This is a genomic window from Halobacillus sp. Nhm2S1, from assembly GCF_019599545.1.
Lineage (GTDB): Bacteria > Bacillota > Bacilli > Bacillales > Halobacillaceae > Halobacillus.
Genome location: NZ_JAIEZV010000002.1, coordinates 1 through 55829, shown reverse-complemented (window position 1 = coordinate 55829; position 55829 = coordinate 1). Strand labels below are relative to the sequence as shown.

At 42.6% G+C, this 55829-nt stretch carries 61 protein-coding genes, 1 rRNA gene, 3 riboswitches and 1 other annotated feature (1 of these 66 running past the window's edge); of the genes, 39 read left to right on the top strand and 23 right to left on the bottom strand.

Annotation, left to right across the window (positions count from 1 at the left end; genetic code table 11):
• The 4 genes from yunB to K2225_RS06780 form a co-directional block, all read left to right on the top strand.
• Nucleotides 1-185: the 3' end of a sporulation protein YunB gene (gene yunB, locus K2225_RS06795; protein ID WP_146816690.1), read on the top strand. The gene continues 586 nt to the left of window position 1, outside the view; 185 of the gene's 771 nt are visible here — the last part of the coding sequence; its start codon lies beyond the left edge, outside the window; its stop codon occupies nucleotides 183-185.
• A 54-nt stretch (nucleotides 186-239) separates the two neighbouring features.
• Nucleotides 240-423, top strand: a riboswitch (Lysine riboswitch).
• 137 nt (nucleotides 424-560) lie between these two features.
• Nucleotides 561-2117 (top strand): Na+/H+ antiporter NhaC family protein, encoded by a 1557-nt coding sequence (locus tag K2225_RS06790; protein ID WP_220584073.1) that lies wholly within the window; start codon nucleotides 561-563, stop codon nucleotides 2115-2117.
• A 293-nt stretch (nucleotides 2118-2410) separates the two neighbouring features.
• Entirely contained in the window at nucleotides 2411-3937 is a 1527-nt protein-coding gene (locus tag K2225_RS06785) for a sodium-dependent transporter (protein ID WP_146816686.1), read from the top strand.
• A gap of 1 nt (nucleotide 3938) precedes the next feature.
• Complete coding sequence (locus K2225_RS06780; RefSeq protein ID WP_146816684.1) at nucleotides 3939-4037, top strand: methionine/alanine import family NSS transporter small subunit; 99 nt, start codon at nucleotides 3939-3941, stop codon at nucleotides 4035-4037.
• A gap of 34 nt (nucleotides 4038-4071) precedes the next feature.
• Here the strand turns inward: K2225_RS06780 and K2225_RS06775 are convergent, their stop codons facing one another.
• Both K2225_RS06775 and K2225_RS06770 read right to left on the bottom strand, forming a co-directional pair.
• Nucleotides 4072-5010, bottom strand: coding sequence for a M23 family metallopeptidase (locus tag K2225_RS06775; RefSeq protein WP_220584072.1), 939 nt, complete (start codon nucleotides 5008-5010; stop codon nucleotides 4072-4074).
• Nucleotides 5011-5088: 78 nt separating this feature from the next.
• Nucleotides 5089-5721, bottom strand: a complete 633-nt coding sequence (locus K2225_RS06770; protein ID WP_220584071.1) for a YhcN/YlaJ family sporulation lipoprotein — start codon at nucleotides 5719-5721, stop codon at nucleotides 5089-5091.
• A gap of 132 nt (nucleotides 5722-5853) precedes the next feature.
• On the opposite strand from K2225_RS06770, the gene K2225_RS06765 reads away from it, so the two are divergent.
• A complete protein-coding gene (locus tag K2225_RS06765) occupies nucleotides 5854-6129 on the top strand; it encodes a YutD family protein (protein ID WP_146816678.1) in 276 nt (91 codons plus the stop codon).
• 43 nt (nucleotides 6130-6172) lie between these two features.
• Here the strand turns inward: K2225_RS06765 and K2225_RS06760 are convergent, their stop codons facing one another.
• A complete protein-coding gene (locus K2225_RS06760) occupies nucleotides 6173-6460 on the bottom strand; it encodes a cytosolic protein (RefSeq protein ID WP_220584070.1) in 288 nt (95 codons plus the stop codon).
• A gap of 55 nt (nucleotides 6461-6515) precedes the next feature.
• Nucleotides 6516-6782, bottom strand: coding sequence for a DUF3055 domain-containing protein (locus K2225_RS06755; protein ID WP_220584069.1), 267 nt, complete (start codon nucleotides 6780-6782; stop codon nucleotides 6516-6518).
• Between the two features lie 165 nt (nucleotides 6783-6947).
• Between K2225_RS06755 and hepT the strand changes: the two genes are divergently transcribed.
• Entirely contained in the window at nucleotides 6948-7385 is a 438-nt protein-coding gene (hepT, locus tag K2225_RS06750) for a type VII toxin-antitoxin system HepT family RNase toxin (protein WP_220584068.1), read from the top strand.
• Between the two features lie 15 nt (nucleotides 7386-7400).
• Nucleotides 7401-8198 (top strand): TIGR01457 family HAD-type hydrolase, encoded by a 798-nt coding sequence (locus K2225_RS06745; RefSeq protein WP_305038436.1) that lies wholly within the window; start codon nucleotides 7401-7403, stop codon nucleotides 8196-8198.
• A gap of 31 nt (nucleotides 8199-8229) precedes the next feature.
• Here K2225_RS06745 and K2225_RS06740 read toward each other — a convergent pair whose 3' ends face one another.
• Together K2225_RS06740 and K2225_RS06735 are read right to left on the bottom strand one after the other, a co-directional pair.
• Entirely contained in the window at nucleotides 8230-9789 is a 1560-nt protein-coding gene (locus tag K2225_RS06740; protein ID WP_220584067.1) for a hypothetical protein, read from the bottom strand.
• 238 nt (nucleotides 9790-10027) lie between these two features.
• Nucleotides 10028-10534 (bottom strand): phosphatidylglycerophosphatase A family protein, encoded by a 507-nt coding sequence (locus K2225_RS06735; protein ID WP_146816672.1) that lies wholly within the window; start codon nucleotides 10532-10534, stop codon nucleotides 10028-10030.
• 188 nt (nucleotides 10535-10722) lie between these two features.
• Here K2225_RS06735 and K2225_RS06730 point away from each other — a divergent pair, with 188 nt between their 5' ends.
• Nucleotides 10723-11688, top strand: coding sequence for a 2-hydroxyacid dehydrogenase (locus K2225_RS06730; RefSeq protein WP_220584066.1), 966 nt, complete (start codon nucleotides 10723-10725; stop codon nucleotides 11686-11688).
• A gap of 230 nt (nucleotides 11689-11918) precedes the next feature.
• On the opposite strand, the gene K2225_RS06725 is transcribed toward K2225_RS06730, so the two are convergent.
• Entirely contained in the window at nucleotides 11919-12140 is a 222-nt protein-coding gene (locus tag K2225_RS06725; RefSeq protein WP_035511544.1) for a NifU family protein, read from the bottom strand.
• 163 nt (nucleotides 12141-12303) lie between these two features.
• Here K2225_RS06725 and K2225_RS06720 point away from each other — a divergent pair, with 163 nt between their 5' ends.
• The 3 genes from K2225_RS06720 to K2225_RS06710 all read left to right on the top strand — a co-directional run bounded on the left by K2225_RS06720 (nucleotide 12304) and on the right by K2225_RS06710 (nucleotide 13432).
• Entirely contained in the window at nucleotides 12304-12642 is a 339-nt protein-coding gene (locus K2225_RS06720) for a YuzD family protein (protein ID WP_220584065.1), read from the top strand.
• A 68-nt stretch (nucleotides 12643-12710) separates the two neighbouring features.
• Nucleotides 12711-12941: a YuzB family protein gene (locus K2225_RS06715; protein WP_146816669.1), complete on the top strand. Its 231-nt coding sequence runs from the start codon at nucleotides 12711-12713 to the stop codon at nucleotides 12939-12941.
• Nucleotides 12942-13072: 131 nt separating this feature from the next.
• Nucleotides 13073-13432, top strand: a complete 360-nt coding sequence (locus tag K2225_RS06710) for a HesB/IscA family protein (protein WP_146816668.1) — start codon at nucleotides 13073-13075, stop codon at nucleotides 13430-13432.
• Between the two features lie 97 nt (nucleotides 13433-13529).
• On the opposite strand, the gene K2225_RS06705 is transcribed toward K2225_RS06710, so the two are convergent.
• Nucleotides 13530-14516 (bottom strand): NAD(P)/FAD-dependent oxidoreductase, encoded by a 987-nt coding sequence (locus tag K2225_RS06705; RefSeq protein WP_220584064.1) that lies wholly within the window; start codon nucleotides 14514-14516, stop codon nucleotides 13530-13532.
• Between the two features lie 295 nt (nucleotides 14517-14811).
• Here K2225_RS06705 and K2225_RS06700 point away from each other — a divergent pair, with 295 nt between their 5' ends.
• From K2225_RS06700 to K2225_RS06690, 3 genes are all read left to right on the top strand, one after another.
• Nucleotides 14812-16032, top strand: coding sequence for an NAD(P)/FAD-dependent oxidoreductase (locus K2225_RS06700; RefSeq protein WP_220584063.1), 1221 nt, complete (start codon nucleotides 14812-14814; stop codon nucleotides 16030-16032).
• A gap of 741 nt (nucleotides 16033-16773) precedes the next feature.
• Nucleotides 16774-17091 (top strand): YuiB family protein, encoded by a 318-nt coding sequence (locus tag K2225_RS06695; RefSeq protein WP_370632724.1) that lies wholly within the window; start codon nucleotides 16774-16776, stop codon nucleotides 17089-17091.
• A 98-nt stretch (nucleotides 17092-17189) separates the two neighbouring features.
• Nucleotides 17190-17891 carry a 3D domain-containing protein gene (locus tag K2225_RS06690; RefSeq protein WP_255574296.1) on the top strand — a complete coding sequence of 234 codons (702 nt, stop codon included), beginning with the start codon at nucleotides 17190-17192 and terminating at the stop codon, nucleotides 17889-17891.
• A 37-nt stretch (nucleotides 17892-17928) separates the two neighbouring features.
• On the opposite strand, the gene K2225_RS06685 is transcribed toward K2225_RS06690, so the two are convergent.
• Nucleotides 17929-18411 carry a divergent PAP2 family protein gene (locus K2225_RS06685; protein WP_089654136.1) on the bottom strand — a complete coding sequence of 161 codons (483 nt, stop codon included), beginning with the start codon at nucleotides 18409-18411 and terminating at the stop codon, nucleotides 17929-17931.
• A gap of 277 nt (nucleotides 18412-18688) precedes the next feature.
• Between K2225_RS06685 and K2225_RS06680 the strand changes: the two genes are divergently transcribed.
• Nucleotides 18689-20164, top strand: a complete 1476-nt coding sequence (locus tag K2225_RS06680; RefSeq protein WP_220584062.1) for a leucyl aminopeptidase — start codon at nucleotides 18689-18691, stop codon at nucleotides 20162-20164.
• Between the two features lie 116 nt (nucleotides 20165-20280).
• Complete coding sequence (locus K2225_RS06675; RefSeq protein WP_220584061.1) at nucleotides 20281-20508, top strand: hypothetical protein; 228 nt, start codon at nucleotides 20281-20283, stop codon at nucleotides 20506-20508.
• A gap of 34 nt (nucleotides 20509-20542) precedes the next feature.
• Here the strand turns inward: K2225_RS06675 and deoD are convergent, their stop codons facing one another.
• Together deoD and kapB are read right to left on the bottom strand one after the other, a co-directional pair.
• Nucleotides 20543-21253, bottom strand: coding sequence for a purine-nucleoside phosphorylase (gene deoD / locus K2225_RS06670; protein ID WP_089654133.1), 711 nt, complete (start codon nucleotides 21251-21253; stop codon nucleotides 20543-20545).
• 94 nt (nucleotides 21254-21347) lie between these two features.
• Nucleotides 21348-21728, bottom strand: coding sequence for a kinase-associated lipoprotein KapB (gene kapB, locus K2225_RS06665; protein ID WP_220584060.1), 381 nt, complete (start codon nucleotides 21726-21728; stop codon nucleotides 21348-21350).
• A gap of 124 nt (nucleotides 21729-21852) precedes the next feature.
• Here kapB and K2225_RS06660 point away from each other — a divergent pair, with 124 nt between their 5' ends.
• On the top strand, nucleotides 21853-22047 hold the full coding sequence (locus tag K2225_RS06660) for a hypothetical protein (RefSeq protein ID WP_146816660.1): 195 nt from the start codon (nucleotides 21853-21855) through the stop codon (nucleotides 22045-22047).
• 87 nt (nucleotides 22048-22134) lie between these two features.
• On the top strand, nucleotides 22135-22710 hold the full coding sequence (locus K2225_RS06655) for a superoxide dismutase family protein (RefSeq protein ID WP_220584880.1): 576 nt from the start codon (nucleotides 22135-22137) through the stop codon (nucleotides 22708-22710).
• Nucleotides 22711-22735: 25 nt separating this feature from the next.
• Here K2225_RS06655 and K2225_RS06650 read toward each other — a convergent pair whose 3' ends face one another.
• Nucleotides 22736-23914 (bottom strand): MalY/PatB family protein, encoded by a 1179-nt coding sequence (locus K2225_RS06650; protein ID WP_220584059.1) that lies wholly within the window; start codon nucleotides 23912-23914, stop codon nucleotides 22736-22738.
• A gap of 291 nt (nucleotides 23915-24205) precedes the next feature.
• Complete coding sequence (locus tag K2225_RS06645; protein WP_146816656.1) at nucleotides 24206-24562, bottom strand: helix-turn-helix domain-containing protein; 357 nt, start codon at nucleotides 24560-24562, stop codon at nucleotides 24206-24208.
• A 165-nt stretch (nucleotides 24563-24727) separates the two neighbouring features.
• On the opposite strand from K2225_RS06645, the gene yugI reads away from it, so the two are divergent.
• Nucleotides 24728-25111, top strand: a complete 384-nt coding sequence (gene yugI / locus K2225_RS06640) for a S1 domain-containing post-transcriptional regulator GSP13 (protein ID WP_146816654.1) — start codon at nucleotides 24728-24730, stop codon at nucleotides 25109-25111.
• A 67-nt stretch (nucleotides 25112-25178) separates the two neighbouring features.
• On the opposite strand, the gene K2225_RS06635 is transcribed toward yugI, so the two are convergent.
• Nucleotides 25179-25418 (bottom strand): DUF378 domain-containing protein, encoded by a 240-nt coding sequence (locus tag K2225_RS06635; protein ID WP_146816652.1) that lies wholly within the window; start codon nucleotides 25416-25418, stop codon nucleotides 25179-25181.
• 139 nt (nucleotides 25419-25557) lie between these two features.
• On the opposite strand from K2225_RS06635, the gene K2225_RS06630 reads away from it, so the two are divergent.
• The 3 genes from K2225_RS06630 to K2225_RS06620 all read left to right on the top strand — a co-directional run bounded on the left by K2225_RS06630 (nucleotide 25558) and on the right by K2225_RS06620 (nucleotide 29388).
• Nucleotides 25558-26724, top strand: a complete 1167-nt coding sequence (locus K2225_RS06630) for an iron-containing alcohol dehydrogenase (RefSeq protein WP_220584058.1) — start codon at nucleotides 25558-25560, stop codon at nucleotides 26722-26724.
• 814 nt (nucleotides 26725-27538) lie between these two features.
• Nucleotides 27539-28888, top strand: coding sequence for a glucose-6-phosphate isomerase (locus K2225_RS06625; protein WP_220584057.1), 1350 nt, complete (start codon nucleotides 27539-27541; stop codon nucleotides 28886-28888).
• Between the two features lie 83 nt (nucleotides 28889-28971).
• Nucleotides 28972-29388, top strand: a complete 417-nt coding sequence (locus tag K2225_RS06620; RefSeq protein ID WP_181898550.1) for a YugN-like family protein — start codon at nucleotides 28972-28974, stop codon at nucleotides 29386-29388.
• On the opposite strand, the gene K2225_RS06615 is transcribed toward K2225_RS06620, so the two are convergent.
• A complete protein-coding gene (locus K2225_RS06615) occupies nucleotides 29371-30369 on the bottom strand; it encodes a potassium channel family protein (protein WP_220584056.1) in 999 nt (332 codons plus the stop codon). The two genes, K2225_RS06620 and K2225_RS06615, sit on opposite strands and share 18 nt — an antisense overlap.
• A gap of 99 nt (nucleotides 30370-30468) precedes the next feature.
• Nucleotides 30469-31020 carry a thioredoxin family protein gene (locus K2225_RS06610; protein WP_220584055.1) on the bottom strand — a complete coding sequence of 184 codons (552 nt, stop codon included), beginning with the start codon at nucleotides 31018-31020 and terminating at the stop codon, nucleotides 30469-30471.
• Between the two features lie 119 nt (nucleotides 31021-31139).
• Here K2225_RS06610 and K2225_RS06605 point away from each other — a divergent pair, with 119 nt between their 5' ends.
• The 3 genes from K2225_RS06605 to K2225_RS06595 all read left to right on the top strand — a co-directional run bounded on the left by K2225_RS06605 (nucleotide 31140) and on the right by K2225_RS06595 (nucleotide 33626).
• The gene (locus K2225_RS06605) at nucleotides 31140-32198 is read left to right on the top strand and encodes a M20/M25/M40 family metallo-hydrolase (RefSeq protein ID WP_220584054.1); all 1059 of its coding nucleotides are present in this window, start codon (nucleotides 31140-31142) and stop codon (nucleotides 32196-32198) included.
• 96 nt (nucleotides 32199-32294) lie between these two features.
• On the top strand, nucleotides 32295-32507 hold the full coding sequence (locus K2225_RS06600; protein WP_220584053.1) for a hypothetical protein: 213 nt from the start codon (nucleotides 32295-32297) through the stop codon (nucleotides 32505-32507).
• Between the two features lie 223 nt (nucleotides 32508-32730).
• Nucleotides 32731-32877: riboswitch (FMN riboswitch) on the top strand.
• A 155-nt stretch (nucleotides 32878-33032) separates the two neighbouring features.
• A complete protein-coding gene (locus K2225_RS06595) occupies nucleotides 33033-33626 on the top strand; it encodes an ECF transporter S component (RefSeq protein ID WP_220584879.1) in 594 nt (197 codons plus the stop codon).
• A 33-nt stretch (nucleotides 33627-33659) separates the two neighbouring features.
• On the opposite strand, the gene K2225_RS06590 is transcribed toward K2225_RS06595, so the two are convergent.
• The 3 genes from K2225_RS06590 to K2225_RS06580 all read right to left on the bottom strand — a co-directional run bounded on the left by K2225_RS06590 (nucleotide 33660) and on the right by K2225_RS06580 (nucleotide 35669).
• Entirely contained in the window at nucleotides 33660-34037 is a 378-nt protein-coding gene (locus K2225_RS06590; RefSeq protein ID WP_220584052.1) for a TraR/DksA C4-type zinc finger protein, read from the bottom strand.
• 34 nt (nucleotides 34038-34071) lie between these two features.
• Nucleotides 34072-34467: a hotdog fold thioesterase gene (locus K2225_RS06585; RefSeq protein ID WP_220584051.1), complete on the bottom strand. Its 396-nt coding sequence runs from the start codon at nucleotides 34465-34467 to the stop codon at nucleotides 34072-34074.
• Nucleotides 34468-34724: 257 nt separating this feature from the next.
• Nucleotides 34725-35669, bottom strand: coding sequence for a 1,4-dihydroxy-2-naphthoate polyprenyltransferase (locus K2225_RS06580; protein WP_220584050.1), 945 nt, complete (start codon nucleotides 35667-35669; stop codon nucleotides 34725-34727).
• A gap of 228 nt (nucleotides 35670-35897) precedes the next feature.
• Between K2225_RS06580 and K2225_RS06575 the strand changes: the two genes are divergently transcribed.
• The 7 genes from K2225_RS06575 to K2225_RS06545 all read left to right on the top strand — a co-directional run bounded on the left by K2225_RS06575 (nucleotide 35898) and on the right by K2225_RS06545 (nucleotide 43743).
• On the top strand, nucleotides 35898-37301 hold the full coding sequence (locus K2225_RS06575) for an isochorismate synthase (protein ID WP_220584049.1): 1404 nt from the start codon (nucleotides 35898-35900) through the stop codon (nucleotides 37299-37301).
• Nucleotides 37289-39025, top strand: coding sequence for a 2-succinyl-5-enolpyruvyl-6-hydroxy-3-cyclohexene-1-carboxylic-acid synthase (menD, locus tag K2225_RS06570; RefSeq protein ID WP_220584048.1), 1737 nt, complete (start codon nucleotides 37289-37291; stop codon nucleotides 39023-39025). Before K2225_RS06575 ends, menD begins: the two co-directional genes overlap by 13 nt.
• Nucleotides 39022-39819: a 2-succinyl-6-hydroxy-2,4-cyclohexadiene-1-carboxylate synthase gene (gene menH / locus K2225_RS06565; RefSeq protein ID WP_220584047.1), complete on the top strand. Its 798-nt coding sequence runs from the start codon at nucleotides 39022-39024 to the stop codon at nucleotides 39817-39819. Before menD ends, menH begins: the two co-directional genes overlap by 4 nt.
• Nucleotides 39820-39885: 66 nt before the next feature.
• A complete protein-coding gene (gene menB, locus K2225_RS06560; RefSeq protein ID WP_089654878.1) occupies nucleotides 39886-40704 on the top strand; it encodes a 1,4-dihydroxy-2-naphthoyl-CoA synthase in 819 nt (272 codons plus the stop codon).
• 108 nt (nucleotides 40705-40812) lie between these two features.
• The gene (locus tag K2225_RS06555; protein ID WP_220584046.1) at nucleotides 40813-42276 is read left to right on the top strand and encodes an o-succinylbenzoate--CoA ligase; all 1464 of its coding nucleotides are present in this window, start codon (nucleotides 40813-40815) and stop codon (nucleotides 42274-42276) included.
• Entirely contained in the window at nucleotides 42273-43385 is a 1113-nt protein-coding gene (gene menC / locus K2225_RS06550; protein WP_220584045.1) for an o-succinylbenzoate synthase, read from the top strand. Before K2225_RS06555 ends, menC begins: the two co-directional genes overlap by 4 nt.
• Before the next feature lie 46 nt (nucleotides 43386-43431).
• Nucleotides 43432-43743, top strand: a complete 312-nt coding sequence (locus K2225_RS06545; protein ID WP_220584044.1) for a hydrolase — start codon at nucleotides 43432-43434, stop codon at nucleotides 43741-43743.
• A gap of 40 nt (nucleotides 43744-43783) precedes the next feature.
• Here K2225_RS06545 and K2225_RS06540 read toward each other — a convergent pair whose 3' ends face one another.
• Nucleotides 43784-44095 (bottom strand): DUF6612 family protein, encoded by a 312-nt coding sequence (locus K2225_RS06540; RefSeq protein ID WP_220584043.1) that lies wholly within the window; start codon nucleotides 44093-44095, stop codon nucleotides 43784-43786.
• Between the two features lie 361 nt (nucleotides 44096-44456).
• On the opposite strand from K2225_RS06540, the gene ytkD reads away from it, so the two are divergent.
• Complete coding sequence (ytkD, locus tag K2225_RS06535) at nucleotides 44457-44924, top strand: RNA deprotection pyrophosphohydrolase (protein ID WP_146816621.1); 468 nt, start codon at nucleotides 44457-44459, stop codon at nucleotides 44922-44924.
• Between the two features lie 212 nt (nucleotides 44925-45136).
• Here ytkD and pckA read toward each other — a convergent pair whose 3' ends face one another.
• On the bottom strand, nucleotides 45137-46729 hold the full coding sequence (gene pckA / locus K2225_RS06530) for a phosphoenolpyruvate carboxykinase (ATP) (RefSeq protein WP_220584042.1): 1593 nt from the start codon (nucleotides 46727-46729) through the stop codon (nucleotides 45137-45139).
• A 585-nt stretch (nucleotides 46730-47314) separates the two neighbouring features.
• Nucleotides 47315-47425, top strand: a riboswitch (SAM riboswitch).
• Between the two features lie 277 nt (nucleotides 47426-47702).
• Here pckA and metK point away from each other — a divergent pair.
• Complete coding sequence (gene metK, locus K2225_RS06525) at nucleotides 47703-48899, top strand: methionine adenosyltransferase (protein ID WP_220584041.1); 1197 nt, start codon at nucleotides 47703-47705, stop codon at nucleotides 48897-48899.
• 65 nt (nucleotides 48900-48964) lie between these two features.
• On the opposite strand, the gene K2225_RS06520 is transcribed toward metK, so the two are convergent.
• Entirely contained in the window at nucleotides 48965-49480 is a 516-nt protein-coding gene (locus K2225_RS06520) for a gamma carbonic anhydrase (protein WP_220584040.1), read from the bottom strand.
• 59 nt (nucleotides 49481-49539) lie between these two features.
• Between K2225_RS06520 and K2225_RS06515 the strand changes: the two genes are divergently transcribed.
• Nucleotides 49540-50316 (top strand): alpha/beta hydrolase, encoded by a 777-nt coding sequence (locus K2225_RS06515; RefSeq protein ID WP_220584039.1) that lies wholly within the window; start codon nucleotides 49540-49542, stop codon nucleotides 50314-50316.
• A 20-nt stretch (nucleotides 50317-50336) separates the two neighbouring features.
• A complete protein-coding gene (locus K2225_RS06510) occupies nucleotides 50337-51413 on the top strand; it encodes a tetraprenyl-beta-curcumene synthase family protein (RefSeq protein ID WP_305038435.1) in 1077 nt (358 codons plus the stop codon).
• 84 nt (nucleotides 51414-51497) lie between these two features.
• Here K2225_RS06510 and mnmM read toward each other — a convergent pair whose 3' ends face one another.
• A complete protein-coding gene (gene mnmM / locus K2225_RS06505) occupies nucleotides 51498-52073 on the bottom strand; it encodes a tRNA 5-(aminomethyl)-2-thiouridylate-methyltransferase MnmM (RefSeq protein ID WP_220584038.1) in 576 nt (191 codons plus the stop codon).
• A 128-nt stretch (nucleotides 52074-52201) separates the two neighbouring features.
• Nucleotides 52202-52416: a binding site (T-box leader), on the top strand.
• Between the two features lie 52 nt (nucleotides 52417-52468).
• On the opposite strand from mnmM, the gene leuS reads away from it, so the two are divergent.
• From leuS to K2225_RS06490, 3 genes are all read left to right on the top strand, one after another.
• Nucleotides 52469-54883, top strand: a complete 2415-nt coding sequence (gene leuS, locus K2225_RS06500) for a leucine--tRNA ligase (RefSeq protein WP_220584037.1) — start codon at nucleotides 52469-52471, stop codon at nucleotides 54881-54883.
• Nucleotides 54884-55006: 123 nt separating this feature from the next.
• Nucleotides 55007-55318 (top strand): rhodanese-like domain-containing protein, encoded by a 312-nt coding sequence (locus K2225_RS06495; protein WP_220584036.1) that lies wholly within the window; start codon nucleotides 55007-55009, stop codon nucleotides 55316-55318.
• Between the two features lie 428 nt (nucleotides 55319-55746).
• A 16S ribosomal RNA gene (locus K2225_RS06490) occupies nucleotides 55747-55829 on the top strand; the annotation flags it as partial.

Here is a 55829-nt window from a genome sequence, read left to right as displayed (position 1 = left end):
AGTTGACCATTCATTTTGAAGTGAACGTGCGGATTGTTATTCCGTTTTCTACAGAAACGACTGTCGTAACGAATAATATTCCAATTGATCAAGCCACCATCCTTGGTAAGGTACCTAATTTCTATGGTGGAATGGGGGGAGAAGGAGATCCATCATTTTCTTATCCGATGGACCCCTTGCAATAAATGCTTGGAATTGTTAAACTTACTGAGAATTGAATATGCGTGACCTTATCAGATCGGTGAGGTAGAGGTGCAAACACCATCAGTAATCAATTGGAGCGAGACAAGCGACGATGATTGATGGAAGGGGATGTTTGCCGAAGTGTTTTGTAGTTCGTCAAGCTATAAGACGCTGGTGTATATCTGAACAAGAGATACACTGTCATGCATGCTTTTGGGTGCATGGGGCGCTACTGATCGAAATGGAGGATAATCAAATTGCCACTTACAAAGGCAATGGTAGGTTATTTTCTATCATTGTCTTTTTTTATTCCTCATTTTTTCATCCGCAGTAGCCTTCCATTCCCGTTACATCAAGATTTTCGGAGGGGAAACACTATGGAAGGAACCATCTATTCTTTAATTCCAGCAGTATTAATGTTAATCCTTGTTCTGCTGACAAGGAAAGTCATCCTATCCTTAGGGATTGGGATCATCGTAGGAGCGTTCTTGCTCACACAAATGGATATTGGCGGAGGAGTATCGCTAATTTGGTCGATTTTCGCGAGTATCTTCGTCAGTGAAGGCGCACCAAATATGGGCAATATTTATTTGTTATCATTTTTATTCCTACTAGGAATCACCACTGCCTTCATGACAGCTTCAGGAGGAAGCCGCGCTTTTGGTCGCTGGGCTGTCGAACGTATTCGTACTAGAAAAGGAGCAACACTTGTTCCGGCTCTTCTTGGAATCATCATTTTTATTGATGACTACTTCAATGCACTAGCCGTAGGACAAGTAGCGCGCCCAGTAACCGATCGATATAAAGTATCCCGGGCGAAATTGGCGTATTATATCGACTCCACTTCGGCTCCGATTACTGTCATATCACCCATTTCCAGCTGGGGAGCATATATTATCGGAACAATAGGTAGTATCCTTGCTGCTAATGAAATTACACAATACCAAGCTTTTGAAGCATTTGTGTTAATGATTCCAGCAAACTTCTATGTATTTGCAGCGTTATTACTCGTATTTCTGACGATTTATTTGAGGTTGGACCTTGGTCCGATGAAAGTTCATGAAAAACGAGCCCTTGAAACAGGAGAATTGAACAACCCTGAAAAAGGGGATGTTCCTGGTGATTTGAACGATGAATTCAAAGAGCATAACCACGGCAAGATTTCTCATCTGATTTGGCCGGTTGTAGCTCTTGTCGTCGGTACTGTACTAACAATGATCATTACAGGAATGCGAAACACAGAAGGCGATGTTGATCTTCTATCCATCTTTGCCAACACAAATGTAAACATCTCGTTGTTCACAGGTGGAGTCGTTTCTGTTTTGATTGCCCTTGTACTGTATATCAGTCAACCCAAGCCTAAATCAGGAATTCCTCTTGTCTTTGGTCAAGGGATGAAAGCTATGTTACCAGCGATTTATATCTTGGTTTTCGCCTGGATGATCGGTGATATCATCGGCCAGCTTCAAACCGGTGAATATTTAGCCCAACAGTTCACGCAAGCAGATATCAACCTTGCTTATCTGCCTTTAATTATTTTCTTGCTTTCTGGTTTCATGGCTTTATCTACAGGTACATCTTGGGGAACATTCGGAATTATGCTTCCAATTGCAGGTGAAATCGCAGCAGTATCCGATCCTACACTGATTTTACCGGCGCTTTCGGCGGTACTCGCTGGATCAGTATTTGGTGACCACTGTTCACCGATATCCGATACGACAATCCTCTCCTCAACAGGGGCAGGATCGAACCATATCGATCACGTACTCACACAGCTGCCTTATGCGCTTATTGCTGCAGTAGCTGCTTCGATCGGTTATGTCATCTTAGGTCTATCCGGCGGAGTCTGGCTGCCGTTGCTCCTGACGTTAATCATTGTTGTCGTCGTTGCGTTTATCATTCACAAGTTTAATCATAGCCAATCAACGGAGTAAAAGGAAAAAGATCTAGTAGAAGAGAGTATGGACCGTTCAATGTCCATGCTCTTTTTTTATTTCCATTCCACCTATTCAAAAAAGCATTTGCGCAGGGCCTGCTTTTTAAAAGTCCATACATATATTAGGTGGTTCATTTTATATAGGCCTTTCCGCTCACCTTCCAATTTCTGAAAATTTTAAAATTATTTTGACAAGCTGTGTATTGCTAGTTATAATTTAAAGCAGAATAATCAGAAAAATAAAAATTTAAAAACATCTTTAAAGGTGTTTAACTCAGGGAGGTCTTTCGCATGGAAAATCGTGCACAATGGGGAACACGAGCCGGTTTTATACTGGCTGCTGTAGGTTCAGCCATCGGTTTAGGTAACATTTGGCGTTTCCCAGCAGTAGCTTATGAAAATGGTGGTGGGGCATTTTTTATTCCTTATTTATTTGCTCTTTTAACAGCAGGTATTCCGCTACTTGTCATGGAATTCACTATCGGTCACAAATTTAGAGGATCAGCACCACTTTCATTCTTCAGAATGAATCGTAAAACAGAATGGCTTGGCTGGTGGGCAGTACTTGTATCCTTTGTTATCTCGACATATTATGCTGTCATTATTGCCTGGGCAATTTCATACAGTATCTTCGCATTCAACCTTTCTTGGGGTGATGACACAGAAGGCTTTTTGTTTAGTGATTATTTGCAATTATCCGTAGATCCTGGTCAAACAGGAAGCCTTGTACCTGGTGTTCTTATTCCACTTCTTATTGTTTGGTTGATTACCCTAGGCGTTCTCTTTAAAGGAGTCAAAAAGGGTATTGAAGCGGCAAATAAAATCTTTATTCCGACATTGATTGTCCTTTTCATGATTATTGTTATCAGGGCGATCACTCTTCCGGGGGCGGCAGAAGGACTTCAGACATTCTTTGCTCCGGATTTTAGTGCTATTACCGATAGTTCTGTATGGGTAGCAGCTTATGGACAAATTTTCTTCAGTTTATCCATCGCTTTTGCGATTATGATTACGTACTCCAGTTACCTGCCGAAAAAATCGGATTTAACGAACAATGCTTTCATTGCTGGCTTTGGTAACTCAAGTTTCGAATTACTTGCTGGTATCGGTGTTTTCGGAGCTTTAGGATTCATGGCTTCTCAAAGTGGCGTTCCAGTTAACGAAGTCGTAAGTGGTGGCGTGGGACTTGCGTTTGTCGTGTTCCCACAAATCATTAATGAGTTTCCTGCATTGAATGGATTATTTGGCTTCTTATTCTTTGCATCATTAGTACTTGCCGGACTATCCTCGTTAATCTCAATTTCTGAAACTTATGTAGCTGCCTTGAGCGAAAAATTTGGAATATCAAGGAAAGCTGCTGTAGGACTTGGGGGAGGATTAGCTGCTGTCATTTCCCTGCTTTTCGCAACACAGGGTGGACTCTATCTCCTAGATGCCGCTGATTACTTCATTAACCAGTTCGGAGTGGCTTTCGTCGGACTTGTAGAAGTTCTCGTCATAGCATGGTTCTTACGTAATCTTAATGACTTTCAGGCTCATGCTAACGGTATTTCTGATATCCATCTTGGAGGATGGTGGAAGATCTGTCTTGGTGTGATCACACCAATCGTCCTTGGATTTATGATGTTTGATCTATTCAAGACGAACCTTCTTCAACAATTCGATACAGAAACAGGGAACTATGCAGGCTATACAGATGGTTTCATTTTATTCGGAGGTTGGTTTGTAGCGGCATTTGCCATTGTAGCCGGCTTCTTGATGACATTGAAACGCTGGGATTCTAAGGCCGTTGAAGAAGTCAAGAAGGAGGTAAGCTAATATGTCAGCTGGTGCAGTAACAATGATGATTATCGGAATGGTCGTTATATGGGGTGGCCTGGCTGCCAGTATTACGAACGCCGTTAAAAAATCCAAATAATAAGAAAAGCGTCGCACAATAAAGTGCGGCGCTTTTAATTTTTTGTCATTCTTTCCCATTTTCGTAAAAATGGATAAGGGTCAAAGGACCATTCATTTTTTCCGTTATCCTGATACATGCCGTAATGAAGGTGGGGAGGGAATTTACCGGATGTTCCGGGAGGTCCATATCCTGAAGCCCCTACAGCACCGATGACATCACCAGGCTGTACAATGTCACCCACTTTAATATCTTCTGAAAAGCTGTGCAAATGAGCGTAATAGTGGTAGATATTATAAATGTCCCTGATTCCAATCCGCCAACCGCCGAACTTGTTCCATCCTTTCATCTCTACGACTCCATAGGTTGTAGATTTAACGGGAACGCCGTAATTGGCGAAGATATCCGTTCCTTCATGGATACGTCTTCCTCCAAAGCCTCTTGCATCTCCCCATGTGCTTCTATAGCTGTAATTTGCCTGAAGGGGAAGGGGAAAGTCCCGGTTTGTTAAATTAACGGTTTGAAATTTCTGGAATACTCTCGCTGTGTTCATAATGGTTTGGACAGTGAGGTCTCGTTTGTAATAGTTCCACAACGCAATTTTTATGTCGTCACTCGTAGTACCGTAGGACTTCATGTATGTGCCTATGGAATATAATACATCTTCATCATTGTCCAGCTGAGCCTTTTGATCACCATTTCCATCTGAACCCCAGCCTTCTGGGAAAAATGTAGAGGGTATTTTTCCTGCAGAACCGGTCCAGAACATTGGATCCGCTTCAATCGCAGTCACACGCCCTTCTTTTGGGTCGTCATGAACCTGCCTCTCATATTGATCGATAGCCGCAAAATACTCCCAGGGAATATCTGTGACAGCTGAAGTTTTCTTATATAAAGCCATTCGTGCATCGCTTTCTTCATCTGCATATATGGAGCCCGCAGATAAAAGTACGCACATGCTAAGACATAAGATCATTGAACCGATGTATTTCATAAACTCACCTTCAATGTTTTGATATCTATAGCATGAGGCAGGCGTGCTTTTGTTATGAATGGAAAAATAGGGGTGAGCCTAGTTTTCCATTCCTGTTTCTTCTTTTGTATTCATATTGGGACCAACATCTGGTTGGTTCGGATTCGATTCATCGACTTTTCCTTGTGGTGATTTCTTCATTTTCTTAATAATGCTGTCGATTGTATCATTATAGCCTTGATCATATACGGTGGAGTTACTTAAACTCTGGATATCCCCGAAAGAAGCAGGGTTGTCAGAGACATATACATGGTAAAAGCTCGGAACTAAAGAATAAGCCGTCTTCTGAACCATATCGGCTGCTAAGTCCCGGTCTATATCTTCTGCTTTTTTGTATGCGACAAGCACCTCATTATCTGTAACCACTGTGGCTACGTCATCAAATTGATCATAGCGGAGAATCATCCGGGAGATCATATCTGCCATTTCTTCACGGTTGACTTTGATTTCGCGATGTTCTTCAGTATCTTGATTCAATTGATCTTTGTTAAAGCGTACATACCCGACTTGCCCATCTTTCGGTTTATCATTATATCCATCCATGGCATTTCCATTCAGGGTGTCATCATCCATCATATTTTTTGCTTGCTCTTCTTTTGTTTCCTGACATCCCGCAACGATGAATGTAACTAGGGATAGCAGGGTAAATACTTTCCATATTTTTTTCAACATAGTTCCTCCTTCATGTAACTGTTTATAATTATTAGATTGAACAGTTTTATGGGAAACATACTTTTTGCTTTTATTGTATTTCCTAACATATGAAAAAATGTGATACACTAAAAAAGGATAGAGGTGATACCAATGATGGAGCTTGCTGGGAAAACATATGAGATCCTGGAGGACTATCAAGAAGGCTTTCAACAAGAAGAAGTGGAGAGTCGGTTTAGTGATATTTTGAATAAATATGATTTTATCGTTGGAGATTGGGGTTATGGTCAATTACGTTTAAAAGGCTTTTATGATGACCAAAATTCCAAAGCGACGTTTGATACAAAAATCAGTACGCTGGAAGATTATTTGTATGAATACTGTAATTTCGGCTGTTCTTACTTTGTGCTGAAAAGAATCCGTCAATAAAAACGGCGCGCAGATCATTGCACGCCGTTTTTTATTTGATTTTTTATTGTGTTTCCTCAGAAGGCTTTACATTTTCATCTTTTTCATCATGAGTAGGGTGAGCACCATCCTCTTGACGAGGAAGATCCTGGTGGAGTCCTTTGTTTTCATAATTAAAAGCGCTGTAATATCGCTGCTCCTCTGTCCATGGTGCACTTTTATCATTAGTTACAGGTTCATATTTGTTTCCTGGTGCACCATAAGGCCCTTCAGGAAGTTGTTCGGGAGTCAAGTAATTACGCTGGGCTTCGACATTGGCAAAATCCGAATACTTACGTTTTTCCTTACCCATAAAAAAACCTCCTTCTGCATTATTTTCTGTCGAAGGAGGTTTTTTATGCCTGTTCTCACAGCAGATCAGGAAGGTAATTTCTTAATTCTTCTGCTTCCATGGCACTGAGTTGAAACATATGTTCCAAATGGCCGATTTTATTTATGTTTTCATGGTCAAGCAAAGCTTGACGGTTTTTTGGTAAGTTGATGACCATCGTTTGGTTTTGAAAGTATTCGGCCTTCATCAAAGCAAGTTCAAAACGGTGACTACCAGCTGTAAATGAAACAAATCGAGTGCTTGTATTTTGAGTAACGTCTTCTAGAAGCGGACGTTGTTGCATGGTTTGATCATCTCCTATTCGTTGAATTTTTTAATCCGCTGCGAAAAACTTTAGCATTAGTATGCCCGATTTTTGTGATATCAGACACAAGAAAATCAGGAAGCATGAGAAAAAGCCTTTTATGGTATCATGAGTGTTAAAGATTCTTTGTAGGAGGGCAACAAGATGTATTTTGTGAATCGGGAAAAAATTGAGGAGACACTATTATATATGGAAAAGATACAAGAGGAAATGGAGGAACATTCTTATAAGCGTTTTGCGGACCAGCTTCTCTTGGAGCGGATGACACACTTGAACATAGAAGCCATTATTGATGTAGGCAATATGATGATCGATGGGTTTATTATGAGAGATCCAGGAAGTTATGAAGACATTATTGACATTCTTACCGATGAAAAGGTATTACCTGAGGATGAGCAGGACGCATACAAGCAATTTGTTCAACTTAGAAAAATGATTGTTCAACAATATACGGAAATCAATCATGAGCAGATCGTAAAAGTGTGGCAGGTTCACAAACAATCGTTACAAGCTTTTCCAAGTCGTGTTCGTGAATATTTGGATAATGAGCTTGGTCCTGTGTCCGCCTTTTCGAAAAGCTGAGGGGTGGGAAAAGATATGAGCTTGAAGGAATACAAAGGCTATCTTATTGATTTAGACGGAACCATGTATAAAGGTGCTGAAAGGATTGAAGGCGCCTCAGAATTCGTCGAGCATTTAAAAATGCAGAACATCCCATTTATGTATTTGACGAATAATTCTTCGAAAACCGTTGATCAAATTGCAAAGAAACTCAATCAAATCGGAGTACGCGCCACTCCAGAACAAGTTTATACGAGCAGCCTTGCTACTGCTGAGTATATCAGCAGCCAAAACGACAAAGCCCGGGTATTTGCCATCGGGGAAGAAGGTCTATTCGACGCATTACGCGGTGAGGGCTTGGAATTAGTGAAAGAAAGTGCAGACTTTGTGGTCATCGGTATTGACCGGGAAATAAATTATGAGAAGTTAGCTCGAGCCTGTTTGGAAGTAAGGAATGGTGCTACTCTTATAAGTACAAATGGAGACATTGCCATTCCTACGGAGCGCGGGCTTGTGCCTGGAAATGGAGCTTTGACATCCGTAATTTCTGTGAGTACTGGAGTTGACCCATTATTCGTAGGAAAACCTGAGCCCTTAATCATGTCCCGGGCACTTAAACGCCTAGGTCATCATAAAGAGGATGTTTTAATGGTTGGGGACAATTACAATACGGATATAAAAGCCGGAATGACAGCTGGTATAGATACGTTAATGGTAGAAACGGGGTTGAGTACGTTCGAAGAGATTGAAGATCAGGAACACCAGCCCACATACAAAAGCAAAGATCTATTCCAGTGGATCCAGCGGTTGAATTCTATTGATGAAAATAGATAAACGACCAGAGCTTAGCTCTGGTCGTTTTTTTCTACATCAGGTAGGGACCAAAAAATACGGTGATGAAAAGGATATGCATCCCTATGAAATAAGTCAATTGGATAGGATTGGACCAGTCCTTGGAACGTGCTCCAGTTTTTAATATTCCGTAAGCAATTCCTGCAAACCCAAGTAGGAACAATATAGGACTACCTGGAAAACTTAAATAATCGGGTGCTCTAGCGAGAAGCGCATCTGAAAACATCGGGTCCTTTGCTACAATGGCTGCGACTAAGTAAATGAGTATTCCTGTATAAAGAACCCAGGAGCGATCTTGGTCAAGAGCGTCGGCTTTAGAGAACATGATAAAAATCATGAATAGCAAAGGCCATAGGAACCAGAATGTAGAGATGATTAGAGCGAACAATCCTGAGGAAAGCATACCAATCGTCTTTCCAGAAGCAAGCAACAGACCTTGTTTTGTTATCTGGTCGGCCCTTTCGATCACTTCAGGTTTACTTGAAGCTAATAACAAATTATGATCTTCGCCGCCATGATCAACCCACAAAACCGTTTGGTTATTTACTCTAACTGGAAAATTGGAAAATGACGGCGTATTGCTTAAGCGCGTGATTGTAGTAGACGTACCCTCACTGATGGTTGCTTGGTATATGTTAAATTGTGGCCCAGGCCTGAAGAGTGTGTCAGTCCAACCATTTGCTTTAAAGAGGAGTACTGGCCCGTTATCTGTATTATGAATGCTGAGATCAGATATTTCTTTCAGCTCACTTGTGGAGTACGGATCTTTAAAATTCACTCTGCTAAGATTAGGGTTTTCTCCAAAGGGAGCCTCTGCATAGTAGTAGTGATTCTGAATTTTTCCGGACTGACTTTGTTTTTGTATCGTAGTCACAAGTAATTGGTAACTGTTTTCTTTAGTCGCAAATTGGATATCATTGACTTGTTCAGATTCTTTAACAGAGAACGTGGCTTCACCGAGTGGGTTTATGTTGTTGTTTTCCACCTGGTAGTATTTCAATAAATTTCCTGATGACGTTACTTCATCTGTCAATAAATAAGTACCTGCATCCGTCTCTGACATATGGACAGAGGCTTTTGGGTTTTCCAGTGATAAGAGCTCTTCACTGTCGGATTCATCTACGTCAAAGCTATATATTTTATCCTCATTCCTGTAAAAAGCCATGGTGTCAAGAGGGTAAAAAGCTTGAATATCGGTAATTTTATTTCCTGTATCTTGATCATACATGCTGTAATAATCGGTATAAATGACCTTGTTTTCACCTATGTAGAATTGAGTAAATTTATCGACAGGAATATCATAGGAGTTGTGTTCCTTCATCTCAAATTGCTCATTGTAAATGTTTTGTTGGATGCCATCTTCTGTAAGAAAAGAAACGGAGGCGTCTCCTTCGCTAATGCCTACAGAAGGGGCTCTCAAAACAGGGGTGGTTCCAATATCCAGGGCGCGGCTCCAATTTTCATCCGGCTGTTCTGTAACTTCTTGATAATTATGAGAAAACAGCAAGCTAACAGCGACCAGAACAATGATCGTAGGAAGCAGCCAAACAAATTTTCCTCTCCAACTTTTCATCTCATGTATCTCCTTCCTTTTTCTGTCTCTCCATGTAGTACGTAGATAAGATTATAAAGGTTTCAGAAAAATAAAAATACGATATGAAAAGAAGTCTGAAAAATAATATTCAGCTTGCATTCAGTCACGCTCCTTATTAAACGAATCTGGCGACGAAAATAAAAAGTAGTTCAATGGGAAAGTACGGAATGGCGTACACTTCATTGAACTACTTTTTTATTACATCATTCATTTTTTGCTATACCTCATTGTCTCCAGCAATGGTGTGGGCCAGTCTGCTGGATGCGGCGGCAGCGATGGCACCGACAATGTCATCTAAAAATGTATGGCATTCGCCTGAAGATTTATCATTCAGTTTCTGTAGAATTCCTGGTTTCTGTTTATCGATATAACCGTAATTGGTAAATCCGATGGATCCGTAAACGTTTACAATGGAAAAGGCAATAATTTCATCAATTCCATAAAGGCTTTCGTCTACTTCAATGGTCGACTGTAATGGTTCTTCAAGCATTTTCTTTTCTGCTAGCCGATCCATTTGAATCCCAGTTATGACTGCATTCTGAACTTCACGCTTCGTGAGCACTTTATTTACATTGAAGCGGCAGTCATCCATAGATAAGTCTTCATGATATTTAGACTGTAGGTAATAGACAAGGTCAGCAATGTCATCAATCGTGACCCCTCTTTCCACCAGCCAATCCCTTGCTGTTTTTTCAAGAGTGGATACTTTTCTGTCTTCTGCCATAGTGAAAAACCTCCCTGCTCATCATGACTTGCACTGTACCATACCCGCGTTTATTATTGCACAAACGAGCGGGGTTATGTTCATTATATCAAAACTTCCCCTTGAAGGTGCAAAAGTGTAGAAGGTTGGAAAGTTTCAGTTATCATTTGCTATGATAAAATCATAAAAAATGAATGGAGGTTTGATTATTGACCAAACCAAAAGTTTTTATTACCCGAAGGCTTCCTGATGAAATCGTGGCCCCTTATAAAGAACATTTGGATATTCAGATGTGGCAAAGTGAAGAAGAACCTGTCGGACGCCAAATGTTGATGGAGAAAGCCCGATCTTCTCATGGTTTATTGACAATGTTGACGGAGAAAATAGATGAAAAAATACTTCGACAGGCGAATGATCTTTCCATCGTAGCCAATATGGCAGTAGGATATGACAACGTCGATGTGAAAACAGCCGAGAATTTAGGTATTGCTATAACCCACACTCCTGATGTGCTTACAGAAACAACAGCTGATCTCACCTTTGGCTTATTAATGGCCACAGCAAGGAGAATGATAGAGGCAAGCCAATACATAAAGGATAACAAGTGGGAGCATTGGTCGCCATTGATGTTAGCGGGTACGGATATTCACGGGAAAACAATAGGAATCGTTGGGATGGGGAGAATTGGTGAAGCGGTTGCAAAGCGAGCGAAAGGCTTTGGTATGAACATATTGTATTATAATCGTTCTCGAAAACCCGAAGCGGAAGAGTCTATTGGTGCGAGCTATGCTGACTTTGAAGTGTTGCTCGAACAAGCCGATTATGTCGTGTGTTTGACTCCTTTGACAGATCAAACCAAGCACATGTTCAATAAGGATGCTTTCCAAAAGATGAAAAAGGAGGCTTTCTTCATCAATGCTTCCAGAGGGGCCACGGTAGATGAAGAAGCACTGTATGAGGCAATTGTAAATAAAAATATTGCCGGAGCGGGACTTGATGTATTTGAACAAGAACCGATTTCCTCTGACCATCCATTGCTTTCATGTCCTGAAGTGGTCTGTTTGCCGCATATCGGTTCAGCTACGAAGGAAACTAGATATAAAATGATGAAACTTAGTCTTGATAACCTCGTTAATCACTTCCAGGGAAAACCTTTACTTACACCTGTTCCATAGATTTGTCTTTATTTATTTTTCGAGTCTAAAAGTCATCTTGAAGACTTGATTTCTAAATGTTTTTGAGCGGACGGGGCTGGAGGGGGCGCTTTCTAACCAGCTTTGACTTCAAATATAGCAAACACTTCCCGGATCTAAGCCTTCTAAAATCGGAAGCTTATTTTACATTAGAAGATAAGTATAACAAAAAAAGAGCCGCTCTTATGGAACGGCTCTTCCGGTTAGGTGTATTAAAATACTTGCTCGACTTCGTAAATTCCTGGTACTTCTTGTGCAAGAGCTCTTTCGATTCCTGCTTTTAGAGTGATTGTGGAACTAGGGCAGTTACCGCAAGCACCCATAAGTCTCAGGCGGACGATTCCGTCTTCAACATCGACAAGCTCGACGTCCCCACCGTCACGTAGTAAAAATGGGCGAAGTTTATTGAGTACCTCTTGAACCTGTTCATGCATGTTCAATCTTCCCCTTTCTTAAGTATCATTATAAAACGAAATGACTAAAAAATCTATGGTTGTCTAAGTCTCTGTACATTAATATTGAGAACTATTATCATTTTATCTTTTTTCTTATCTTTTGTAAAATGGAAAAAACGTAACACAAAGGGAGAGGGTACGGATGGGGGAACAGCAAAGAGTTCGTGTAGAGGTTTATGGTGCCGATGTGAAATGTGCCAGCTGTGTCAATGCACCTGGTTCGAAGGAGACATATGAATGGCTGCAGGCGGCTATAGGGAGAAAGTATAACGATTCAATGGTTACCTACAATTACTATGACATTTCTCAAGAAGGCCAGGATGGAGCTGACATCTCCATTATTCAACAACTATTAGATGACGAACTGTTTTATCCTCTCGTCCTTATTGAGAATGAAATTGTAGGCGAGGGTGATCCTAGATTGAAAAAAATTTACAAGGCCCTGGATAAGTATGGCCTTCAAACAAAGGAAAATTCATAGCAGATTTATCGGGCGGTATGATATGATTAGGTAAAGATAGGGTTTCATCCAATACAGAGGTGAAGCGGATGAATCCATTAATTGAATTTTGCGTTAATAACCTGATCAGTGGATCTCAAGAAGCAAAAGAAAGGCTTGAGAAGGACCCCGATCTTGATGTAGTCGAATATGGGTGTTTAAGAAACTGTGGACTATGTTCCCAGACGTTATATGCCGTTGTAGAAGGAGATCGTGTCATGGCTGATACACCTGATGAATTAGTCGATAAGATTTATGAACATCTGGACGAAACCCTATAAGACGGTGTAGCCATGAAAGTAAAAAGGTATCCTTAAACAAGGGTGCCTTTTACTTTGCGAGTACAGGATGTTTGATAAAAAGTTCTGCCATTTAGTATACTGACGATAAGAAGAGAAAGGAGAGGCTTGGTATGATTCTGAATATCACAGAAGCCGCAAGTCACCAAATCAAAGAGATGATGAAAGAAGAAGAAGGAGAAGTTCGTCTTCGATTCGGTGTTAAAGGTGGAGGCTGCAGTGGATTGTCTTATGCCATGGGCTTCGAAGATGAAATCAATGAAGAACTTGATCTAGTAGAGGAGTCCAGTGGAATCCCGGTAGTCATTAATCGTCAAGACGCCGCTATCGTGGAAGGTACAACTATCGATTTCAAACAGAATATGATGGGCGGCGGGTTCACCATTGATAACCCGAACGCGATTGTTTCCTGTGGATGTGGATCCTCGTTCAAAACAGCAACAAATGCTGGAACACCAGATCCGAATTGTTAATACAAAACCTTTCTGTGTCTACAGAAAGGTTTTTTTATCTCGGAATTTAAAAAGGAAGAAGTCCGCTTAAGCGGGCTTCTTCCTTTTGTTTGTTTTTTTAAGAAAACATGCTAGTTGAGTGCTTAGGTTGAACACGTGCGCCTGGGTCGATATAGGCTTTCGCATTGTTGACGGCTGTTGGTCCTTCACCAAATCCTGAAGCAATTAGCTTCACTTTACCAGGATAGGTGCAAATATCTCCCGCAGCATAAATACCTTTGATATTGGTTTCCATTTTGGAATTAACGACGATGCTGTTCTTTTCAATTTCCAGCTCCCAATTTTTTATTGGCCCAAGTGAGGAGATGAAACCATAATTCACAATCACATCGTCGACGTCGATGGTTTCTACTCGATCCCCTTTCACTTCTTTCAATTCCACCTGTTCAATGCGCTCATCTCCAATCATTTTTTCAGGAGTGAATGGCGTCATAATTCTTACATTGGACTCATTAAGCTGTGACACACTATGTTCATGTGCTCTGAAGTTATCTCTTCTATGGACGAGTGTCACTTGTTCAGCGATTGGTTCAAGCATAAGGGCCCAGTCCACAGCAGAGTCACCGCCGCCGGCAATCATAACTTTTTTGTCACGGAACTGGTCCATATTGCTAACGTGGTAATGGAGGTTTGTTTCTTCAAAACGTTCCGTATCTTCAATTTTCAGTTTCCTTGGTTGGAAGGCTCCGTTTCCTGCTGTGATGATAATGGTCTTCGTATAATGAACATCTTTGTCTGTTGTCAGTTTGATGGTTTCATCATCCATTCTTTCAACTGAAACCACTTCCTGGTTCAAGGAGATCGTAGGATTGAACATCATCGCTTGTTCCTCTAAGTTATCGACAAGCTCTTGTGCTCGTACTTTTGGGAATCCGGCTACATCAAAAATGTATTTTTCAGGGTAGAGAGCTGTCAATTGGCCTCCTAGGTGGGGAAGACTTTCAATGATATTTACACTAGCTTCGCGCATTCCACCATAGAATGCTGTGAATAAACCGACTGGTCCACCGCCGATTACCGTTATATCGTATATTTTTTCACTCATAATAAACCTCCTGATGAAAATTTCACTAAAATACATTCTATCATAAAAAAATTTCTGATGGGAACAATGGGGGGATGTAAACCTTTGCAAGAGGATAATTGTTGTATAATTCCGATAAAGGATTTTTGGGTTGAAAATGGTTAGAAAAAGGTCTAAGATAAAATCATAATAAATAGTAAGAATTTGTGACAATTTTCACCTGAAACCGACTCAGGTTTTTTTATGTACTCATTTGTGAAAATTGTCACAAGCCTTAGTCAATGGATCATTATTACGAGATGGAAGTGATTAAATCATGAGAAACCCTAACATTGTGATTCTCGGTGCCGGTTATGGCGGGATCATGACAGCAGTGAAATTACAGAAAAGCCTAGGTGCAAATGATGCAAATGTGACACTTGTCAATAAACATAGTTACCATTATCAAACGACATGGTTGCATGAAAATGCTGCAGGTACTTTACACCACGACCGCACGCGTATTCAAATTAAAGATGTCATCAATACGAGCAAGGTGAATTTCGTACAAGATACCGTGACAGATATCAAGCCTGAAGATAAAAAGGTCCTGTTAGAGGACGGAGAACTCTCTTATGACTACCTTGTGATCGGACTTGGTTTCGAGGCGGCCACGTTTGGGATTTCTGGTTTGAAGGAGAACGCCTTCACTATTAACAGCATCAATAGTGCGCGGATGATTCGTCAGCACATTGAATATAACTTCGCAAAATATAACAATGAAGCAGAGAAAAAGCAGGAGCGCTTGAACATCGTTGTAGGTGGTGCCGGCTTCACAGGAATCGAATTCGTAGGTGAGCTTGCTAACCGTATTCCCGAGCTTTGTAAAGAATACGATATTCCTCGTGAAAAAGTGCGTATCATCAACGTAGAAGCTGCTCCAACGGCACTCCCAGGATTCGACCCTGAACTTGTAGAGTACGCAATGAACTCCCTGGAAGCACGCGGCGTCGAATTCAAAATTGGAGCGATGATTAAAGAAGTTACAGAGAACAAGCTTGTGTTTGAAAAAGACGAGCAGCGAGAAGAGATTGAAACGAACACCGTTGTTTGGGCGGCTGGTGTCCGTGGAAATTCCCTTGTTGAAAAAGCAGGGTTTGAAGCGAACCGTGGTCGTATTCCAGTAGGAGAGGACTTACGTCCAGAAGGTTATGACGATGTCTTTATTGTCGGGGATTGTGCTTTAATTATGAACGAGGAAACGGACCGTCCTTATCCTCCAACGGCGCAAATTGCCATCCAGCAAGCCGAGCAAACAGCAGCGAACCTTACTCGTCTCATTAGAGGTGAAGATCACCTTGAACCCTTCGAGCCAGACTTAAAAGGGACCGTAGCCTCTCTTGGTCACAATGATGCGATTGGCGTGGTCTTCGATGATAAGAAATTGTTTGGATGGTCGGCGACAGCGATGAAAAAAATCATTGATAACCGCTACCTGCTAAAACTTGGCGGCGTACCACTTGTTCTTAAAAAAGGAAAACTAAATTTCTTCCATTAATCATAACTAAAAGCGAAAGCAGAACCACTGCTTTCGCTTTTTTATTGAAAAAAATAAACCCTCCTTCTCCTAAAATAGCTCCCTTTACTTGAAGACTCAGTTTCGAGACTTTTGTTGAGCGGGTGGGGCTGCGGGGAATAACTCGCTTTCCGCGGGAGCGCGGTGAGCCTCCTCGGACTGCGTCCTGTGGGGTCTCACCCTGCACTTTTTTCCCGCAGGAGTCTCGCCATTCCCCTCCGCCCCTTTGTCATATAAGTATCGCGAAACCACCTTTGGAAAAGGAAGCTTTTATCTTTCCAGGATGTGAAGCAATATGCATATCCTCACAGCTAGTATGAATAGAAAGGCTTGTTATAGAGCGCTTTATGACTATAGATCAGGATTTGTGAGAGTCACTTATACTTGGTAAAAGGGGGCGTTTTCTCATTCATAGAAAGGGGTGGTTGGGAAGCTGGGAGACTCCCGTGGGAGAGAGGAGATCGGCGAGATCCCGCAGGGCGGTAGCCCGAGGAAGCTCGCCACTCCCCCACAGGAAAGCGAGTAGCTTCCCAGCCACCCCTGACGCCCAACAAGGCAACGAACCCCAGAAACATCTCGAAACTGAGTCTTCCACAATCTTGCCAGTTTGTTTAATAACAAACTTTATCGCTATGTAGAGCTCTTGCGCTTTTTATGTAACCGTTATAGAATGAGGTTTGGATTCGTTTGTGTTTCGTTGAACATACATAGGGGGAAACGTTAGTGAATATCGTGCAGTTCATCGTGTCAATGTTGTTATTTTTCGTGTTATTCTTCGGAATTTCTTTCTTATTGAATATGATTTTGCGTTCTTCATGGTTGATGGCCTTTGTTTATCCTGTCATCGTGCTTTTCATCGTGGATGACTTTTCGTGGACAAATTATTTATCGGCTCCAGGGACAGCGTTTCCTACAGTCTTTGAACAGTTATTTAACCTAAAGCTTGTGGATATCGTGATCTTAGCAAGTGGATTCGCAGGAACCATAGTGGCTGGGGTTGTTATTAAAAAATTACGGAAAAGTGGATATCAAATGTTTTAAAATGGAAAGGCTAGCGGAACAGTGTGCTGCTAGCTTTTTTTTATGTTCTTGGTGGAGCGGGATGAAGATTCGGCTGAATAAAAAAATGGTGCTTGGACATGATTACACCTAGAGGTGATCTCATGAACAAGCGGACGAAGTCTATCTTTTTTATTCTACTGTTCAGTTTTGCTCTTTATAGTACTTTTACAAATGTAACAAACCTATCGCTCTCAGATTTTGATGATTGGATAGCGGCTAAGTTTAGAGGAGAGTCCCTGGATGGGGAAACACTTCTTCAAAAAAACCAGGATCTTTCCGAGAAAAGTTTAAAAATAAAAAATGCTCCACAGACCTATGTATCCAGTGCGGTCATAGAAGCAGTGGAACTGTTGGAAGATACGATTGATTTCAGTCAATATCCAAGCCATGAAGTTGTAGCTACCGGTTACACGGCCGGATATGAGTCGACGGGTAAAACTCCTGAGCACCCTGGATATGGAATTACGTATTCTGGTGTGAATGTAAAGAGGGATTTATATTCTACCATTGCTGCAGATTTAGAAATGTTTCCGCTGGGGACTGTGCTGTTTATACCAGGTTATGGGTATGGAGTGGTAGCGGATATTGGCGGGGCCATCAAAGGGAATAAGCTCGATCTATATTTTCCAACCGTAAATGATGTTTATAATCACTGGGGGAAACAAACGCTTGACGTTTATGTCGTTGAAGAGGGGGACGGCCAACTCTCTGAAGAGGACTTGAACAAATTGAATGAAGATGAATCCTTGCAGGTGTTCCGGTCCCAAATGACTCAATAAAAAATCTCTTCCGTAAAATAAAGCGGAAGAGATTTTTTTAGTAAATCAAGGAATGAAGAAGGAAAGTGAGTAGAATACCTGTTAGTCCACCGAAGAACACTTCAATTGGCTGGTGACCTAATAATTCTTTTAGTTCTTCTTTCTTTTGGTAGCCCTCTTTTTGCTGCCAGCTTTTGGCTTCACTTACGAAACGGTTGAAGTCATTGAGTAAGATGTTTAACATGATGGCTTGTTCGCCGGTTTGTCTTCTGACTCCAGTACTGTCAAACATGACTATGATACTGAAGACGCAGGCAATAGCGAAAACAGATGATCCGAATCCTTGTTCAATTCCGACGCCTGTGGCAAGTGCGGTTACAGCTGCCGAGTGACTGCTGGGCATACCGCCTGTACTGAAGGCGAGACTGGTATTCAACTGTCGGGATGCTATGAATTGAATAGGGATTTTAATCACTTGGGCGAAAAGAATAGCAGCGATCGACGCCCAAAGGGGGAAGTTTTGCACTAAATCTAATAGCATGTTGACATCCTTTCTGATCTTCCGGGGAATAGAAGTGAGTGACAATCTATGTAGTTGTTCATTCATACAATAGAGCATGGATGGACGAATCAAGTGCAACCATAAGAGAACGGCATGGTCTATTATAGTGTTGATATGCTGATGGAGCAAAATCATTATACCATATGTTCCATGGAGCGAGATAGTTATATTCATGTTAAGTTAAGGTAGTAAAACGGACCGTTTCTAAAGGAAAACCCAGGGAGATTGTGTATACTTGATATGGAGGTGTATCAATATGTTTACTGTAACAAACGAATGGAAAGACACAGGGTCTTTGCTTGTGGGTCTTTTCGAAGAAAGAGAGAAGAACAAGTCTACGATCGATAAGGTGAAAGCTTCATGTGGAGTCGATCTTGAAGCGTACATAGAAGCCGGTCATTTGTCTGCGGAAAGCAAAAAACTCGATAAGGTTTTAGTCATGAATGAAAGTGATTTGAAGAATATCTATGTCGTTGGTCTCGGATCATCACATAATTTTGAGGAAAGCAAGTACCGCAAGACGCTTGGTCGCGTTTTTCAAAGCTTAATCAAGGAAAATGTTTCATCTGTGACTATTTTACTGGAGAGTTTCATTCCGGAAGGGAAAGATGTAAATCGATACTTTGCTCTTCTTTCAGAGACTCTACTCACGTCGACGTATCGCCTCCCTTCTTTTAAAACTAATCAAAAAGAACCGGTCGACATCAACGAACTTACCGTTTGGACAGAACGTGAGGAGAAAACGGTACTTGAGGCTTTATTAAAAGGACAGGCCTTTGGTGATGGGGTGAACACAGCCAGGTATCTGGTGCATCTGCCTGCAAATATACTGACAGCGTCTGAAATGGCTGAGTTCGCTACAACGATGGCGGAAGATTATCAGTTCGAGTTGAGCATCTTAGAGAAAGAAGACATGGAAGAGCTGGGGATGGGAGCTTTATTGGCTGTCAATCAAGGTTCTGTAGAACCACCCAAAATGATTGTGCTTAAATATCAAGGGTTGGAAGAATGGAAAGATGTTACGGCGCTCGTTGGAAAAGGAATCACTTATGATACTGGTGGCTATTCGATTAAACCGAAAACCGGAATGCCAGGTATGAAGGGGGATATGGGGGGAGCGGCAGCTGTTCTCGGCGCTATGGAAACTATCGGCCAATTAAAGCCCAAGAAGAACGTCATTGCTGTTATTCCTTCCTCCGACAATATGATATCAGGAGATGCCTTCAAACCGGATGATGTGATTACATCTATGAGCGGCTTGACGATTGAAGTTTTGAATACAGATGCAGAAGGCCGGCTTGCCCTCGCTGATGGAGTCACCTACGCCCAGAGCCAGGGAGCAGATCGAGTGATTGATGTCGCAACTTTAACTGGGGGCGTCGTAACAGCGTTAGGGTCCTGGATGACAGGTGCTATGACGAATGATGAACATTTTTACAAAGCGGTTGAAGGTGCAGGGAAATCTGTAGGAGAGCCCATTTGGCTTTTACCTTACAATGATGATTATAAGGCTCAAGTGAGAAAAAGCGCGATTGCTGATTTGAACAACTCACCGACGAGAAAAGCCCATCCAATTATGGGGGGAGCATTTGTCGGTGCCTTCGTGGAAAAAGTACCTTGGGTTCATTTGGATATCGCCGGGACATCGATTGCTGAAAGTGCTCATGATTTGGGTCCTAAAGGTCCAACAGGGGTCATGTCTAAAACGTTAGCTCAATATATTATGGAATAATTGAAAAACCTCCCGTTTTTGGGAGGTTTTTTACGTTTTTATAGGTCTTGACCTCGCACCCCCCCGATCGAAGACGTATAACATATAGAAAGAGAGTTGAGCGGGGAGGCTGGGAGATGTTCCAACTGACATCGTTGTGGCGGAAAATCCGTCCCTCGTCACGCAGGCGTGCCATCCTAAAAATGATAAAAAAGAATCTAGGGACTTTCCTGTTTGTTCATACAGCGGATGGTCAATATTTCGGCAAGATGGAAAGAGTCTGGGGAGAGAACGTTTTTATCAGCATTGGCGACCGAATCTATGTTGTCAATGTAAACGATATAGATGAAATTACACCAAAATGAAAGCACCCACTACATTCGTAGGGGTGCTTGTTCATTAATCTTGAATCGCTGCTTCTAGAGCGACTTCGATCATTTCATTGAATGTCGTTTGGCGTTCTTCCGCGGTTGTTTCTTCACCTGTAAGGATATGGTCACTTACCGTCAATACCGATAAAGCCTGACGATTGTATTTCGCTGCCAGCGTGTAAAGAGCTGTTGTTTCCATTTCTACTGCAAGTACATTGTACTTAGCAAGCAGATTGAAAAGGTCCATAGCTTGATCACGGTAGAAGCTGTCGCTGGTAAATACATTTCCGACTTTTAGCTTCAAACCTTTTTCTGTTCCCGCATCATACGCATTTTTCAAGAGGTTGAAATCAGCGGTTGGTGCAAAGTCAATACCGCCGAAGACCATACGGTTCATCTGTGAATCTGTTGTGGAAGTAGAAGCTAGGATGACATCACGAACTTTAACGTCGCTTTGCAATGCCCCACAAGAGCCGACCCGGATCAGTTTTTGAACACCGTAACTTTCCATCAATTCATTGATATAGATAGAGATGGATGGCACGCCCATGCCTGTTCCTTGGACGGAAATTCTTTCACCTTTATAAGTACCTGTATAACCGTACATGCCTCGTACTTCGTTATAGCATGTCGCGTCTTCTAAAAAGTTTTCTGCAATGTATTTCGCTCGTAGCGGATCACCAGGAAGAAGGATCTTGTCTGCAATGTCTCCAGGTTTCGCTCCAATATGTGTTGTCATGGATATGACCTCCTCCATTACTTTTGACTATATAAAATTACCATACCCTTGATTAGAAAACAAATACGAAAAAAAGCGCTGTCATTCCTTTGATTTACCCGAAGTACTGCTTCTCCAAATCATCCAGCTGATTTTTCGCGCTCTTATTGAATTCTGTTTCTCTTCTTTCGAGCTTTGACTTAAGAGCATCCACTGCTTCTTTTAAAGACTCTTCGTAGGAAGGAATCTCCCCTTCAAAAGGCTTTACGGCTTCTTTTTGGACATTGGCTTTTTCGTTGTAGCTTAAAGCTTTCCGCTGATGGAAAAAGACCTCTTCGGTTTTACCCGGGTTGTGAAGGTCCCCTTGCATCGGGTGTTTTTCAACAGCCAGCACTTTCACAAGGTAAAAACGATTACGGTCTTCGATGACTTCTCCGATATAAATACCCGTTTTATAATGTGCTTTTACGATTGAACCGTTTGGAAACTCTGACATATACCCACTCCTCTCATTTTCTCCATCCATTGTAACAAAAATTGAAATTGTGAAGATATCGTGAAGCTCTTCAATGAAGTGGTGAATTTTTGATATACTTCTAGTTAGAAGGATGTGTTGCCCTATGATGGAATTTCTTTATTTTCCTCAAGATAAATCAGAGTATATTCCTGCGATCGTTATGTTGATGCTTTTTATCGTATTTGCCGCAGTCACAATGATTTGGTTCATAAAAATTTCCCAAAAAGAAGAGCAGAAAGTTGACCAAGCCTACAGGTTAGATGAACATGCAAATAAAGAGAATGAAAAGCCACGTTAGGGCCTGAGCCTGACGTGGCTTTTGTTATATTTTTATAAGTCGATGGAGATACTATCCATGGAGTATTTCATGGAACGGAGGATTTATATGAGAGTCTTAATCGGTTTTTCAATTGTATTTGTGTTCATTCTTGCTGGCTGTTCGGGGGAAGAACGTTCTCCTTTGAAAACGTCGATCTATAATGCTGACAACGATAAAATAGGCACGGCAACACTGACAGAGCAGCCGGAAGGGGTAGAAGTCCAATTAAAAGTAGAGGGCCTTGAACCAGGCATGCATGCTGTGCATATCCATGAGTTTCCGAAATGTGAAGCCCCTGACTTCAAAAGTGCGGGTAATCACTTCAACCCCCTTTCTAAGGATCATGGTTTGATGAATCCGAAGGGCGCTCACGTTGGTGACATGCCGAATGTGGAAGCAGACCAAAGTGGTATGGTGGACACTAAATTAATGCTGCCGGAAGCCAAGCTGAAAGAAGGACAGAAATCTTTACTTAGAGATGAGGGAACATCGATCGTGTTGCATAGTGGTCAGGATGATGGAATGACGCAGCCGGCAGGTGATTCAGGAGATCGTATCGCTTGTGGTGAAATTACGCTAAAAGCGGATGAAGACGAAACGAGCGATCCTACAGAGCCTGATAAGAAGCAGGAAAGTAAATAAAAAAGTCTCCCACAGGGAGACTTTTTTATTGTTCTCTTTTCTTCACAGCAGTGATGATACGGCTGACACCGTCTTCAATGATTGATTTCGGCGCGGCTATGTTCAGGCGCATGAATCCTGCCCCTTCCTCACCGAAAGAAGCCCCATCATTCAATCCTACTTTTGCTTCTTTTTGCATGAATCGCTTCAATTCTGCTTGGTCCATCTTCAGTTCTCTACAGTCCAACCAAAGAAGATAAGTCCCTTCTGCTGGAAAAACGCGGATGGAAGATGTCTCGTTATGAAAACGATCCGTGACATAATCGCGATGAGTTTCCAAAACATCCATTAATTGATTCAACCATTCTTCACCATGGTCATAGGCCGCTTCCATCGCTGTCAGGCCTAATGTATTCAACATCAACATGCCTTGGTTTTTAAAGTAACGGTCGATTTTTTTCTTGGCTGATTCCTCAGGAATGACGACGTACGAAGCCTGAAGCCCTGCTAAGTTGAACGTCTTTGTTGGTGATAAGCAGGTGATGGTTTGCTTGGAAGCTTCTTCTGACAAGCTCGCAGCAGGAATATGTGTATTTCCATGGTAGATCAAATCTGCGTGAATCTCATCTGCTACCACTTTGACATTGTGCTTTAAGCAAATGTCCATCATCTTTTGCAGTTCATCTTTTTTCCAAACGCGGCCGACAGGATTATGAGGGTTGCAAAGGATGAACATGGACACGTTATGATCTTTGATTTTCTTTTCAAAATCAGCAAAATCAATTTCGTATTGTTCTTCTTTCAATTGAAGTGGATTCTGCACTACATGCCTCCCGTGATCTTTAATGACACTGTAAAAGGGAGGATAGACAGGAGTTTGAATAATGATATGGTCACCAATTTCCGTGAGCGATTGAATGATCATATGCAACGAAGGGATAACCCCTGGGCTATACGTGATCCACTCTGGATCTATTTTCCATTGATGGCGGTTTTCGAGCCAATGAGTGATGCTAGCTTTGACTTTGTCATCCGGAATCGTGTATCCGAAAATTCCGTGTTCGGCTCTTTTTTTAATGGCATCCGTTACAGCTGATGGAGTCTTGAAGTCCATATCAGCAACCCACATCGGCAGTACTTCCTTATCCTGGTAGAGATCCTCCGCCATATCCCATTTGACGGACCGTGTTCCTTTTCTTGAAACGACTTCTTCAAAACGTTCCATAACGTTTTCCTCCAATACTCCATTTTATTATCTATCTTACCCGAATCAGTCAGTTGAATGAAAATATGTTGTTTGGGTGCAAGGAGTCCATGAATAGCAAATGGTTCATGGTAGGTGCGGGAGAGTAATGAGGATACCTTTAAGGGAAAAACGTGGATGTTCTAGGTATGTATTTAATAAAAGGCAAAAAAAAAAGCAAAGCGAACGTTCGCTCTGCTTACACAGGGGGAATACGAGAAAGTCTTACGTTATTTAATATAACCATCTTTCATAGATTATAAACCTATTTTATTAATTTTTTTGTTGATTTAAATCATAGAGGAGATTCATTGCGCGAAGGACGTCCTGTTCTGAGAAGTCACGGGCTTTTTTAAGTAGAAGTTTCGAACGTTTCACGCCGATTTCCTGTATCAGGTTTTGCAATTCTTCATCAATTTCCGATGAGTTTTCCTCATGGTTCTCTAACAATTCAGAGGCAGGGATATCAAGGACGGTTGAAATCTTAAGGATGGTATCTAATTCAGGTGTACGTTCGTCAGTTTCATAACTTTCCAGAGTATGAACCCCTATTCTTGCTTTCATTGCCAGATCTTCCTTAGAGAAGTTCTTCAACTCGCGGTATTTGCGGATATTGTTACCAGTGGACATAAACATACCTCCTCTGTTCTTTCCTATATTATACCACTTTATTGGATAGGAAATTTCAAACCTTTTGAGAAGTTTAAGTTTACTTTGCTAAATGATCGCTTTTATGGTAAAATCATTTATTGCGTGAAAAGAAGCGAATAATAATTAAATCAGGAGTTGTATAGCATGTCAGATAAGTTTCAAGAAGGTCAAGTTTTAGAAGGTAAAGTTACAGGAATTCAGCCATACGGTGCGTTTGTTGCTCTAGATGAGCAGGTACAAGGTCTTGTACACATTTCAGAAGTTACTCACGGCTACGTGAAGGACATCAACGAGCACCTGTCCGAAGGTGACGAAGTACAAGTTAAAATTTTGAACATTGATGAAAAGAGCAATAAATACTCTCTTTCTATCCGTGCGACTCAAGAAGCTCCAAAAGCAGCAACTCGTCGTCCTCGTAAGCAAGCAGCACCTAAACAAGAAGAGTCTACAGCTGGTTTCAACACGCTGAAAGACAAGCTTGAAGATTGGATCAAACAATCCGACGACCGTGAGAAATTCCGTAAATAAGAAAGATATGAAAAGGACCTGTTCCATAGAACAGGTCCTTTTTTTATGGGGATGCCGTTTAGGTTTTTTATTCCACCGGATCAGCTTCCGGGGACTCCTCATGTTCGGCTACCGGTGAGAAATAAAGAGATATGACGATAAGTCCGCTAATACCGACAAGTGTATAGATTACCCGTGCCAGCCATGCTCCTTGTTCACCACCTCCGAAAAGCCCAGCGACAAGATCGTATTGAAATAAACCAATCAACCCCCAGTTGATAGCTCCAACAATGACTAGAAGAAGTGCCACACGATTCAACCAATTCATTCAAAACACCTCCTTTTTGTTTTTCTTTATTAGCTTAAACGCAGGAAAAAATTTTATACGAATTGCATATCTTTTGAGAATACCTTGGAATTCGGGGATAATATCATCGTACGCTCAGTTTAGAAAGGGGAATTTCATTATGGATGCTTTTACGTTTCATAATCCGACGAAATTAATTTTTGGTAAAGACCAAATTAGTCAATTACCTTCCCAATTACCGGCCGGCACTAAAAAAGTGCTTGTTGTGTATGGCGGAGGGAGTATAAAGAAGAATGGTGTTTATGACCAAGTGATGAGTCAGTTGAACGAAGCCGGTGTGGAAGTCCAGGAACTTTCTGGAGTAGAACCCAATCCAAAACTGACCACGGTGGAAAAAGGAGTTCAGATTTGTAAAGAAGAAAATATTGATTTCCTTCTTGCTGTAGGCGGGGGCAGTGTCATTGACTGTACCAAGACGATTGCGGCTGGAGCGAATTACGATGGAGCTCCATGGGATCTCGTTACAAGAAAAGCGAAACCTGAATCAGCTCTCCCATTCGGAACCGTACTGACCCTGGCAGCTACAGGATCTGAAATGAATGCAGGTGCTGTTATAACCAATTGGGAAACGAATGAGAAGTATGGATGGGGAGCAGCCCCTCTAACGAACCCGACTTTCTCTATTCTTGATCCTGCTTACACAGCAAGTGTTCCGAAAGACCAAACGATCTATGGAATTGTTGATATGATGACACATTTGTTTGAACAATATTTCCATAACCCAACACAGTCTCCTGTACAGGATGAGATGGTAGAAGGTGTTTTAAGAGCTGTCATTGAAACTGCCCCTAAACTGCTTGACAATCTGGAGTCACTTGAGCATAGAGAAACCATTTTGTATGCAGGGACCGTTGCACTCAATGGGATGCTTCAAATGGGATATCGAGGCGATTGGGCAAGCCACAATATCGAACATGCAGTATCTGCTGTCTATGACATCCCACATGCGGGCGGACTTGCGATTTTATTCCCGAACTGGATGAAACACAACTTAGAGGTCAACGTACAACGATTTGCTCGTTTGGCTACGAAAGTCTTTGGTGTCAACCCTGAAGGGAAAGGTGATAAAGAAGTCGCTGAAGAGGGCATAAAAGCCCTACGTTCTTTCTGGAGTTCAATCGGAGCTCCTGAAACATTGGCTGATTACGATATTGGTGACGACAAATTCGATATCATCGTCGACCGTGCAATGAAACGAGGACCATTCGGAAACTTCAATCAACTGCATGAAGAAGACGTTCAGAGAATCTTGGAGATGTCCAAGTAAATATGCGAAAATCGGAGGGCTTCCCCTCCGATTTTTTTATCCATTTATTCAACTAAATGGCAGGATTGTTGAAGACTCAGTTTCGAGACTTTTATTGTTACTTGGAGGCTATGGGGAATAGCTCGCTTTCCGCGGGGCCTCACACGAAGTGGGGTCGTTCGATGTTGGCACAGGATGTGCCGAACTTAATCGAACTTCCTCTATTCTCTTGAGCCTCCTCAGGCTGACGCCTTGCGGGGTCTCACCTAGCACTCTTTTCCTCTTTGATATCCGGTTCCGGCGCCTGAACACTTAAGTTAGGAGTCTCGCCATTCCCCTCCGCCCCTTTGCTATATTAGAGTCTCGAAACCACTTCTAGAATAAACAGCTATTCCGTTTAATTGGAGCATAAGATTAAAACTTCCATGCCTAGGTATTTAAACTCTGAAAGCTTGATACAGATCGTTTTATGCTTTTAACAATGGGGATAGCGGGAGACAATCCAACTTGGTAAAGGGGTTCGTTTCTCGCATACATCGAATGGGGGGAGCTGCGAGACTCCTGTGGGCAATGGAGCTGGACGAGTAGGTTCCCAGCCACCCCTGACGCTCAATTCATGCAACGAACCCCGTGTATCTCGAACTGAGTCTTCGAGTAAAGGGAGAATTTGTTGTGCTGGTTGGTTATTCTTGGATAAGAGATCTTCCATTATTTTTACAGATGAATGAAAGTTTTGTATGTATCCGTTTACAATTTTACGATTGCTTGATTTGAAGGTAAGGTTTCGATAAAGTGAAATTGGTCAAGCAAAAAATGACGATTTGGAGGGTCATCAATGACACATGTTCGTTTTGATTACGAAAAAGCTTTGCCTTTCTTTGGTGAGCACGAACTAGAATATATGCAAGGAGCTGTATCCCTTGCCCATCAATCCCTGCACGAAAAAACAGGAGCAGGAAATGACTTTTTAGGATGGTTGGATTTACCTGAAGATTACGATAAAGAGGAATTCGCGCGTATCAAAAAATCCGCTGAAAAGATCAAGTCAGACTCGGATGTTTTGTTAGTCATCGGAATCGGTGGATCATACTTAGGGGCACGTGCTGCGCTTGAAATGTTGAATCACAGTTTTTACAATGAGCTGTCTTCTGAAGACAGAAACACACCACAAGTGTTCTTCGTTGGTAACAGCATCAGTGCACCATACATGAATGAACTTTTTGATGTACTTAAGAACAAAGATGTTTCCATCAATGTCATCTCCAAGAGTGGAACGACGACAGAACCGGCGATTGCATTCCGCATCTTCCGTAAATTCCTTGAAGAGAAATATGGAGTAGAAGAGGCGCGTAAACGAATCTATGCAACGACAGATAAAGAAAAAGGGGCCCTTAAGACACTAGCTAGTGAACAAGGCTATGAATCCTTCGTTGTACCGGATGATGTCGGAGGTCGTTACTCCGTTTTAACTGCGGTTGGACTTCTTCCAATTGCTGCAAGCGGTATTGATATTGATGAAATGATGAAAGGGGCTCAGGCGGCGCAAAGCGAATTGAGCACGGATAAACTTTCTGAAAACCCTGCGTATCAGTATGCGGCCGTTAGAAACGTCCTTTACAACAAAGGGAAGACAATCGAAATGCTCGTGAACTATGAGCCATCCCTTCAATATTTTGCTGAGTGGTGGAAGCAGCTGTTTGGCGAGAGTGAAGGAAAAGACCAAAAAGGAATTTTCCCTGCTTCTGCAAACTTCTCTACGGATCTGCACTCTCTTGGACAGTATGTACAGGAAGGGCGCCGGGACTTATTTGAAACGGTCTTGAACGTCGAAACTCCTTCTTCAGACATTACGATCGAAGAGGATAGCCAGAACCTGGACGGGCTGAACTATCTTGCAGGTGGCACAGTGGACGAGGTAAATGAAAAAGCTTACCTTGGAACAATGCTTGCCCACACAGATGGTGATGTGCCGAACGTGATTTTGCACCTGCCAAAACGCGATGCGTACACATTTGGATATCTCGTGTACTTCTTTGAGAAAGCTTGTGCCATCAGTGGGTATCTATTGGGTGTGAATCCGTTCGACCAGCCAGGAGTAGAAGCATATAAAGTCAACATGTTTGCGCTACTTGGTAAGCCAGGATTTGAAAAAGAAAAAGAAGAACTTGAAAAACGCTTGAAATAAAAAGAAAAGCTCAGGTCCTCCAGAAAATGGATGACCTGAGCTTTTTTTGTTTGGGCATAGTAAGGAATAAAGGAGTGATGACAGTGATTCCATTATCTTCACCAATTACAGGGCAAGTTTACACATATAACGATGTGGAGAGTGAACTGAAGGCGCTCGGGTTTAAGCTTTCCGATAACTGGGATTATGAGCATGGATATTTTGATTACAAAATTGACGATCATGTAGGGTATCAATTTATTCGTCTCCCGTTTGTCGTAACCTCAGGTTCTTTAGATGCACCCGGTGACTATGCGATGATCGAAATGAAAGAACCGTTTCTGCTCTCACATAAATACAATCCAGGCCTCGATGATAACGTCAAAGAAGGGAACTTCCGTGCGATTTTTGATCAGTTCCAAGAGCCGGTAGATAAAGACGCATCTTTTCCAGAAGAACATATAAACAAGGGCAGAGAGTTGCTTGCACAAGTGGAACAAGTATTACTTTCGAAGGGGTGAAAACACGACAAGCACATCCCCTTCTTCTAAAACAATATCAGGGTGAAGGTCGAAGGATAGATCTTCGCCTTTTTTTATGCCGATGATCTGATAATGTTCTTTCAGGAAATGTTCGAAAGCTTTGAGCATAGGTTTTCCAACGAGATCTCCACTAATGGTTTCTTCATGAAATTGTCGTTCTGTCAACAAATTAAGAAGAAGTTCAAATGGTTTGACAGGATCGTTGCGGTAGAGCTCCTGATAGAAAAGACTGCTCATAAAATCATTAGAGCGAATGATGGTATTAGCCCCTGCACGCTCTGCATTAATTTTTTGCTTTTCGGTAAGTACTTCCGCGATGATGAATAACCCTGGATGGTGTCCTTTCAACGAGACAATCTGATGAATGACCGTCTGATCAGATTGTTCTTCTTCCATGGATGGATCAGCGGTTATGATCGCCATCCTTGCTTCACTTACATTGGCTTGTTCTAGCGTTTCTTCATTCGTGGCACTACCATTAATGAAGTGTACACTGGCTAACCGCTGATAAAATTGGTTCATCGTCCGGTCGATCAGGACGATTCTTTCTTGTAGATTTTGCTCTTCCAACATGTCCAGCAAATGACGTGTCCGTTCATTCCAACCCACAAGGATTAAGTGGTCGCTCCCTTTGTAGGGAACTTTTCCTTCTGATAAGTCGGTTTCATGTTTGACAGTAGATGCTGAAAGGGTCGCCATATAGAAAGTAACAAGGCCCCCACCTGATAGAATAAGAAGGATTGCGATGATTTTCCCTGTTGCACTTAAAGGGACATAATCACCATAACCAACGGTAGCCCCTGTCACAAATGCCCACCAGAGACCATCAAAAAAAGTAGGGAAGTTTTGCGGCTCAATGATATGGATAATCAACCCGAATAATGACATGGTAAAAAGTACAGTCGTCAATAACCGCAAAAACAGCGGCATTTGGAAGTATAGGCGGATTAAGGATTGCATGCCATACGCCCCTTTTTTATCCTCAGTATGGCTGTTATGGTCTCGCTTCAAACATAAAAAGGACTTCCTTTATTTAAGGAAATCCTTTTGAAAATGAAGTTATGAAATTTTTTCTTTCAAGTCTTTATAGACACAAGCCCAGAAGTCTCGATTATCTCGGTAGGCTTTTGTAATAAACGTAAGCATTTCTCTTCGTTTTTCGTTGAAATCTTCATCATTATGATTAGGAAGATTGGCCATTGAATCATCAATAAATGCTTGGATTTCAGGAGCTCTTGGGCCCCAAGTTCCCACTTCATTCCCTTTGGTGTCTATGAAAATAATTTTAGGGATGGATCTTGATTGTCCGTTCGTCAAGTATTGATCCATCAATTCTAGATTCTCGTCCCTCCGAAGGAAATGGACCGGGATATGCCCATGCTCTGCCATTTTTAAGAAAATCGGAAGGTTTAGCATCGCATCGCCGCACCAATCCTCTGTAAGGACAATCGCACGTAATTTCTTATTTTGTACTTTTTCAAATACGGGCTCATCTTCAACGGGGACCGGGAAGTTTTCATATATATAAATGAAGTCTTTCTGGTGTGTTTGCATGTGATCGACGTAGGTCTGTGCTGTCATTCCTTTGTTAAACCAGTCTTCTAAATTCATTCTAATTCCTCCTCTAAAAACTCCGTACAAGATCATGTTCCCTCATTAGGGTCAAAATAAGCGTCTAATTATAATGGTATTCCCCTTTTTTGGTATGATAAAAGAAAAGGGGGATGATTATGGATAAAGAACGATTGGACTACTTAATGGAATTGCTAAACACACCTTCTCCATCCAGCATGGAAATGGCGATCCAAAAAAGGTGGATCAAAGAGGTGCGTCCGTTTGCTGACGAAATCAAAACCGATCATGCGGGAAATGCCATCGCTGTATTGAATCCTGAAGCAGAATTCAAAATCTTATTAGCCGGTCACTGTGATGAAATTGCGCTGGTCATCAACCGTATTGATGACCAAGGGTATCTTCACTTTGACAAAATGGGGGGCATCAACCCGAAAGCTGCCGTAGGAATGAAGGTTCACATTCTTGGCTATGCAAAAGAATTGACTGGAGTCATTGGAGTGAACGCTCAACACCATGGTGGGTTGAAAGGTGATTTTGGTTTAGACGATCTTTTTATTGACTGTGGTGCGAAATCAAAAGAAGAGATGGAACAATTTGTCCAAATTGGAGATCTCGCTGTTTATAAAAGAGACCCGGAACTGTTGATGGATCGATACATAGCTGGACGCGGTTTGGATAATCGCACCGGACAATTTATCGTAGGAGAAGTATTGAGGAGGCTTTCTAAGGAGGACATTCAAGTCGGGGTCTATGCGGCAAGCACTGTCAATGAGGAAACCAACATGGGAGGAGCATATTTCGCTGCGGCCGGTATTGAACCAACGATGGCCATTGCCTGCGATGTGACGTTTGCTACCGATTATCCCGGGGTCAACAAAAATAAACATGGGGACGTCCGCTTAGACGGAGGGCCTGTACTAGCAAAAGGTGCTCCAATCAACCGGAAGATTAACAAGCTTCTGGAGGAGACAGCGAAAGCTCTGGAAATGGATGTGCAGTATGAGCTGACACCTAGAATGACTGGGACAGATGCCGATAAGATGAGACTTACCGGAAAAGGAGTTCCAGTCAGTCTCGTTTCCCTGCCGCTCCGTTATATGCATTCTCCTGTAGAAACCGTAAGCGTTCAGGACATCGAAGAAGAGATCTGCTTAATGGTTGAAATGATTAAGAATATGACAGGAAACGAAAGTCTGAATCCGCTAGATGAATAATCCTTTAAACACCGAGGGCTCCTCGGTGTTTTGTTTATTTAAAGCATAATTGGAAAGAATAGCAGATATAATCTTCTATATTAAGGAGTGATCTGCATGGATCGGGAAGTACTGCATCAACAAATTATGACGTTGAAAGGGAAGATTTGCGCAGGACAGCTGCAGTTGCATGGGTATGATGAATACATTCTTATGCAGCTCGATAAAGTGAAAGATAGTGAAGATGGTCTCGTCGATGTATCCACAGTTTCTTCAACTCTCCGTCTGTTTATCGATGCTACAGATAAAATGCAGTCTCCATCGGCATAAACTTCATAAAAGTTCCCTGATTTGGGGGCATTGAGGAAAATACCTTTATAGTATTTTCCTTCTTTTATGCACGGGGTTTCAGGGACGGGAAATGGATTACAAATTATCATTTAATATCAAATGATGCGCAAATCTATGAAAAGAACAGAAAAAATAGTCACAAAATATTAAACTTGCGATATCACAGCGTTTTGTATAAAATAAATCTACAACAACATATCGATTCCATCTTCGGGGCAGGGTGCAATTCCCGACCGACGGTAAGAAGAACGTCGATTCTTCAAGTCCGTGACCCGTATGATTCAACCATACGGTGGACCTGGTGAAAGTCCAGGACCGACAGTTACAGTCTGGATGGGAGAAGATGTCAAACGGATCAGGTAGAATAATTCTCTACCTTTAGTTTCTTATGGACACGACTACCCTTAGCCCAATTGCTACAGGGTTATTTTTATGTGTCACGATAGACCGTTTACCTTCATCTGGGATGTGAATCGATGAAAAAGATGAAGGAGGAGATCGATGATGAACTCTTACACAGGGCAATCGTCAAAACTGCAAAAGTTAGTCATTTTAGCGTTACTGGGTACCATATCTATGGTGTTAATGTTTTTGAAATTTCCGCTTCCTTTTTTACCTCCATATTTAAAAGTGGATGTTAGTGATATTCCAGCACTTCTAGCTGCAATTTTATTTTCGCCGCTCGCAGGTATTGTAGTGGAAGCATTGAAAAATGGTCTATATATGATTTTTACCGGCGTTTCTGATCCTATCGGGGTCGCTGCGAATTTCTTTGCCGGCGTACTCTTTATTGTTCCAGTTGCCATGATCTATCGCAAAGGAAAGACGGTGAAATCCCTTATTCTAGGTTTGGTTTTTGGTTCCGTCTTTATGGCATTGACGATGAGTGTGCTTAATTACTTCCTTATTCTTCCTGCTTATAGCTGGTTTATGGGGTGGGAGACAATGAGTGCAGATGTGAAATGGATGACGATCGTAGCGGGGATCCTTCCTTTTAATGTGATTAAAGGAGCGATTGCTGGATCCTTATTCATTATGTTATTCGTTAAAATGAAAGACTGGATCGAACAAAAAAGTGTGCGACAGTCAGCCGCATAAAAAAGCGAGGGGAACCTTCCCCTCGCTTTTCTTTTAATTATTTCTTTCGTTTTCGATTTCTTCCACTTTATACCGTGCCGTCGGCATCGCTTCCAAACGCTCAATGGGTATCGGCTCGCCTGATTTTTCACTCAGGCCATATCGTCCCTCTTCCATACGCTGGAGAGCATCTTCTACTTCCATTAATTTTTCCCGTGCCTGCTCATAGAAGGTCTGTTCTTTCGCTCTCTCGAATTGATCCGTCCCCTGATCACCAGGGTGATCAGCTACGCTTGATATTTCACCAGTTCTGTCGTTTTCGTAATCTTCTTTAGCTTGATCTTCTTTGTATTCTTCCATTTGTGCTTCGGCTTCGTCCTTCATTTCTAGTAGGCGGTCCTTGAATTTTTGCTGTTGTTTATCATTTAACATACTAAAAGTTACTCCTTTCAACTATACCGTCCGGTTATTTTTTTAATGGAACGACTCCTACGGTGCACCGTGATAAGCACAACAACTCTTTCGACTCATTTACAATTTGTATTTCCCAAACCATTGTATTTTTACCAATATGAGCTGGAGTTGCTGTTCCTTCTACATGGCCAGTCCGGGCACTTTTTATATGATTGGCATTGATCTCAATACCAAAAACCTGTTGATGATCAGGGTCAATGTTCAAAAACGCCCCAATGCTCGCAGCGCTCTCGGCTAGTGCCACACTTGCTCCGCCATGGAGAAACCCCATGGGCTGATGAGTGCGGTGATCGACAGGCATGCGTATTTTTACCTTTGTCGCTTCTGCCGTTATCACTTCCATCCCTAGTGCTTCCATCAATGTATTCTTCATCATAGAGTTGTTCATATTCATCCCGTCCTTTTTGTATTATTCCCATTGTAAAAATGGTCAAACCTTCATGTTATATACTTAAATCATAACTCACTTACTCAACCATTTGGCAGGATTGTCGAATACAAACCAGCCCTGAGCCCTAATAAGGCAACGAACCCCGGCTGGCTCGAAACGGAGTCTTAAAGAAAAAGGAGCTTTAGGAAAAATAAAAAGGATGGCGGGGACCATCCTTTTTGTTTCGCCTGATGTGTTTTTTCTGGTTCTCTTTCTTAGAAAAGAGGGAAGTTAAGGTGTAATAGTAAGGATAGACCTAGAAGAAAACCATAAATGGTGTTCGTCTGTGCCGTAGCTTTCATGGCAGGCATCATTTCCAGAGGCTGCGTTTTTCCTATAAATCCCTGAATGGCTTTCTTTGCTTTTATCACACTAATGAAGGTAATGCACGACCATATAGGTAATAGGCCTACGATGATCAATACGCCTGTCCAGATAAAGGCTGTTGCGAAAAGTGAACTTATAAAAACGATGGATCCTTTGTGACCGAAAAGAATAGCCAGCGTTTTCCTTCCGTTTTCGGCATCCCCGACACGGTCCCTGATATTGTTGGCTAGCAAAATAGTACCGACAAAGATGGCCACAGGAATGGAAACAATGATCACTTCAGCTGTAATCGAAAGGGTTTGGATGAAATAACTGATCCCAATGATGATGGTGCCCATGAAAAAACCAGCTGTGACTTCACCGAAAGGCGTATACGCGATCGGCAATGGACCGCCTGTGTAAAGATAGCCAAATAGCATGGAAACCAACCCGATGACAGCAATCCACCAGCTCGAAGCGACGCAAATGTAGACACCTAATAATCCTGCCAATACGAAGAATAGATAGGCTAAATAAAGGACGGTCTTAGGGTTGATCCCGTCACGGACAATCGTCCCTCCGATACCGACTGAATTTTCATTATCTAGGCCTCGTTTGTAATCATAATACTCATTAAACATATTGGTAGCTGCTTGAATGAGGATGGAAGCGAGCAACATCGCGGCAAATAACCAGAAATTGATCGTTTGTTCCATAGCCGCAAGCATTGTCCCGACAAAAACAGGGACAAAGGCAGCCGTCAGTGTATGTGGACGTAACAACCGCCACCATACTTGGAAACCTTCGCGTTCATTCAAGGAAGCTTTTATGTTTTGGTTTTGAACAGAGCTCATTGGTGTTCTCTCCCTTGTAACTATACTCTTGTTATGATAACAGTTTAATTTTAGGGAAAGCGTACTGGAGTGTCAATCAATGTAAGAAAATGTTGGTTTTAGAGCAAGATTCCTTGAGTCAAGAGAAAAAAGAGAATAAAATAGAGAGTGATGCATGCACACAGAAGCATCCGTTTGCTTTGTGTGTAGAGAGTAGATAACGTCCCTTAAAGAATGGGAGGAATATATATGCTTCACACGAAGGCCCCTCAAATAGAGGAAGTAGTAGGGGAAGCTCTTCAGAAAGCACATCATCTTGGGGAACCTCTTTTTATTAGTATAGTTGAACATATAGATGAGCAAGATCCCTTTCAATTTTTTGAGATGGGTGAGCATATTGATCAGCATCGCTCGTTTTGGCAGAGCGCTGAAAATGATTTGACCATGGTCGGAATAGGGAAGGCCAGTCAATTGTATGCAAAAAGTAAACAACGTTTTCGCGAAGTCCAATCTCTATGGACGCAGCTGCAGGAAAATGCGATGGTGCATGATGATTATAATAAAAAAGGAACAGGAATGGTGGCACTTGGCGGGTTCAGTTTCGATCCTGAACAAAAAGAGGATACACCATGGGAATCCTTTCCTGACAGTCAAATGACGATTCCTGCTTTTTTGTTAACCAAAGTGGAAGGGGAAACGTATTTAACTATTAATGCACTCATTTTCCCGGAAGATCATCAGCAACAGATCGCCAACCAAATTCAGAATCACCGGGATTCTCTGCTTAAGAAAGGAGAGATGACTGGTTCTTTGCCTGTCATTGAACAGACATTTGAGGTTGCTCCTGAAGCTTGGAAAGAATCGGTGAAAAAAGCGACGGAAGATATTAGAGCAGGATTGATGGAAAAAGTCGTTCTAGCAAGAGAGCTCCGCATTACATTCAAAGAAAATGTACAGATTACCGCTGTTTTGAAAGCATTAGCCGATACACAGCCAAACAGTTATATTTTCTGCTATGAAAGTGAAGGAGATCACTTTATTGGTGCGACCCCTGAAAGGCTTGCGAAAGTGGAAGAAAGGGAGCTTGTATCCACCTGTCTTGCAGGAACAGTGCCACGTGGCAGGACCGAGCAGGAAGATTTCAAGCTGGGAGAAGAATTGCTTGGCGACCCCAAAAACCGTCAAGAGCATCAGTTTGTAGTGGAAATGATCAAAGAAGCGGTGGAGGCATGCAGCAGTCAAGTCGAAGTACCGAATGGACCTGTCCTTTATCCGCTCCGGAATCTGCAGCATTTGTACACCCCAGTGAAAGCTGTATTGGATCAAGGGTACACCCTGCTTGATGTGATCGAGAAACTTCATCCAACTCCGGCTCTCGGCGGAATGCCTCAGCAGGTTTCGGTAGAATACATCCGAACACATGAAACGTTGAATAGAGGCTGGTATGCAGGACCAATTGGTTGGTTTGACGCACAGGATAACGGGGAGTTTGCTGTGGCCATCCGTTCCGCGCTCATTCAGCAAAAGGAAGCTTCTCTGTTTGCTGGTTGTGGTGTGGTCGAAGATTCTGATCCTGAAGCGGAATATGCAGAAACGGCTGTCAAACTAAAACCGATGATGAATGTATTGGGAGGATCAGAATGGGACATGTAGAAGCTATATCAAAATATGTGACTCATTTTGTAGACCAACTCGTATTCTCTGGTGTCGAGCATGTCGTCATATCACCAGGTTCAAGGTCTACTCCATTAGCTATGACTTTTGCTGAGCATTCAGAGGTGAACCATTGGGTTCACCTTGATGAACGCTCAGCTGCTTTTTTTGCTTTGGGGATCGCGAAGCAGGAACAAAAGCCAGTAGCGCTTGTTTGTACATCCGGAACGGCAGCTGCCAACTATTATCCGGCAATTGTCGAGGCTTTCTATAGTCGGGTACCGCTGGTTGTCTTAACTGCGGACAGGCCGCATGAGTTGAGAGAAGTCGGTGCACCTCAAGCCATTAATCAAATACAGATGTATGGCAGCTATGTGAAATGGTATCAAGACCTAGCGTTGCCGGAAGAAAATAACTTCTATTATGCAAGGCAACAGGCGGCAAGAGCGGTGGAAGAAGCGATTTCCGGGCAAGGTCCAGTGCATCTGAATATTCCCTTCCGCGAACCATTAATTCCAGACTTCGATTTGGAAGAGGCATGGCGTGGAGGTGTCCAGCCAATTTCAAGAGCTCAGAAAGGGCGTTTAGTGATGCCTGACGATCAGGTCAAGCAATTATTTGAACGTCTGGCTCAAGGAGAGAAGGGGTTACTGGTCGTAGGACCACAAACGGAGCCTCTTTTAGCTGAGGCGGTGACAAATCTCGGCTCCCGTCTCGGGGTCCCTGTATTTGCTGACCCTTTATCACAACTTCGTACAGGGAGTCACGATAAGAGGAATATCATTGAGAATTATGATGCTCTGCTTAAATCTCAAACTGTTAAAGGTCAAGTCGTGCCCGATTACATCGTCCGTTTTGGAGCGATGCCTGTTTCCAAAGCGTACTTGAAATGGGTCAAGGAGTATAAAGACCAGATTGATCATTATGTTGTGGATGATCAGCATGAGTTTCGGGAGCCTGCGGGTATCGGGGCTACTTTCATCTGGAGTGAACCTGTCCAATTGTGTGAAAACTTGTCCAGTTTTATGCCTGATGGGAATGTAGAGACGTCATGGCTTTCCATGTGGCAGCAGATGAATGTTTTAGCGAAGAATGAAATGCTGTTGGAACCTGAGCATTCGCTCAATGAAGGACACGCGGTCGTTTATTTAGCTGAAACAATGCCGGATGATTCTAACTTCTTTGTAGGTAACAGTATGCCGATCAGGGATGTCGATAGCTTCTTCATGGCTTCACCAAAAAATATTCAGCTGATGGCAAACAGAGGAGCAAATGGAATTGATGGTGTGGTCAGTACAGCAATTGGAACAGCCGCTACTGGCAAACCTACAACGCTTTTGTTAGGTGATATTTCTTTCTTTCATGACTTGAATGGACTATGGATGGCAAAGAATAAAAAGATTCCACTGACCATCGTTGTGATTAACAATGATGGGGGAGGGATATTTTCCTACCTGCCTCAATCCAAGCATCCCGATCACTTTGAAGAGCTCTTTGGCACACCTTTAGGTCTGGACCTTGGTCCTGTCATCGGAATGTATGGAGGCACACACAGACGGGTGAAAAATTGGGAGTCTTATAAACGAGCCCTGTCAGAAAGTTATGCAAGCCCGGGGTTGAATGTCATTGAAGTGGTGACGAATCGTGAAGATCACGTAGCCTTTCACAGGGAGCGTTGGTCCAATGTAGAAAAAGTGGTTTTGGACTGGAGCGAAGGTCTATGAGAATGAAGGTAAACGGAAGAGAATATTGGCTCGAGGATGAAGGAGAAGGCGAAGTCCTCGTCCTGCTCCACGGGTTCACGGGCCGCACTTCAACTTTTGACTCCATCACTTCCCGTTTTGAAAATTCCTATCGCTTTTTAAAAGTAGATTTGCCAGGTCACGGAAAGACAGGAGCGATTGGTGTGGTAACGATGGAACGCTTTTGTCGGGATCTTAAAGCTCTGCTGGATCAGCTGGGGTTAGAAAAGGTTTCCCTGCTTGGATATTCCCTGGGGGGGAGAACAGCTCTATCGTTTGCTATGCTTTACCCAGAATACGTAAATCGATTAATACTTGAAAGTGCCTCTCCAGGTTTACCTACAACCGAAGAACAGCTGTCACGCCAAGCGAAAGATAAAGGGTTGTCGGAAAAACTGATGGAAGAAGGAATCGAATCTTTTGTAAACTTTTGGGAAAGCCTCCCTCTTTTTGAGACACAGCAATCCCTTCCTGATGATGTGGCAAAAGCTTTAAGAGAAGAACGCCTCAGTCAGACGGCTGAAGGTCTGTCTGAATCGCTTCTCGGTATGGGTACAGGTCACCAGCCGTCCTGGTGGGATCAGTTACCTTCTCTCAAATGCCCCGTCTTATTAGTGACAGGAGAGGAAGACGAGAAGTTTCAAAAAATCAATATGGATATGGCTGAACGTTTCTCTCGGGCTGCCCATCGAGAGGTAAAAGGAGCTGGTCACACCGTCCACCTTGAGAATCCTGGGATTTTTGCTAAAATTGTAGATGGCTTCATGATAAAATGAATAGTGTAGGAAAGCGTTTTTTCATGAGGAAAATAGAAACTGATTGTAGAAAAAGGAGGAAATACTATGTCTTTTGATTGGGTTAGTGAACGCGAATATGAAGATATTATGTATGAGAGATTTGAAGGGATCGCTAAAATTACGATTAACCGCCCGGAAGTTCGTAATGCCTTCCGTCCGCAGACGGTACATGAGTTAATTGATGCTTTTGCTTATGCTCGTGATGACTCCAGGATCGGGGTTATTGTTCTTGCAGGAGCCGGCGACGATGCATTCTGTGCTGGTGGAGATCAGAAAGTACGCGGCCACGGTGGTTATGTAGGTGATGACCATATCCCTCGTTTGAATGTACTTGATTTGCAACGTTTGATCCGTGTGATTCCAAAGCCAGTTGTAGCTATGGTTTCCGGATACGCAATCGGTGGTGGACATGTATTACATATCGTTTGCGATTTAACGATTGCTGCTGATAATGCCATCTTCGGCCAAACAGGACCAAAAGTGGGTAGCTTCGATGCCGGTTACGGTGCAGGGTTGCTTGCTCGTATCGTAGGTCATAAGAAAGCACGTGAAATTTGGTATCTGTGCCGTCAGTACTCCGCGAGAGAAGCAGAGGAAATGGGTCTGGTGAATACAGTTGTACCATTGGAAGATCTTGAAGCTGAAACCGTACAATGGGGTCGTGAAATGCTTGAGAAGTCACCGACTGCTTTGCGTTTCCTGAAGGCTTCTTTCAATGCCGATACAGACGGACTAGCTGGTCTTCAACAAATGGGTGGAGACGCCACATTGTTGTATTACACAACAGAGGAAGCAAAAGAAGGACGAGATGCCTTCAAGGAGAAAAGAAAGCCTGACTTCGATCAGTTCCCTCGTTTCCCTTGATCCGTCTCTATATATGAAACCACTTGTGAAGGGGCATCCTGTAGAAAGGATAGCCCCTTTTATGATTCAAGCGTCAAATTAACAGAACTAGGTAAAGGAAGGGTTGAAATGGGCGAACGCATTCCGCATTGGTTAGATAAACAGGCGGCATTACATCCGCAACGTACGGCGATTGAAACACCAGATGGTGAAAGGATCAGTTTTTCTGAACTAAGGGACAAAAGCCGGAAGGTGGCTTCTGCTCTTATAGAAAATGGGGTGAAACGGGACGAGCATGTGGCGTTGTTAGCGAGCAACAGTACGATGTACGCAGTTTTCATTCATGCAGTAAGTTACGTCGGTGCGGTAGCTGTTCTTTTGAACACGAGGCTGACTCCACCGGAAATTGCGTATCAACTTGAAGATGCCAACGTTTCACATGTGTATGCTGATGGACGCCACGTGCAAGTAGCTGCAGATTCTGTAATAGAATTGAATCTTGATGTGCATCGACTTGAACATTTTACGGAGAGAGAGGGAAGTCTACATGAACTTCAAACGGACCTCGATCTCGATGACGTTTATACGATGATGTACACCTCAGGGACGACCGGCAATCCGAAAGCCGTCATGCATACGTATGGAAACCATTGGCACAGTGCCGTCGCATCAGCACTAAACTTAGGTGTCCAAGCGAAGGACAAGTGGCTGAATTGTTTACCTTTGTTTCATGTCGGAGGCTTTTCCATTTTGATGAAGAGTGTTGTTTACGGCATGCCGCTCATGCTTTTTGAAAAGTTCGATGCCAGAGGAGTTCATGAAGCCATTATGGATAAAGCCATTACTCATGTATCTGTCGTGACCGTTATGCTCCAGCGCTTACTTGAGATGCTTGGAGAAGGCACGTATCCAGACGCCTTCCGCTGCATGCTGCTGGGGGGCGGTCCTGTTCCTGAGGTTATACTAAAAAAGACATCTGCAAAAGGGATACCAGTCTTCCAAACCTATGGGATGACAGAGACTTCCTCTCAAATCGCCACCCTCAGTCCGGAATACGCTTTCTCCAAACTAGGTTCAGCAGGTAAAGCCCTAAGCCCAGCGCATTTGTATATAGACGCCACAGGAAGAGGAGAAGTTGGTGAAATCATCGTTCGGGGTCCGATGGTCTCGAAAGGGTATTATAACCGTCCAAAAAGAGAAGGCGAGTACTTGCGGACAGGAGATCTAGGATTTGAAGATGCAGATGGATTTTTGTATGTCGTGGACCGAGTGAAAGACGTGATCATCTCAGGTGGGGAAAATATTTACCCTGCAGAGGTGGAGAGCGTGCTTTCCTCTTTGCCGGGGGTACGGGAAGCAGGTGTGACTGGACGTCCTGATGAACGCTGGGGAGAAGTGCCTGTGGCATACATTGTAGTTGAAAATGGAGCCAGCCTCACGGAAAAAGAAGTGATGGACTGGTGCAGCAAGCGGTTGGCGAAATATAAGTGTCCGAAAGAGGTTCATTGGATCGATGAACTTCCAAGAAATGCCTCGAACAAACTACTACGGAGACGTTTGTCCTCCTTACCTATGCAGGGAGGAGGGGAATGAGGATACAATCGGTTTGTTTAAGAAAAGTTTCTCTCCCGCTAAAAGCCCCATTCGTTACTCACCAGGCGGAATTGAAGGAACGTCCGCTGATCATTATAGAGGTAAGAGATGATGCAGGACGCATAGGGTACGGGGAAGTGACAGCATTTCCTGATCCTTTTTACACCTATGAAACGTTAGATACAGCTTGGCATATTCTTGAGGACTTTTTAATTCCTTCTCTCCTTAAAAATGGGGCAGAGCACCCATCTGATTGTGCAGAACAAAGTAAAGGAGTGCAAGGTCATCCAATGGCAAAAGCGGGGCTGGAAGGCTCTCTGTGGGACTTATATGGAAAACAAACCGGACAAAGTCTAGCAGATCTCATTGGAGGAACCCGCTTATCTGTCGGTGCAGGGGCAGTGATCAGCTTAGGGGATTCATTAGAAAATGACGTGGACAGGTTGAAGGCAGAAGGTTTTCAACGATATAAATTGAAAGTGGTTAAAGGGAGAGAAAGGGAAGCGATAACAACCATTCAAGAAATCGATCCGGACCTACCCATTATGATTGATGCGAATGGCCAATACCATCCAGAGGATATGAGCCATTTATGTTCTTTAGATGATCATGGTTTGACAATGATAGAGCAGCCTTTTGCTGCAGGGGACTTTTATTGGCATCAAAGGCTCCAAAAGGAAATGAAGACCCCTATTTGTTTGGATGAATCCATTATGTCCTTTCAAGATGCCGTCCAAGCGGTAGAACTGGGAAGCTGCCGGATTATCAACATAAAAATCAGTCGTGTCGGCGGGTTAACAGCAGCGATGAAAATCCACGACTTCTGTCAATCGCGTGGAGTTCCTGTATGGTGCGGCGGGATGGTGGAATCAGGTATTTCCAAAGCACATAACCTTGCCCTGGCTTCCCTGCCCAACTTTACGATTCCAGGCGATTTGTCCGGATCTACCAGGTATTTTCATAAAGACCTCGTACACCCTGAGATTGTAATGAACCGAGGATCCATCGAGGTTCCAAAGAAACCAGGAATAGGAATACATGTAGATGAAGAGTACCTGAATGAGGTAACTCTTACTCATCAGACGTTTTATGAATCCTCTCCTCTGTAATAGGTTTCCCTTTGATGGTTCACACTAGGGAAGAGGAGGGTGAATAATGGATAAGGATAAGTATTATATCAATATGGGAACAAGGGAAATATCTTTGAATCACGATGCAAACAATGATGATTTTACAATTTACGCCACGGAAGAAGAAGTAAAAGCGCTAAGGGAAGTGTTTGATGAGATTTATAATGCGGACGCTGAGTCTTTCTGGAGATCTCACGTTCCATTTAATCCCTATCATAATGATCATGCGAACGATGAAGTAGATCTTGATATGAAAAAAGCGTTTCAAAAGATTTATGATCTTGGAGATGAAACGACTAGACATCATATCGTGGATATGGGTGTACTGAATGATTGATTGAACCGCTTCTTGGAAGAAGCGGTTCAATTATGATACTTTAAAATATTCCAGACATATCTTCCATTTCCTCAGCTTGATTAAGGAGTTCCTTAGGTATAACAATCTCTTCAATTTCATTAAAACGACTGAATTTACTGTATATGGATGGCTTCCATTCGATCCGCTTTCCATTTTCTACAATTTTAAGGTTCGTATCCATATGGAACGTTTCAGGGTAGTACGTGTCTTGATCAATTTTCATCGTGTATTCAAGGTCATTTATGGTCAATCCTTCTAATAATTTCTCAGGTGATTGCCCTGAAGGGAGCATTTCTTTGAGCGAATCTTCCATGATGTTTTGTACATTCACAGCTTCTGATTGGTTCTAACAGCATAGCTGTGTGAATCTTTATTAACTTTAGAGGCTTACGACATAATTTTTTTCGATTTTACTGCATTCTGCGCTGCCACAAGCACTTAGCAAAAGAATTAGAAGCCGAGTACCCATTGATACATAGGTTCTAGCCATTATTGTTCTCCTCTCTTTTTGCTTTCTTTTCTTGTACGAATCAAGAATCGAGCGTTTCATGTTTCTGTATATTTTTACAATTTATTCAGGAAAGAGTGAAGTTTGTCTGCTGACCGGTTTGTATTTAGCGCGGCTTGTGGTACGATTTATACAGGTGAAAGACAGAACGTATATATCAAGGATTAAAGGCAGTTGAGCAGACATGAAAACATTTTATGATTATTACCACAACCCTGTCCGGTTATCTTTTGAGGATCATCCTTTTTCCGAGACACCGAAACACGTGTGGGTGATATGCCGATACAAGGATCAATGGCTGCTCACCAAACATAAAGATCGTGGACTGGAATTTCCAGGTGGAAAAGTGGAAGAGGGAGAATCAGCGGAAGACGCCGCTGTCCGGGAAGTCAAAGAAGAGACAGGGGCCGATATTTCTCACCTATTCTACATCGGTCAGTACCATGTAGAAGGTAAAGGGGGGACGGTCATTAAGAACGTGTATTTTGCGATAATTGACTCGATTGATGATCAGGATCATTATTTTGAGACGCACGGACCAGTATTGTTCCGTCACCTCCCGCGTAATTTAAAATCGAATGATCGTTTCAGTTTCATGATGAAAGATGAAGTGCTGCCAGAGTGCTTGAAAAAAGTAGAAAAGTTCAGTTGAGCTTTTCTACTTTTTTCTTTGATCTAAGGGGTGGCTACGGGGAATGCTTCCTTTTATGAGCCAGCCCTGACGGTCAATATGGGAAACGATCCCCGGTTTTCTCAAAAGTCTCCCACACATTTAGGACCTTTTGAGGGGGAGGGCATAGAGAAGGCCCCGCTGGAATTTCCGGCGGGGCCTTCTTTTTATATGAGGAGATGAGGAAACAATGATTATGACCTGTGGTAGGTCGGTCCTGCTTTTTTAATTTCTTCACTTGCATATGTGAATTTCTTGAAGTTCTCATGAAATTTGTTTGCCAGAGACTTTGCACTCTGGTCATATGCATCAGCATCTGCCCATGTTCTCCTAGGAAATAATACTTCGTCTGGAACACCAGGGCAGTGTGTAGGAATATTCAAGCCGAAAAATGGATCCTGGTAAGTGTCAGCAGAGCTTAGCTCTCCTTCCAATGCGGCATGGATCATGGACCTTGTATAGGATAATTTAATTCGTTGACCTTCCCCGTACGAACCACCTGACCAGCCTGTGTTGACCAAATAAACATCTGCATTGAATTGGTCAATCTTTTCCCCGAGCATTTCTGCATAGGTGGAAGGCGGGAGAGGGAGGAATGGTGAGCCGAAGCAAGCTGAAAAGGTAGCTTGTGGTTCGGTTATTCCTCGTTCTGTTCCTGCTAGTTTACTAGTGTATCCACTCAAGAAATGGTACATGGCCTGTTCTTTAGTCAACTTACTGATAGGTGGAAGGACACCTGTGGCATCAGCCGTTAAAAAGATAATAGCGTTCGGATGTCCGGCAATACTCGGTTGTACAGTATTATCAATATGCTCTAATGGATAAGCTGCTCTTGTATTTTCAGTGAGACTTGTGTCATTGTAGTCGGGCTGATGGGTATGTGGATCAAGCACTACGTTTTCCAGTACAGATCCGAAGTGAATGGCATCAAATATCTGGGGTTCCTTTTCTTGAGAAAGATTGATACATTTCGCGTAACACCCGCCCTCAATATTAAAAATCCCATAATTGGACCATGCATGTTCATCATCACCAATCAACCGACGTTGTGGATCAGCTGATAATGTTGTCTTCCCTGTTCCGGAAAGGCCGAAGAATAAAGCCACATCCCCCTCTTTACCTACGTTCGCTGAGCAGTGCATAGGGAGAACGTTCTTCTCAGGAAGAATGTAGTTCATGACAGAGAAGATGGACTTTTTAATTTCACCGGCATATTCCGTACCACCGATTAAAACGATTCGGTGTTTAAAAGAGATCATGATGAATGCTTCTGAATTTGTTCCATCGACCTCCGGATCAGCTTTGAAGGTTGGAGCAGATATTACAGTGAACTCGGCTTCATGATCCTCTATTTCTTGTTCATCGGGTCGAATGAACATTTGTTGTGCGAATAAGTTGTGCCATGCGAACTCTGTAAGTACTTGAAGAGGAAGACGATGCTTTTCATCCGCCCCAGCAAAACCTTTAAAGACAAACAGTTCGTTCCGTTCTTTTAAATATTCCAATACTTTATGATAGAGTTTTACAAACGTTTGATCGTCTATGGGCTGATTGACAGCTCCCCAGTGAACTTTATCTTGTGTGACATCATCCTGCACAATAAATTTATCTTTTGGAGATCTACCAGTATAAGTACCCGTCGTTGCCTGGATGGCCCCTTTTTCTGTCAGGGTACCTTCGTTACGGTATAAAATCTTTTCCACTAAGTGTGGAACAGATAGCTGGTGGTGGACATGTTCTTGGGCAAGTAAAAGATTTAGTTCAGACATTTGATTTATGGTACTCATATGTGTCGACCCGCCTTTGCATTTAATTATGATCAACCTAATGTGAGATTAGTATAACACATTGAATTCTTTAGTCCATACTATACGTGAAAAAGCTTACATTTTATTTATTCTGAAAAGTCAAACTTCAGAGGTGTTCATTTGTTACACAATATGGAGGGATTGTTGAAAACTCAGTTACGAGATTTTTTCCTCAATCTAGGGGCTGTGGGAATAAGGTTTGCTTTCTGTGTGCGAGTGATGGGTCTCATCGTTTACCTCCACCGTTCAATGCTGCTAAAGTGTCGTTTTAACCAGATCCTGTACGCATAAGGCGTTGGACCAATACCGGGGCAGGGAAAAGACCATATGCAATATTTTGGATCAGTTAGTATAAAAACACTCACCCCGTGCCTCCATTCGCTTTTTATGAGGACGTTTCCCAAACCCTGTAATAGTGAGTTTTTGTTCTTTCTTTGAAAAAAGTGTTCTAATAATATATGTGAATTTCTTTCAAACGTTTACTATGTACGGATACGTTTAAAAGAGGAGGAATTCAATTGACAATAAATAAGGTTTTCGATACGATAGCGGAGAACGGATACTCTCTTATCCAGAGTTGGTGGAGGGACAGGCCCTTTGAAACCCAGCAACCGTCATGGACATGACACGGTGCTAACCTGAAGCAAGGAGGACATGCTCCTTGGACGATAAGAGCGAAAGGAAGCAGCCCCTTTCCTCGAATAGGAAAGGTTTTTTCTTTTTATAAGGCTTTTTACAAACCGAGGGATGAGATCCATTCACACCTCGATAAACATAGCCTTTCATGAAGAAATATTCGAACAGGATAACCTGTAGATATTCCTATGTAATTGCTCCATTGGTTGTGAAAAGAGGCAACATGAACATATATGAAACTTATGAAAGTTTCTGCACATACTGGTAAAGAGTTCCGTCTAATACTTTGTACTTACAGAAGGAGGAGTTTTTAAGAATGCCTGCAAACCGCCGGTTATTCACATCAGAATCCGTCACGGAGGGCCATCCGGACAAAATCTGTGACCAGATCTCTGATGCGATTTTAGATGAAATTTTAAAAAACGACCCAAACGCGAGGGTTGCATGTGAGACAACAGTGACAACGGGACTTGTACTGGTTTCTGGTGAGATCAGTACAAATACTTACGTGGATATTCCATCCATCGTCCGTCAAACGATCAAAGACATCGGTTATACTCGTGCGAAGTACGGGTTTGATGCGGATACATGTGCTGTTCTGACAGCGATTGATGAGCAATCTCCTGATATAGCTGGAGGCGTGGACGTTGCCCTTGAATCACGTGAAGGGAAAATGAGCGACGATGAAATTGAGTCGATTGGGGCAGGGGACCAGGGATTGATGTTTGGCTTTGCAAACAATGAAACCAAAGAATTGATGCCTTTACCAATCTCCTTAGCTCATAAACTATCGAAACGTTTATCTGATGTCAGAAATGATGGGACACTTGATTACCTTCGTCCAGACGGGAAAACACAAGTGACGGTGGAGTATGACGAAAACGATCAGCCTGTACGTGTAGATACGATTGTTATTTCCACCCAGCATGCGGAAGAAGTAACTCTGAAACAGATTCAGGAAGATTTGAAAAAACATGTGATTGAACCGATTGTTCCTGAAGGATATATTGATGAACAAACGAAATACTTTATTAACCCGACCGGACGCTTCGTCATTGGAGGTCCACAAGGTGACGCTGGATTAACCGGAAGAAAAATTATTGTCGACACGTATGGAGGATATGCTCGCCATGGGGGAGGAGCTTTCAGTGGTAAAGACGCGACGAAAGTGGACCGCTCTGCTGCTTATGCTGCCCGTTATGTTGCGAAAAATATCGTAGCTGCAGGACTTGCGGATTCTGTTGAAGTTCAGCTTGCTTATGCCATTGGTGTTGCGCAGCCTGTTTCTATTGCCATTAACACGAATGGAACAGGTGCGGTTTCTGAGGAGCAGCTGGTAGAAGCTGTACGTGAACTGTTCGACCTTCGCCCGGCAGGCATCATTAAGATGTTGGACCTGCGTCGCCCAATTTATCGTCAAACAGCTGCTTACGGTCATTTCGGACGTACGGATGTGGAGTTCCCATGGGAGCGCACAGATAAAGCGGAAGAATTGAAGGCACGCTGCCAATAAAGAAAAAACCGTTCCAAACAAAAGTTTGGAGCGGTTTTTTTTGTTCAAGTGATCCATTTGTGGACTCATGATTTTTGTATTTCTTTATAGTACTGTCCTTTTTCCACATAACTCTTTCGTATCCTGTTCAGTTCTTGTATGTCTTCTTCATTCAGTTCTCTTACGACTTTGGCCGGGCGACCGAAAGCAAGCGTGTTTGGTGGAATCACTTTTCCAGGGGGGACAAGGCTGCCGGCCCCTATGAAAGCTTGTTCTCCAATAACAGCGCCATCCAGAATAAGAGACCCCATGCCAATCAGCGCATTCTCTTTAATATGGGCGGAATGGAGAGTGACTTGATGTCCGACAGTTACACCGTCTTCGATAATTAGAGGTTTGTCTGGGCTTTGATGTAAGAGGCTTAAGTCTTGAATGTTGGTATTCTTTCCAATATGTACGGGAGCCACATCTCCTCTGATCACAGTCTTGAACCAAATACTGGCCTTTTCTTGAATGGTTACATCCCCTGTAATCACGGCATCTTCGGCAACATAGGCGCTCGGGTGTATGTCAGGTACCTTTCCTTTATATTCGCAAATCATGAAAAACCCCCTTATACTAATACTATTGATAGTATAGCAGAAGAAAAGAGGTGGATGCTGTGAAGAAAGTAGAATCAGTTAATGATCGTGCTACGGTTGTTCTCGTTCATGGAGCCTTTGAACATTCAGGGCGGTATCATGAACTAGTCGACCAACTTCAAGAAGATGGGTATTCCGTTATTTATGGGGACCTTCCAGGTCAGGGGCGTTCTGCAGGGAAGAGTGGGCATATCCGCTCTTTTCATGACTATATCAACACCATTATGATGTGGATTCAACACGCGGACCCCAATAAGAAAGTATTTTTAATGGGGCATAGCATGGGGGGGCTTGCCGTTGTTCGTACGATGGAGGTCGCTCAACCAAAGGTGGACGGTGTTATTCTTTCTTCTCCTGCGCTAGGGCTCTTGAAAAAAGCGAGCCTCCCCTTGGAAGCCGTATCATATATTTTGAATACTTTTATTCCATCATTAAGAATCAAAGCCCCTCAAGATCCCGAATATATTACACGTAATAAGGACAAAATTATAGAGTTTCAACAAGATCCTTTAATTATTGATAAAGTCTCTGTTCGCTGGTACCGTGAATTTCAAAAAGCGACGAGAGAAGCGTTTTCTGATATTCGGCGCTTTCCTGATATCCCACTGCTTTTGATGCAGGCCGAAGAGGATTATATGGTGAGAATAGAGAAGACTGTTGAATGGTTTGACCGGGTTCAGGTAAAAGAAAAAAGATACAAGCAGTGGCCCGGCCTTTATCATGAAATATATAATGAACCTGAATGGAAAGACGTATATGAACATACGCAATCCTTTATAGAGGATCATTTAAAGTAAATCGGCAAGGAGGATTTCTCTTGACACGTGCAGTCCCAGGCAACGCCGTCCTTTTGATGTACAGAGTTTATCGGAATATTTTTCCTGCTGTTCATAATGAATTGTCTTACTGGATTGAAAGGGCAAAATCAATTCCAGACGAAGAACTTAGAAGTCAAGCTTTGGCGAGCATTGAAGAAAAGACGTTTCACTGTGAAGGGGGATCGATTTACTCTGTTCTCTCCCGCGGCAACGATAAACAGGCCATTCGATTCATTGTTGCTTATCAAACCATCAGTGACTATTTAGACAACCTTTGTGATCGGAGCACCTCTATGGATCCTGACGATTTCCGCATGTTGCATGAATCAATGATTGATGCTTTGACACCAGGTAACCCATTACAGGATTATTACCAATATCGTGACGAGCAGGACGATGGGGGATACCTCCATGATCTTGTGAACACGTGCCAACAAGTCCTTTCCGAGGCGGAAGACTATCAAATGGTCAAAAAGCAGGCGGTAAGGTTAGGTAAGTTGTACGGTGATTTGCAAGTTCATAAGCATGTGATTGAAAATGAGAGGATTCCAAGGCTTCAAAATTGGTTTAAGCATCACCAAAAAGAATGGCCGGAGCTCAGTTGGTATGAATTTTCCGCATGTACAGGATCTACATTGGGGATCTTCTGCCTTGTTTCCTATACGCTTAGTGGAAAGATGGATGCAACGTTATCTAATCAAATTGAAAGAAGTTATTTTCCGTATATGCAGGGATTACATATCTTGCTTGATTATTACATTGATCAAGAGGAAGATGAGAAAGAGGGAGATTTGAACTTCTGTGCTTACTACGACCATGAGGAAGAAATGAAGAACCGCTTCCGGTATTTTGTTGAAAGGGCTCATGAGGAAATTCAAAGGCTCCCGGATGCAGCGTTTCACCAAATGATACATGAAGGTCTGGTTGGCATGTACTTAGCGGATCGTAAAGTAGGAAGGCTTTCAAATGCTCAAAGCTTTGTGAAAGAGATGTTGAAAGTAAGTGGGAAGAAAGCCACGTTTTTTTATTACAACACAAAGATGTATCATAAATTAAAGCCTGGTCGTGAGATTTAAACGACCAGGCTTTTTCCATTTTAGAAATATAAGAAGTTACGCGGTTCGCCTTTTGTATCCTCCTGCTGGATTTCATCTGAATCCTTAGGAAAGTTTTTCAATCGCTAAGATAAAGGGAGGTGTTCTCTTTTTATTGATAAACCCGTAATGAAGGACCTGGTAGTGCTTGGAATTTAACTCTGATACATATTCCATGATGGCATCTTTCTCTTCAGCTCCCCCAGGGTGTCCATGATAGACAACTAAGACCACCAGCCCTCTTTTCTTTAGAGTAGCCAGTACGTTTTCAACCGACTGGATCGTGCCTTCAGCCTTGGTGACCACGCTTTTATCACTTCCTGGCAGATAACCTAAATTGTAAATAGCTGCCGATATGTTGTTTTGGTGTTGGTCTTGCAAGTATTTTTGGACGTGTGCATGGGAATCATGGATAAGGCTCGTATGATTTGCAAGCCCATGTTCTAATAAACGCTCTTGGGTGTTTGTAATGGCTTTTTCTTGAACATCAAAGGCATACACATGCCCTTGCTCTCCGACAAGTTCGGCGAGAAAAGCTGTATCGTGACCGTTGCCGCACGTACCATCGATAACGGCATCTCCCGGTTCTATCGTTTTTTTCATCAATGAATGGGCATAGTCTAAAATTCGTTCAATCGTCATGCTGCATCCTCCAATTGTTTTGTTCTTTAGTATTGTAGCACGAATAGTGGGTTCATGTGGATGGACGATACGCTTGGGCGAATGCCGCTTGACAAAGCTGTTTTCATTCATTAATATACGGTTATAATAGCATGACGTTGAAAAGGAGTAGTAGTGATTCTCTCAAGTGATAGAGAGGCAGCGGGTGGTGGAAGCTGTCCTTGAAGATCATGAACTCGCCTTGGATGTCGCAGAAGTGAACATAAGTAGTTTCTGCCGGTGTGGTCGCCGTTATCGACGACAAGTTGAACACAGATGTGTTAATTTGGGTGGTACCGCGGGAATCAAGCCTCTCGTCCCATATTGGGATGAGGGGCTTTTTATATTTTTTAGAGAGATTATGAGGAGGCAATGAAATGGCTTTTGATCATAAGACCATTGAAAAGAAATGGCAAAAATACTGGCTTGAAGAAAAGACATTCAAGACAGACAGTTATTCAGACAAAAAGAAATTCTATGCGTTGGATATGTTCCCTTATCCATCAGGTGCGGGTCTACACGTTGGACACCCGGAAGGATACACAGCTACCGACATCCTGTCCCGCATGAAGCGGATGCAAGGATATGAAGTGCTTCATCCGATTGGTTGGGACGCTTTCGGGCTTCCGGCAGAACAGTATGCACTGGATACAGGGAATGACCCTGAAGAATTCACGAAACAAAACATCGACACCTTCCGTAGGCAAATCCAGGAACTTGGTTTCTCCTATGATTGGGATCGAGAAGTGAATACGACAGACCCTAATTATTATAAATGGACGCAATGGATCTTTTTGAAACTTTATGAAAAAGGTCTAGCCTATATTGACGAAGTTGCCGTGAATTGGTGTCCGGCTCTTGGCACGGTGCTTGCAAACGAAGAAGTTATCGATGGTCGTAGTGAACGAGGAGATCATCCTGTAGAACGACGCCCGATGAAACAATGGATGCTGAAGATTACAGCTTATGCAGATCGTCTTCTTGAAGATCTGGAAGAATTGGATTGGCCGGAGAGCATCAAAGATATGCAAAGAAATTGGATAGGCAAATCAGAAGGGGCAGAGGTAACATTCGAAATTGATGGTTTTGACCAATCATTTGATGTGTTTACCACTCGTCCAGACACGTTATTCGGTGCAACTTATGCCGTCGTGGCTCCTGAACATCCATTGGTCGATGAAATCGTAACAGCTGAACAGAAAGAAGCCGTATCCACGTATATTGAGAAAGCGCAAAACAAGAGTGATCTTGAGCGTACGGACTTGGCTAAGGATAAATCAGGGGTATTCACTGGTTCTTATGCGATCAACCCAATCAATGGTGAGAAACTTCCAATCTGGGTGGCTGATTATGTATTGATGAGCTACGGCAGCGGTGCCATTATGGCTGTCCCTGCGCATGATGAAAGAGACTTTGAATTCGCCCAGAAATTTGACCTTCCAATCATTCCGGTTGTAGAGGGAGGAAATGTTGAAGAAGAAGCGTACACAGGAGATGGGGCCCACATCAACTCTGACTTCTTAAACGGCTTAGAGAAAGAAGAGGCAATTGAAAAGGCAATTCAATGGCTTGAAGAAAACAGGAAAGGTAAGAAACAAACGACTTACCGCCTTCGTGACTGGCTCTTCAGTCGTCAGCGCTATTGGGGTGAACCAATCCCTGTCATCCACTGGGAAGATGGTTCGATTACTGCAGTCAAAGAAGAAGAACTACCTGTCAAACTTCCGAAAACGACGGAAATTAAACCATCCGGCACAGGAGAATCTCCGCTTGCTAATATTGATGAATGGGTTAATGTCGTAGATCCTGAAACAGGCATGAAGGGGCGCAGGGAAACGAACACGATGCCTCAATGGGCAGGTAGCTGCTGGTATTATCTGCGTTATATTGATGCTAATAGTGAGGAAACGTTCGCTGATTATGAAGCATTGAAAAAATGGCTTCCGGTCGATGTGTATATTGGTGGCGCGGAGCACGCGGTTCTTCACTTGTTGTATGCACGTTTCTGGCACAAAGTCCTTTACGATGCGGGAGTCGTTCCAACGAAAGAACCATTCCAAAAGCTATTCAACCAAGGCATGATCCTCGGAGAAAATAATGAAAAAATGAGTAAGTCTAAAGGGAATGTTGTCAATCCTGATGACATCGTCTATTCTCACGGAGCAGACACTCTGAGACTTTATGAAATGTTTATGGGACCGCTTGATGCTTCAGTAGCATGGTCTGAGAATGGCTTGGACGGGGCTCGTCGTTTCCTTGATCGTGTATGGCGACTATTTGTTACCGAAGGCGAATTGTCTGATGCGGTTAAAGAGAATACAGGGGATACAACTTTGGAGAAGGTCTACCATGAAACCGTTAAAAAAGTGACCGAAAACTTTGAAGCCCTTCGGTTCAATACAGGGATCTCTCAAATGATGGTCTTTATCAATGATGGGTATAAAACAGATGTTTTACCAAAAGAGTATGTAGAAGGTTTTGTTAAACTCCTTTCTCCAGTGGCTCCACACCTTGCAGAAGAACTTTGGCAGAAGCTTGGCCACTCTGAAACGATCAGCTACCAGCCTTGGCCGGAGTTCGACGAATCCAAACTCGTTGAAGATGAAGTGGAAATCGTTGTTCAGGTTATGGGGAAAGTTCGTGCGAAAATGATGGTGAGTAAAGAAGCTTCCAAAGAGGATCTTGAGAAGCAAGCACTTGAAAATGATGACGTTAAGCAGTGGCTGGAAGGAAAGACAGTTAGAAAAGTCATTGCCGTACCAGGAAAGCTTGTTAACATCGTAGCCAATTAAATGACGTGTAAGCCCCCTGTTTTTTATGAACAGGGGGCTTTGTTTGTCAGCGGCCTTATGCCTTGACTTTAACGAACAGTAAATTAGAATAAATGTGCAAACGATTAATATGGAGGGATAAAAATGAGTCAAATTAAAGAAATCACGCCTCAACAAGTAGAAGACAAAATTAACAATAATGATGACTTTACAATAATCGATGTAAGAGAAGATGAGGAAGTTTCACAGGGAATGGTGCCGAATGCAAAGCATATACGCCTTGGGGATGTTCCTGAAAAAATTGAGAGCCTGCCTAAAGACCAAGAGTATGTGATGATCTGCCGTTCTGGTCGCCGTAGCATGAATGCTGCCGAATTCATGAAAGAACGGGGATTTGAGAACGTACAGAACATGGAAGGTGGAATGTTGAAGTGGCAGGGAGAGCTCGTATTTTAACACGAGCGGTGTTAAGTGATCATTGCTACAAATAATTTAATACGTGGAGTTAGGTGTAACTACACACAACATTTGATCGGCCCTTTCTATATAGAAGGGGCTTTTCATACTCTCTAATAATTGTTTGCAATTATATCAAAGAAATTCTATAAAACTATTGACGCGGAAAAGTACACCGTGTATTATAGGTAACGTTGCTTATTCAGCAGCACAGAAAACAACTTATTAAAAGATTTATTTCAACAAATTCTATTAAAGCTATTGACGACATATAGTCGATTATGCTAGAATTTGATTACTGTCGGATGAGGCAGTATTTGATCTTTGAAAACTGAACGAACCAACCAGTACGTCAAAACATTTCTTCTTTATAGAAGAGATTTAAAACAAGCACATTCGGTGTGCAAATGAGCAAGTCAAACTTAACTTTTATGGAGAGTTTGATCCTGGCTCAGGACGAACGCTGGCGGCGTGCCTAATACATGCAAGTCGAGCGCGGGAAGCGAGTGGA

What these genes read in the sequence shown, in the direction of transcription:
- menC (WP_220584045.1), top strand. Translation starts at nt 42,273, where the DNA reads ATGAGGATACAATCGGTTTGTTTAAGAAAAGTTTCTCTCCCGCTAAAA.
- ytkD (WP_146816621.1), top strand. Translation starts at nt 44,457, where the DNA reads ATGAAAACATTTTATGATTATTACCACAACCCTGTCCGGTTATCTTTT.
- K2225_RS06680 (WP_220584062.1), top strand. Translation starts at nt 18,689, where the DNA reads ATGTTTACTGTAACAAACGAATGGAAAGACACAGGGTCTTTGCTTGTG.
- K2225_RS06650 (WP_220584059.1), bottom strand. Translation starts at nt 23,914, where the DNA reads ATGGAACGTTTTGAAGAAGTCGTTTCAAGAAAAGGAACACGGTCCGTC.
- K2225_RS06595 (WP_220584879.1), top strand. Translation starts at nt 33,033, where the DNA reads ATGAACTCTTACACAGGGCAATCGTCAAAACTGCAAAAGTTAGTCATT.
- K2225_RS06705 (WP_220584064.1), bottom strand. Translation starts at nt 14,516, where the DNA reads ATGAGTGAAAAAATATACGATATAACGGTAATCGGCGGTGGACCAGTC.
- K2225_RS06785 (WP_146816686.1), top strand. Translation starts at nt 2,411, where the DNA reads ATGGAAAATCGTGCACAATGGGGAACACGAGCCGGTTTTATACTGGCT.
- K2225_RS06755 (WP_220584069.1), bottom strand. Translation starts at nt 6,782, where the DNA reads ATGCAACAACGTCCGCTTCTAGAAGACGTTACTCAAAATACAAGCACT.
- K2225_RS06605 (WP_220584054.1), top strand. Translation starts at nt 31,140, where the DNA reads ATGGATAAAGAACGATTGGACTACTTAATGGAATTGCTAAACACACCT.
- mnmM (WP_220584038.1), bottom strand. Translation starts at nt 52,073, where the DNA reads ATGACGATTGAACGAATTTTAGACTATGCCCATTCATTGATGAAAAAA.
- hepT (WP_220584068.1), top strand. Translation starts at nt 6,948, where the DNA reads ATGTATTTTGTGAATCGGGAAAAAATTGAGGAGACACTATTATATATG.
- K2225_RS06745 (WP_305038436.1), top strand. Translation starts at nt 7,401, where the DNA reads ATGAGCTTGAAGGAATACAAAGGCTATCTTATTGATTTAGACGGAACC.
- menH (WP_220584047.1), top strand. Translation starts at nt 39,022, where the DNA reads ATGAGAATGAAGGTAAACGGAAGAGAATATTGGCTCGAGGATGAAGGA.
- K2225_RS06495 (WP_220584036.1), top strand. Translation starts at nt 55,007, where the DNA reads ATGAGTCAAATTAAAGAAATCACGCCTCAACAAGTAGAAGACAAAATT.
- K2225_RS06645 (WP_146816656.1), bottom strand. Translation starts at nt 24,562, where the DNA reads ATGTCCACTGGTAACAATATCCGCAAATACCGCGAGTTGAAGAACTTC.
- K2225_RS06585 (WP_220584051.1), bottom strand. Translation starts at nt 34,467, where the DNA reads ATGAACAACTCTATGATGAAGAATACATTGATGGAAGCACTAGGGATG.
- deoD (WP_089654133.1), bottom strand. Translation starts at nt 21,253, where the DNA reads ATGACAACACATATTGGAGCGAAACCTGGAGACATTGCAGACAAGATC.
- K2225_RS06790 (WP_220584073.1), top strand. Translation starts at nt 561, where the DNA reads ATGGAAGGAACCATCTATTCTTTAATTCCAGCAGTATTAATGTTAATC.
- K2225_RS06715 (WP_146816669.1), top strand. Translation starts at nt 12,711, where the DNA reads ATGAATCCATTAATTGAATTTTGCGTTAATAACCTGATCAGTGGATCT.
- K2225_RS06760 (WP_220584070.1), bottom strand. Translation starts at nt 6,460, where the DNA reads ATGGGTAAGGAAAAACGTAAGTATTCGGATTTTGCCAATGTCGAAGCC.
- leuS (WP_220584037.1), top strand. Translation starts at nt 52,469, where the DNA reads ATGGCTTTTGATCATAAGACCATTGAAAAGAAATGGCAAAAATACTGG.
- kapB (WP_220584060.1), bottom strand. Translation starts at nt 21,728, where the DNA reads ATGTCAGAGTTTCCAAACGGTTCAATCGTAAAAGCACATTATAAAACG.
- K2225_RS06600 (WP_220584053.1), top strand. Translation starts at nt 32,295, where the DNA reads ATGGATCGGGAAGTACTGCATCAACAAATTATGACGTTGAAAGGGAAG.
- menB (WP_089654878.1), top strand. Translation starts at nt 39,886, where the DNA reads ATGTCTTTTGATTGGGTTAGTGAACGCGAATATGAAGATATTATGTAT.
- K2225_RS06610 (WP_220584055.1), bottom strand. Translation starts at nt 31,020, where the DNA reads ATGAATTTAGAAGACTGGTTTAACAAAGGAATGACAGCACAGACCTAC.
- K2225_RS06625 (WP_220584057.1), top strand. Translation starts at nt 27,539, where the DNA reads ATGACACATGTTCGTTTTGATTACGAAAAAGCTTTGCCTTTCTTTGGT.
- K2225_RS06590 (WP_220584052.1), bottom strand. Translation starts at nt 34,037, where the DNA reads ATGTTAAATGATAAACAACAGCAAAAATTCAAGGACCGCCTACTAGAA.
- K2225_RS06780 (WP_146816684.1), top strand. Translation starts at nt 3,939, where the DNA reads ATGTCAGCTGGTGCAGTAACAATGATGATTATCGGAATGGTCGTTATA.
- K2225_RS06685 (WP_089654136.1), bottom strand. Translation starts at nt 18,411, where the DNA reads ATGCTATTAGATTTAGTGCAAAACTTCCCCCTTTGGGCGTCGATCGCT.
- K2225_RS06660 (WP_146816660.1), top strand. Translation starts at nt 21,853, where the DNA reads ATGATGGAATTTCTTTATTTTCCTCAAGATAAATCAGAGTATATTCCT.
- K2225_RS06690 (WP_255574296.1), top strand. Translation starts at nt 17,190, where the DNA reads ATGATTACACCTAGAGGTGATCTCATGAACAAGCGGACGAAGTCTATC.
- K2225_RS06775 (WP_220584072.1), bottom strand. Translation starts at nt 5,010, where the DNA reads ATGAAATACATCGGTTCAATGATCTTATGTCTTAGCATGTGCGTACTT.
- K2225_RS06765 (WP_146816678.1), top strand. Translation starts at nt 5,854, where the DNA reads ATGATGGAGCTTGCTGGGAAAACATATGAGATCCTGGAGGACTATCAA.
- yugI (WP_146816654.1), top strand. Translation starts at nt 24,728, where the DNA reads ATGTCAGATAAGTTTCAAGAAGGTCAAGTTTTAGAAGGTAAAGTTACA.
- K2225_RS06615 (WP_220584056.1), bottom strand. Translation starts at nt 30,369, where the DNA reads ATGCAATCCTTAATCCGCCTATACTTCCAAATGCCGCTGTTTTTGCGG.
- K2225_RS06555 (WP_220584046.1), top strand. Translation starts at nt 40,813, where the DNA reads ATGGGCGAACGCATTCCGCATTGGTTAGATAAACAGGCGGCATTACAT.
- K2225_RS06710 (WP_146816668.1), top strand. Translation starts at nt 13,073, where the DNA reads ATGATTCTGAATATCACAGAAGCCGCAAGTCACCAAATCAAAGAGATG.
- K2225_RS06720 (WP_220584065.1), top strand. Translation starts at nt 12,304, where the DNA reads ATGGGGGAACAGCAAAGAGTTCGTGTAGAGGTTTATGGTGCCGATGTG.
- K2225_RS06735 (WP_146816672.1), bottom strand. Translation starts at nt 10,534, where the DNA reads ATGGCAGAAGACAGAAAAGTATCCACTCTTGAAAAAACAGCAAGGGAT.
- K2225_RS06725 (WP_035511544.1), bottom strand. Translation starts at nt 12,140, where the DNA reads ATGCATGAACAGGTTCAAGAGGTACTCAATAAACTTCGCCCATTTTTA.
- menD (WP_220584048.1), top strand. Translation starts at nt 37,289, where the DNA reads ATGGGACATGTAGAAGCTATATCAAAATATGTGACTCATTTTGTAGAC.
- K2225_RS06770 (WP_220584071.1), bottom strand. Translation starts at nt 5,721, where the DNA reads ATGTTGAAAAAAATATGGAAAGTATTTACCCTGCTATCCCTAGTTACA.
- K2225_RS06575 (WP_220584049.1), top strand. Translation starts at nt 35,898, where the DNA reads ATGCTTCACACGAAGGCCCCTCAAATAGAGGAAGTAGTAGGGGAAGCT.
- K2225_RS06675 (WP_220584061.1), top strand. Translation starts at nt 20,281, where the DNA reads ATGTTCCAACTGACATCGTTGTGGCGGAAAATCCGTCCCTCGTCACGC.
- K2225_RS06635 (WP_146816652.1), bottom strand. Translation starts at nt 25,418, where the DNA reads ATGAATTGGTTGAATCGTGTGGCACTTCTTCTAGTCATTGTTGGAGCT.
- K2225_RS06740 (WP_220584067.1), bottom strand. Translation starts at nt 9,789, where the DNA reads ATGAAAAGTTGGAGAGGAAAATTTGTTTGGCTGCTTCCTACGATCATT.
- K2225_RS06580 (WP_220584050.1), bottom strand. Translation starts at nt 35,669, where the DNA reads ATGAGCTCTGTTCAAAACCAAAACATAAAAGCTTCCTTGAATGAACGC.
- K2225_RS06655 (WP_220584880.1), top strand. Translation starts at nt 22,135, where the DNA reads ATGAGAGTCTTAATCGGTTTTTCAATTGTATTTGTGTTCATTCTTGCT.
- metK (WP_220584041.1), top strand. Translation starts at nt 47,703, where the DNA reads ATGCCTGCAAACCGCCGGTTATTCACATCAGAATCCGTCACGGAGGGC.
- K2225_RS06545 (WP_220584044.1), top strand. Translation starts at nt 43,432, where the DNA reads ATGGATAAGGATAAGTATTATATCAATATGGGAACAAGGGAAATATCT.
- K2225_RS06630 (WP_220584058.1), top strand. Translation starts at nt 25,558, where the DNA reads ATGGATGCTTTTACGTTTCATAATCCGACGAAATTAATTTTTGGTAAA.
- K2225_RS06700 (WP_220584063.1), top strand. Translation starts at nt 14,812, where the DNA reads ATGAGAAACCCTAACATTGTGATTCTCGGTGCCGGTTATGGCGGGATC.
- pckA (WP_220584042.1), bottom strand. Translation starts at nt 46,729, where the DNA reads ATGAGTACCATAAATCAAATGTCTGAACTAAATCTTTTACTTGCCCAA.
- K2225_RS06520 (WP_220584040.1), bottom strand. Translation starts at nt 49,480, where the DNA reads ATGATTTGCGAATATAAAGGAAAGGTACCTGACATACACCCGAGCGCC.